This window comes from Pseudomonas sp. JS425, assembly GCF_018223845.1.
GTDB lineage: Bacteria > Pseudomonadota > Gammaproteobacteria > Pseudomonadales > Pseudomonadaceae > Aquipseudomonas > Aquipseudomonas asiatica.
Map to the genome: position 1 here is coordinate 2,165,001 of NZ_CP073661.1, position 57,025 is coordinate 2,222,025.

The following is a 57,025-nucleotide window of genomic DNA, read 5'->3' on the forward strand; positions in this document are numbered from 1 at the left end:
CCTGCGCGGAAGATGTAACGGGGCTCAAACCATGCACCGAAGCTACGGGTGTCATCTTTGATGACGCGGTAGAGGAGCGTTCTGTAAGCCTGTGAAGGTGAGTTGAGAAGCTTGCTGGAGGTATCAGAAGTGCGAATGCTGACATGAGTAACGACAATGCGAGTGAAAAACTCGCACGCCGAAAGACCAAGGTTTCCTGCGCAACGTTAATCGACGCAGGGTTAGTCGGTCCCTAAGGCGAGGCTGAAAAGCGTAGTCGATGGAAAACAGGTTAATATTCCTGTACTTCCAGTTATTGCGATGGAGGGACGGAGAAGGTTAGGCCAGCCTGGCGTTGGTTGTCCAGGTTTAAGGTGGTAGGCTGAAATCTTAGGCAAATCCGGGATTTCAAGGCCGAGAGCTGATGACGAGTTGCCTTCAGGCGACGAAGTGGTTGATACCATGCTTCCAAGAAAAGCTCCTAAGCTTCAGATAACTGGGAACCGTACCCCAAACCGACACAGGTGGTTAGGTAGAGAATACCAAGGCGCTTGAGAGAACTCGGGTGAAGGAACTAGGCAAAATGGCACCGTAACTTCGGGAGAAGGTGCGCCGGCGAGGGTGAAGGACTTGCTCCGTAAGCCCATGCCGGTCGAAGATACCAGGCCGCTGCGACTGTTTATTAAAAACACAGCACTCTGCAAACACGAAAGTGGACGTATAGGGTGTGACGCCTGCCCGGTGCCGGAAGGTTAATTGATGGGGTTAGCGCAAGCGAAGCTCTTGATCGAAGCCCCGGTAAACGGCGGCCGTAACTATAACGGTCCTAAGGTAGCGAAATTCCTTGTCGGGTAAGTTCCGACCTGCACGAATGGCGTAACGATGGCGGCGCTGTCTCCACCCGAGACTCAGTGAAATTGAAATCGCTGTGAAGATGCAGTGTATCCGCGGCTAGACGGAAAGACCCCGTGAACCTTTACTATAGCTTTGCACTGGACTTTGAATTTGCTTGTGTAGGATAGGTGGGAGGCTTTGAAGTGGGGACGCCAGTTCTCATGGAGCCATCCTTGAAATACCACCCTGGCAACTTTGAGGTTCTAACTCAGGTCCGTTATCCGGATCGAGGACAGTGTATGGTGGGTAGTTTGACTGGGGCGGTCTCCTCCCAAAGAGTAACGGAGGAGTACGAAGGTGCGCTCAGACCGGTCGGAAATCGGTCGTAGAGTATAAAGGCAAAAGCGCGCTTGACTGCGAGACAAACACGTCGAGCAGGTACGAAAGTAGGTCTTAGTGATCCGGTGGTTCTGTATGGAAGGGCCATCGCTCAACGGATAAAAGGTACTCCGGGGATAACAGGCTGATACCGCCCAAGAGTTCATATCGACGGCGGTGTTTGGCACCTCGATGTCGGCTCATCACATCCTGGGGCTGAAGCCGGTCCCAAGGGTATGGCTGTTCGCCATTTAAAGTGGTACGCGAGCTGGGTTTAGAACGTCGTGAGACAGTTCGGTCCCTATCTGCCGTGGACGTTTGAGATTTGAGAGGGGCTGCTCCTAGTACGAGAGGACCGGAGTGGACGAACCTCTGGTGTTCCGGTTGTCACGCCAGTGGCATTGCCGGGTAGCTATGTTCGGAAGAGATAACCGCTGAAAGCATCTAAGCGGGAAACTTGCCTCAAGATGAGATCTCACTGGGATCTTGAATCCCCTAAAGGGCCGTCGAAGACTACGACGTTGATAGGTTGGGTGTGTAAGCGCTGTGAGGCGTTGAGCTAACCAATACTAATTGCCCGTGAGGCTTGACCATATAACACCCAAGCAATTTGCTAGCGCAGATTGCGGTGGTGAAGACGAAACAACCGAAAGTTCGCAACATCACAAATATCGCATATCCGGATTCGCTGGGCTGTCCATCTGGACATTCTGGCAACAGAATTTCTTGACGACCATAGAGCATTGGAACCACCTGATCCCATCCCGAACTCAGCAGTGAAACGATGCATCGCCGATGGTAGTGTGGGGTTTCCCCATGTGAGAGTAGGTCATCGTCAAGATTCATTTCGCAAAACCCCTATCTGCACATGCAGGTAGGGGTTTTGTCTTTGTGGCGAAAAAATTCCCGGGCATACGCAGTCCCTGTGGGAGCGGGTTCACCCGCGAACACCGGCATAGCCGGTGCCATCCACCACGTCGCCCGCTTCGCGGCGGTTCGACACCTCGACTCGCCCGCCCCACAGGGGCCCGCGTAGCTCCGAAGGCAATCATGAAATGTGCGTCATTTATGCCTGACGAATCACAGGTCAATGCTACGCTCGCGGAAATACTCAGCACGGATACCCATCATGGAAATGAACTGGCACCAGGCCCTGCAAGAGAGCCTGAGCTGGCTGGCAATCGCTTCGTTCATCACCCTTGTCTGCTTCACAGCAGCCGCCACACTGGCCGTACGTTGTACGCGCTGGGGTAGCCAGTTCTGGCAGCTTGCCGGGCCTTATTTCAGTTTCAGGCGCAGTTGGCGGCCGTTACTGGTGTTCGCCCTGCTGCTGGTTCTGACGCTATTCTCGGTGCGTCTGAACGTGCTGTTCTCATTCTGGTACAACGGCTTCTACAGCGCCTTGCAGGGCCTTGACCAAGCGGCCTTCTGGTACCTGCTCGGTGTCTTTGCAGTATTGGCCACCATCCATGTACTGCGTTCGCTGTTCACCTTCTATGTAAGCCAGGCGTTCAGCATCCAATGGCGAGTCTGGCTGACCGAGCGCCTGACCCACGACTGGATGCACGGCGATGCCTACTACCGTGGCCAGTTCCTCGCCGAGCCCGTGGACAACCCTGACCAACGTATCGAACTGGACGTCAACGCCTTTGTCAGCAACTCGGTGACCCTCGCCCTGGGCGCAGTCAGTGCGCTGGTTTCGCTGGTGGCGTTCACCGGCATCCTCTGGGGGCTGTCGGCGCCGCTGGCCGTTGCCGGTGTGGAGATTCCCCGGGCTATGGTGTTTGCCGTGTACCTTTACGTCATCGTCGCCACCTGGATCGCCTTCCGCCTCGGGCGACCGCTGATCCGCCTGAACTTCCTCAACGAAAAGCTCACCGCCAACTTCCGTTACGCGCTGATGCGTCTGCGCGAAAATGCCGAGAACATCGCTTTCTACCAGGGCGCGCAGGTCGAGCGGGGCACGTTGCTGGGTCGCTTTGGTGCCTTGATCGTGAATGCCTGGGCGCTGGTGTTCCGGAACCTGAAATTCAGCGGTTTCAACCTGGGCGTGAGCCAGGTCGCAGTGGTGTTCCCCTTCATTCTGCAGGCACCGCGCTTCTTCAGCGGGGCGATCAAGCTGGGCGACGTCATGCAGACCTCCCAGGCCTTTGGCCAGGTGCAGGATTCGTTGTCGTTCTTCCGCGAGTCGTATGATGCGTTTGCCCAGTACCGGGCCACCCTCGACCGTCTGACCGGTTTCCTCGATGCCAACGAGCAGGCGAGCGCTTTGCCACGCGTCATCACCGAGGACCAGGAGCATGCCTTGGCGATCAGCCGCCTGCAGGTGCTGCGCCCGGACGGGCATGCCCTTATCACCGACCTGGACCTTGATCTGCATGCCGGCCAGGCGCTGTTGATCAAGGGGCCGTCGGGCAGCGGTAAAACCACGCTGCTGCGTGCGCTGGCGGGACTCTGGCCGTACGCCGAGGGTGAGGTCAGGCGCCCGCTGGGCCACCAGGCTCTGTTCCTGTCGCAGCGGCCGTACCTGCCGCTGGGCGATCTGCGCACGGTCATCGCCTACCCGGTGGCCAGCAGACCTGAGGATGAAACGCGGATGCAGCAGGCCTTGCGCCAGGTCAACTTGGCCCACTTGGCCGAGCGACTGGAAGTCAGCTGTGACTGGTCACACATTCTCTCGGTTGGTGAGCAGCAGCGCCTCGCATTTGCCCGGGTGCTGTTCAACCGGCCGCAGGTGGTGTTCCTTGACGAGTCCACTTCGGCCATGGACGAAGGGCTCGAGCATGCCCTGTATTCTCTGCTGCGTACGGAAATGCCGGGGGCATTGCTGGTCAGTGTCGGGCACCGCAGTACACTGGCAGGTTTCCATACCCACCGGCTGGAGGTGGATGGACATGGCGGCTGGTCGCTACTGGAGCAGCAGCCAGCGCTGGCCTAGTTCGGATTGCCGGTGATCGGGGCCGGCCTGAGCAATACGACCCCGATCAAGGTGCCGCCGGCACATGCTGCGCCAAGCAGGAATGTCGCCTTGAAGCCGACCCCGTCCCACAGCAGCCCGGCCACCACGCTCGCCACCAGCAGCGCCATGCCGGTCAGCAGGTTGAACAGGCCGAAGGCTGTACCGCGCAGCTCCGCGGGGGCGCTGTCGGCGATCATGGCGGCAAAGATGCCTTGGCTGAAGCCCAGGTGCAGGCCCCAGGCAGCCACCCCCATGGCCAGCCCGGTCCAGCCCGGCAGCAGGGCCAGCAGCAGGTCGGCGACGACCAGCAGCCCCAGCCCGGTCATCAGCACGCCGCGGCGGCCTACGCGGTCCGACAGCACCCCCGCGGGGTAGGCCGACAGCGAGTAGGCCAGGGCCATGAGCACCAGCACTGCCGGCGCCCACAGCGGCGCCAGGCCCATGTCCTGGGCGCGCAGCAGCAGAAACGCCTCGCTGAAGCGGGCGAGGGTGAACAGCGTGGCCAGGCCGATTAGCCGCCAGTAGGACGGGCCCAGGCGTGCCAATTCGTGCAGGGCCAGCGGTGAGCGCACCGGCCGGGTGGTGGCCGGCGTTTCAGGTTCGCGCACGAAGGCGATGAGGATGTACACCGCCACGAACGCCGGAAGCACCGCCACCCAGAACACCGTCTGGAAATGGCTCGCGGTCAGCCACATCAGCACGATCGCCAGCAACGGCCCAAGGAAGGCGCCCACGGTATCCAGCGCCTGGCGCAGGCCGAAGGCTGCACCACGTAGTTCGGCGGGCGTGACATCGGCCACCAGTGCATCGCGCGGCGCCCCACGAATGCCTTTGCCGACCCGGTCGACGAAGCGTGCTGCGGTCAACCACCCCAGCCCGGAGGCCATGGGGAACACCGGCTTGGTCAACGCACCCAGGCCATAGCCCAGCACCGTAAGCAGCTTGCGCTTGCCCAGCCGGTCGCTGAGGGCGCCGGAAAACACCTTGGTGATCGAAGCGGTCGCTTCGGCAACACCTTCGATAAAGCCCACCGCCACTACCGAGGTGCCAAGCACGGTGACCATGTACAGCGGCAGCAGGGCGTGAATCATTTCCGAGGAAATGTCCATGAACATCGATACGAAGCCCAACGCCCAGACGCTGCGAGGGATCTTCGACAGGGACCTGGTGGCGTTCATGGCGTGGCTTTCTTCGTGGCTGCGCATCAAGAGGCTCGGCAGAGGGTGCTACGTTCGAAACTGTAGGAGCCGTCACGCAGGATGCAAATCGGACAGGTGTATGCAAGCATCAGCGCGAATAGCCGGGCTGCGCCGGCAACGCTGTCGTGTCAGCAAAGTTCCGTTACAAACATGTAAACTTCGTAAATAAGATTTAAACTCATTTGCGAATCTATATATTTACCATCCCTGTTGGCCACCAAACTGTGTTTGCGAGGCCGGTGGGCGAGGGCTCCCGGTCTCCGCCAGGGATGTGCCGTTTCGCTCATGAATCGCAGGAGATGTACCCATGCAGTGCAAGACTTCACCCAACAGCCTGGCCCTGGCGTTTGTCGCGCTGGCGTCACCGGCCATGGTGGCCACCGTGGCCCAGGCCGAAGAACAGCGTACGGGTGAGGTGCTGGAGATGCCGGTCGCCGACAACGCGCTGGTGATCCAGGACACCCTGGTCACCGCCGAGCGCGAGGCACGCCAGGCCTTGGGTACGTCGATCATCACCGCCGAAGACATCAAGCGCCACCCGCCGGCCAATGACCTGTCCGAAATCATCCGCCGCGAGCCCGGGGTCAACCTGACCGGCAACAGCGCCAGCGGCGCGCGTGGCAACAACCGGCAGATCGACCTGCGCGGCATGGGCCCGGAAAACACCCTGATCCTCATAGACGGCAAGCCATCCAGCGCACGCAATGCCGTGCGCTATGGCTGGAACGGCGACCGCGATACCCGCGGTGAAACCAACTGGGTACCGGCAGAAGCGGTCGAGCGCATCGAGATCCTGCGTGGGCCGGCGGCCGCACGTTACGGCTCCGGCGCCATGGGCGGGGTGGTCAATATCATCACCAAACGGCCCACCGATGAACTCAAGGGTAGCGTCAGCCTGTACACCCAGCTGCCGGAAGACAGCGCCGAGGGCGCCAGCCGCCGGGCCAACTTCAACCTGGGCGGCGGCCTGACCGACAACCTCGGCTTCCGCCTGTACGGCGGCCTGGCCAAGACCGATGCCGACGACCTGGACATCAATGCCGGGCATGCCACCAGTGCGCTGGTGGCGGGCCGCGAAGGCGTACGCAACAAGGACATCAATGGCCTGCTGAGCTGGAAGCTGAACGACGAGCACCGCTTCGAGGCCAGTGCCGGCTACAGCCGCCAGGGCAATATCTTTGCCGGCGACACCATGAACAGCAACGGCGGTGGTGACGTCGAGTTCGTGTCCAGCTTGTACGGCCACGAAACCAATGTGATGCAGCGCAGTACCTACGACCTGACCCACCTGGGCGATTTCACCTGGGGTACCAGCAAGACCGTGCTGGCCTACGAGTACGTGCGCAACTGGCGTCTGAACGAGGGCCTGGCAGGCCGTACCGAAGGTGCTCCCAATGCTGAAGGCGCCGCCATGTCGCGCCTGCGCAACACGCGCCTGAGCAGCGAAGTGAACCTGCCATTCGCCATGGGCAGCACCGAGCATGTGCTGACCCTGGGCGGCGAGTACCTGTACGAAACGCTCAATGATCAGGGCTCGCTGCGCCCACAAAGCTCGGACCCCACGGGTAATGACGGGCTCGTCGGTTTCGACCGCAGCAGCTCGAAGACGACCGCCCGCAGCTATGCGCTGTTCGTCGAGGACAACATCATTGTCGGCGACACCACCATTACCCCGGGCCTGAGTTTCGACCACCACGAAACCTTCGGCGACAACTTCAGCCCCAGCCTGAACCTGTCGCACAAGCTGACCGAAGCACTGTCGGTCAAAGGCGGTATCGCGCGCGCCTACAAGACCCCGAACCTGTACCAGTCCAACCCCAACTACTTGTTGTACAGCCGCGGCAATGGTTGCAGCGTGCAGCAGACCAACAACGGTGGCTGTTACCTGCAGGGCAACGCCGACCTCAAGCCCGAGATCAGCGTCAACAAGGAAATCGGCCTGATGTACGACCGGGGTACCTGGCGCACCAGTGCCACGTACTTTCGCAACGACTACAAGAACAAGATCGTCGGTGATACCGATGTGTTGTACACCATCGGCACCGGCAGCCGCGTGACCCAGTGGGACAACGCTGGCAAGGCGCGGGTGGAGGGTATCGAAGGCAACCTGTTCATCGAGTTGACCCCGGCCCTGGACTGGAACACCAACCTGACCTGGATGCTCGACAACGACAACCGCGAGACCGGCGAGCCACTGTCGGTGATCCCGGAATACACCGTCAACACCACCCTCGACTGGCGCGCCACCGAGAAGCTGTCGTTCCAGGTGGCGGGTACCTACTTCGGCAAGCAGAAGTCGCCGACCTTCAACGACCGCACCCAGCAAAGCTACGACAAGGCCGCGCAACAGGATGTGGAAGCCTACGGCCTGGTGGACGTGAGCGCCGGGTACAAGTTCAACGCCAACTACGACGTGCGGGTGGGGGTGAACAACGTGTTCGACAAGCAGATCCTGCGTGGTGGCAACGCCAGTACTTCGGGCGCCAATACCTATAACCAGCCAGGCAGGGCGGTGTTCGCTGCGCTGAATATCACCTTCTGACATCGGGGTGCTGTACGGCCCATTCACCGATAAACCGGGGAACACTGGCGCAGGCGGTGCCATATTTGTTGCGGCAAAAAGTGCCGCAGCATGCTAAACCTTGCGCCTCAACCCGCCATGAGAAAAAACCGGTGAAAGCCGTCCGCCTGACGCTGATCTGCCATGCCCTGACCCAAGCCCAGAAGTCCGGGCGACTGCACCATGCCGAAGACGGCATTCTTCCACTGGGCCAACAGCCTTTCGCCGACCTATCCGGTGTGCCGGTGCTGACTGCACCAGAGCGGCGAGCCTGCGAGACAGCGGCGTGGTTTTCTGGGCCGGTGCAGGTCGAGCCGGCATTGGCCGATTGCGACCTGGGGCGTTGGCAAGGGCTGACACTGAAGCAACTGCAGGCCGAGCAATCGCAGGCGTTGACCGAATGGCTTCAGGACCCGGCCAGTGATGTTCACGGCGGCGAGTCGTTCGCCGTGCTTTGCCAGCGCATCGCCGCCTGGCTGGCGGCCTTCGACAGGCCTGGTGAATGGCTGGCAGTTACCCACCCGATGGTGATGCGCGCCGTGCTTGTACAAGTACTTTGCTGCCCGATGAGCGCCAGCCAGCGAGTCGACGTGTTGCCCCTGTCGCGCCTGGAGCTGAGCTTTACCGGGCAATGGCGTCTGCGCCTGGGCTGAAGGTCAGAACGCCAGCTTGTAGCCAATCAGCAACAGCATCGCCGCCAGGCACGGGCGCAGCACGCGGTCGGAAATCCGCCCGGTGAGGTGGCTGCCCAGGTAGATGCCTGGCAGCGAGCCCAGCAGCAGGTAACCCAGCAGCGACCAGTCCATGTTGCCCATCCCCGCATGGCCCAGCCCTGCCACCAGGGTCAGCGGCACGGCGTGGGCGATTTCGGTACCGACCAGGCGGCGGGTGACCAGGAACGGGTACAGCAGGAACAGCGCCACGGTACCCAGTGCGCCAGCGCCGATGGAAGTAAGGGTGACCATCACCCCCAGCACCACGCCGGTAAGCACGGTAAGGGTATTCAGGCTGCGGTCGCTGAGGTGATAGTGGTCACCGGCATGGCGGCTGGCGAAGGCCTGCAGACGCGATTTGAACAGGATGGCCAGCGCGGTCAGGATCAGGACCACCGCCAGGCCTTGCTTGATGACGGCGTTGAGCGCCGATGTGTCGGTGTGCAGGGTGCTGAGGAACCACAGGGTCAGTGCCGCGGCGGGCACGCTACCCAGGCTGAGCAGGCCGGTGATCTTCCAGTCGACGTTCTTGTTGCGCGCATGCACCCAGACGCCACTGGCCTTGGTGATGGCGGCATAGAGCAGGTCGGTACCGACGGCCGTTGCCGGGCTGATGCCGAACCACAACAGGATCGGGGTCATCAGCGAGCCGCCACCGACGCCGGTCATGCCGACGATGAAACCCACGACCAGGCCTGCAATGGTGAAACCGAAAGAACCTACATCCATACGCTACTCGACCGCCCAACTTTGCCCGTTATCGGATGCAGCCAGCATATAGATTTTTTTATAGCCAAATAGACTTGTTCGTTATTAGGTTATAACCAGGTGCTGCCTGCCAGGGCCCTATCAAGCCGGCTCCCACACCGACGCATCAACCTCAAGGCCTGTGCAGTACCTGTGGGAGCTGGCTTGCCGGCGATAGGCCTTGGCAGGCAGCACCGGGTCAGCGATCAGTCATCACCACCATCACATGCGCATCTGCGCCATCGTCACTTTCCGACAGGTAGATATGTCCCACCTGGCTGTCGAAATACGCCGTCTCCTGCGGCCCGATGCTCACCGCTTCCCCGGTTTCGAACTCGATACGAACGCGCCCGCTCAGTACCAGCGCGAACTCTTGGCCCGGGTGGCGGATAAAATCGTCGAACTGGCCACGTTCACGGGCAATGATGCGGGCATAGGCGGGCGTCATGCGCCGTTCAGGGAAGTCGCCGGCAATCGGGTGATAGTCATAGGTGCCGGTCGAGTAGCCCGCCGCCGCTGGCAGTGAATCGACCACCACCGTCACCGGCACTGGTGCGGTTACCGTGCCGCTGGCGCGCAACAGCTGGGCAATGTCGACGTTCAGCGCCCGGGCGGCGGCGGCGAGTTTTTCGTAGCTGACCGAGACCTGCGCCAGCTCCATCTTCGACAAGGTGGACAGCGGGACGCCACTGGCTTCGGACAATTGCTTGAGTGTCATCTGGCGCGCCTTGCGCACCTGGCGCAGGCGCTGGCCGACTACGGCACGGTCCAGCAAGGGTAGGGCAGCGGGCATTCGGGGGTCTCGGCATGCGGCGTTGGTCGGGCATCTTACCTTGGACCCTTGCGTATTCGTAAATTCTCATATATTAGAATTCTCATATATGAAAATTCCCTGGCAGGAGCGTGCATGATCCCGATCTACGACACCCTCATCATCGGCGCGGGCATCGCTGGTGCATCCCTCGGTTATCGCCTGGCCGGCCGGCAGAAGGTGCTGCTGCTCGAGCGCGAGGCGCAGCCTGGCTACCATTCCACCGGGCGTTCGGCAGCCATGTTCATGGAGGCCTACGGCACTCCGCAGATACAGGCGCTGACCCGTGCCAGCCGGGCCTTCTACGAAGCACCACCGCAAGGGTTCTGCGAGCACCCGCTGCTGGAACCGCGCGGCTGCCTGTACGTCGCCAGCCTGGAACAGCGCACGCTGCTCGAGCAGACCCACGCACAGAACCTGGCCAACGGCACCGAAGTCAGCCTGCTCGACCGCGACGCAGCCCTGGCCCTGGTACCGAGCCTGCGTGCCGAGAACCTGGCCGGCGCGGTGCTTGAAGCGGGCGCAATGGATCTGGACGTACATGCCCTGCACCAGGGCTTCTTGCGCGGCTATCGCGCCGCTGGCGGTGAACTGCGCTGTAACGCCGAGCTGATCCAGGCCTGGTACCTGGATGACCTGTGGCAGGTGCAGCTGGGCGATGGCAGCCGGGTACAGACGCGCCAGCTGGTAAATGCTGCTGGCGCTTGGGCCGACCGAGTGGCCGAGCAGTGCGGGGTGGCGCGCATCGGCCTGCAACCCTGCCGGCGCAGTGCCTTCACTTTCCCAGGCCCGGCAGACCAGGATTTCGCCCGCTGGCCGGCGGTGATCGGCGTAGACGAAAGCTTCTACTTCAAGCCCGACGCCGGCCAGCTGTTGGGGTCGCCGGCCAATGCCGACCCGGTCGAACCCCAGGACGCCGCGCCCGAGGAGCTCGACGTGGCTTTGGGCATCTACAACATCGAAGCCATGACCACCCTGTCGATCCGCCGGCCGAGCCACACCTGGGCCGGGCTGCGCTCGTTCGTCGCCGACGGCGACCTGGTGATCGGTTTCGATGTGCACGCGCCAGCGTTCTTCTGGCTGGCGGCACAAGGTGGCTATGGCATCCAGTCGGCTGCGGGCGCCTCGCGCTTGGCTGCCGACCTGCTGCTGGGCCTGCCCCTGTGTCCCGGCCTTGTCAGCCAGGGGGTGGTGCCCGAGCGCCTGTCCCCGGCCCGTTTCCAGCAACCCTGAAAGGAGCATCCCATGAGCAATGATATCCAGCGTTTTCCCAGCAGCCTGCCGTTCCCGTTCTCCCGTGCGGTGAAAGCCGGCGGCTTCCTGTTCCTTTCCGGCCAGGTGCCGATGAGTGCTGGCGGTGAAGTGGTGCGCGGCGACATCCAGACCCAGACCCGCGCCGCCTGCGAGCGCATCTCCGAAAGCCTGGCTGCCTGCGGCGCGCGTTTCGACCAGGTAGTCAAGGCCACGGTGTGGCTCTCGGACATGAGCCACTTCGCCGGCTTCAACGAGGTGTACAAGGAGTTCTTCGGCGCAGCGCTACCGGTGCGCTCGACCGTGGCCTCGGCATTGGCGCTGGGGGTGGATGTGGAGATCGAAGTGCAGGTGTTCGTCGGCGACGCCTGAGCGGGCAGAAATCTGCGCATGAACAACTGTCTTGCGCAAAACCTGGAAGATTGCCTGGCCCTGTGGGAGCGGGTTCACCCGCGAACACCGGCGTAGCCGGTGCCATGCAGCGCGGTGCCTTCTTCGCGGGTGAACCCGCTCCCACAGGGCCAGCGCTGCATTCAAGGACGGTGGATTACCTGTAGGAGCGGCGGACTGACTTGCCCGCCAAAAAGCAAAACAACAATAAATCCAGAGGTTCACATGCAAGAGCAGCTGAAGATTGCCGGCGCGTTTGTCGGCGTGATCGTGGGGGCGGGGTTCGCTTCGGGGCGGGAACTGTTGTTGTTCTTTGTCGATTTCGGTGTGTGGGGGCTGGTCGGTGCGCTGGTCAGCGCAGCCTTGTTCACCTTCCTCGGCATGGCCCTGGCGGGGCTGGGCAATCGCCAGCAGGCCACTTCGCACAAGGATGTGATCCAGGCCATCTGCGGCCGTCACCTGGGCCTGTTCGTCGACTGGCTGATCACCTTTTTCATGTTTGCCGTCACCGTGGTCATGCTGGCCGGTGGTGGTGCCTTGCTGGAGCAGCAGTTCGGTATCCCCGCGCTGGCCGGCAGCGTGCTGGTGACGCTGGTTGTGGTGGGCATCGTGTGCCTGGATGTGCGCAGGGTGATCCTCGCTATTGGTGCCATAACGCCGTTGCTGATCCTGGTGGCCTCGGCGATTGCGTTGTACGCCGTGTTCAGCCGGGAACAGAGCTTCGCCCAGCTCGACCAACTGGCCAGCCAGCAACAGGCGGGCGCCCGTCACTGGCTGCTGGGGGCGTTCCTGTACGTGTCGTACAACATCGTTGCCGGCGCGCCGATCCTGGCCATCCTGGGTGGGTCGGCCAAGGGCGAGAGAACCGCTGTATGGGGTGGGCTGCTTGGTGGCGCCGCATTGGGTGGGCTGATGCTGGTAATGAGTGCCGGGCTGTTGTCGCGCCTGGACAGCGTGGCTGACCTGCCGATGCCGATGCTGTCGATCGCCAACGAAGTATCGCCACTGCTGGGGCTGGTGATGTGCCTGATTATCTTCGGCATGATCGTCAACACTGCGGTGGGTACGTTGTTCTCGTTTCTCTCGCGGCTGATGCCGGCGGGTACGGTGAGGTTTCGCTGGGGCTCGGTGGTGGCCGGCGCGGCGGCGTTCGGATGCAGCCTGGTGGGGTTCATCAGCCTGGTGGGTGAGGTGTACCCGCTGTTCGGCTACCTGGGTTTCGTGCTGATGGCGGCGGTGCTGCTGGCCTGGGTCCGGCGGAGCAAAGTGGTTAAAGCGGCGGTGGCGTAGGGGGCTGCTGCGCAGCCCGATCGCGACACAAGGCCGCTCCCACAAGGATCGCATGGCACCTGTGGGAGCGGCCTTGCGTCGCGATTGGGGCGCAGAGCGCCCCCCAGGGCCATCAGATCCTGAAGCTGCCTACCAGCTGCTTCAGGCGCCCGGCCTGCTGGGCCAGTTGGTCACAATGGCGCAGGGTCTCGTTGAGGTTCTCCACCCCTTGCTGGTTCAGGGCGTTGATCTGGGTGATGTCCAGGTTGAGGCTCTCGACCACGGCGGTCTGTTCTTCGGTAGCGGTAGCCACCGACTGGTTCATGCCATCGATCTCGCCAATACGCTGGGTCACGCTGGCCAGGCGCTCGCCGGCCTGGTTGGCCACCTGCACGGTCTGCTCGCTGGAAACCTGGCTGGTGTTCATGGTGTGCACCGCTTCGCGCGAGCCTACCTGCAGGCTGGTGATCATGCGGTGGATTTCTTCCGCCGATTCCTGGGTGCGGTGCGCCAGGTTGCGTACCTCGTCGGCCACCACGGCAAAGCCACGGCCGGCCTCACCGGCACGCGCCGCTTCGATGGCGGCGTTCAGCGCCAGCAGGTTGGTCTGCTGCGAGATGCCCTTGATCACGTCGAGGATCTTGCCGATTTCGTCGGTGCTGGCGTTGAGCGTTTCGATTTGCGCGCAGGACTCGCTGATGCGCTGCGACAGGGCGGTCATGGCACTGATCGCTTCTTCGACCACTTCACGGCCACCGTGGGCCTGCTCGCTGGCACCGCTGGCATGCTGCGAGGCATCGGCGGCGTTGCGGGCGATTTCCTGGGTGGCAGCACCCAGCTCGTTGATCGCTGCGGCCACGCTGTTGGTGCGCATGCTTTGCTCTTCGGAACCGATGATCGAGGCATTGGAGGCATTGACCACCTTCTCCGACAGGTCGTGCACCAGGCGGGTTGCCGAGGACACTTCGCTGATCGAGGCATGAATGCGCTCGACGAAGCGGTTGAACGATGTGGCCAGTTCGCCGAACTCGTCCTTGTTCTGCACGGTCAGGCGGCGGGTAAGGTCACCTTCGCCCTCGGCGATGTCGCGCATGGCGCGGCCCATGGTGGTCAGCGGGCTCATCAGTATCGGGATCAGCAGGCCGAGCAGGCCGGCGATGGCAGCCACCGCAATCAGCATCGCGATGATCGCCGAGGTGCGGAACTGGCTGAGCGCAGCGTAGGCCTTGTCCTTGTCGATCGACAGGCCGATGTACCACTGTGCCGAAGGCAGGCCGGCCACCGGGGCGAAGGAAATGATGCGGTCCTGGCCATTGAGGGTGACATCCTGCATGCCGGCGGCGACTCGCAGGTTGCTGCCAGGGTAGATGTCCTTGAGGTTCTTCATCACCTGGTCTTTGTCGGGGCTGACGATCACCTGGCCATTGCTGTCGGCCAGGAAGGCGTGGCCGATGCCGCCGAAATCGACCGAGTTGATGATCTCGACCAGGGTGTCGAGGGTGACGTCACCGCCGACCACGCCGATCAGCTCGCCATTGTTCTTGCTTTTCACTGGCGTGGCGATGGTTACCATCAGGCCGCCGACAGCCCCCTGGTACGGGGCAGTCAGCACGGTCTGCCCGGCGCTGGCCGCGGCGCCGTACCACGGGCGCTGACGTGGGTCGTAACCGGCGGGCATCTGCGCATTGGGGCGCTGGGTGAACGCACCGGTGGCCTGGCCCAGGTAAGTGAACAGGAAATTACGCGTATAGGATGGCTGCTCGATCAGTCCTTCCAGGGTATCGCCAGCGCCTTGCTGGGCGATGTCCTGGGCCAGGTTTTCCAGCACCAGGATGCGCCCGCTCATCCAGTTCTGCACACTACTGGCGGTCAGTGCGCCCGACTGCTGCACCGAAGCTTCGATGTTCTGGCGGATGGTATTGCGTTGCAGGTAGTCGTTGTAGAGCGTGAACAGGGCAAATGCCAGGACCACGACACCGCAGGCGCTGAGCAGGATCTTGTGGCGAAATTTCAGGTTCATGTTTCGAGACCTTGGGCCAATGAGGGGAGGGCGCAGTGCGCTCATGACGCATTGCGGAACCTATCGTTCGGGATATCGGCTCAAGGGTTAAAAGATTGAAGTGCTTACAGAAATTTCTTACGGTCATTTCGACGGACGGTATTCACTGGCTACACAACTGCTCGATCAACAGGCGTGCAGCCTGCTGCAACGGTTGTTGCTTGCGCCAGAAGATGTGTACCGGCAACTGCAGCTCGTTGCGGGTGTTGCGAAAATCCAGGCGCACCAGGCGCCCGCTGGCCAGCAGTGGCGCGACCCTCGACAGCGGCAAGTCGCCCCAGCCCAGGCCGGCCTCGACCATCTGCAGGGCGAGGTCGAAGCTGTCGGTTGACCAGTGCGTGGCGCCTATCAACGGGCGTGGGTCTGTCACCGGAAGGTCATGGCTACGCACCAGGATCTGGCGCACTCGGGTCAGGTCTTCGAGGTAGTGGATACGCCCCTCGCGCAAGGCCGGGTGAGCGGGGGACAGTGTGGCCACCAGCGATTCCATGCCGATGTGCTGGAAGCCGCGACGGGCATCGACCTGCAACCCGGCAAAAGCCACGCAGAGGTCGGCGCGGCCACTGTCCAGCAGGTGTACGGCCTCTTCCTGCGGGGCGCTGAGCAGGGCGATGTCCAGCAGCGGGTGCCGCTCACCCAGGTGAGCGATGGCCGCCAGCAGCGGGCGGTGGTCGATGTCCGGCACCACGGCCAGGGTCAGGCTGCTCTCCAGCCCCTGGGACAGTTCCAGGGCATGCACCTGCAGCAGCCCCAGTTGTTCGGCGATCAACCGGGCATGAGGTTCCAGCGCCTTGGCCTCGGCGGTGGGGCGGACTTCCCGTGGGCCGCGCTCGAACAGGGTGTAGCCCAGTTCGGCCTCGAGGTTGCCGATGGCCATGCTCACGGCCGAAGGCACCCGCTGCAGGGCCCGTGCAGCGGCGGAAAACGAACCGCGGTCGAGCACGGCGAGAAACAGCTGGATATTGTCGCTGGAAAAGTTCATGGCAGCCTCCTGTCAGAAGATCTGACAGCTGCCGACTTTTGCTGTCAAGAGCGATGAAGCATGATCGCGCCCCATCGCTTTGTCATTGGAGGTAATCCCGGTGCAGGGACTCAAACGCAAACTCGTCTACGTGACTTTCTATGAACTGATCGGGCTGTGCATGTCGACCCTCGGGCTGGCCTACCTGTCGGACACCCAGGCATCGCATACCGGGCCTCTGGCGGTGATGATCACTACCATCGCCATGCTCTGGAACCTGATCTACAACACCCTGTTCGAGTGGTGGGAGAGCCGCCAGGCCAAGCGCGGGCGCAGTGTGGCACGGCGGGTGGCGCATGCCATCGGCTTCCAGCTGACCCTGGTGGTGTACCTGATCCCGCTGATTGCCTGGTGGCTGGACATGACATTGCTGGAGGCGTTGCTGGTGGACATGGCGTTTATCGTGCTGGTGCCGTGCTACACCTTTGCCTACAACTGGGCGTTCGACCGGATCTTTGGCTTGCCCAGCTCAGCCTTGGCAGCAGCCTGATTCAACCTGTTCCGGCCTTTTCGCAGCACAAGGCTGCTCCTACAGCGACCGCACAACCTTCAGGCGGGAGCGGTCCCTGTAGGAGCAGCCTTGTGCTGCGAAAAGGCCGACACAGTCAACCACTACGGCGGCAGGCGAATGATCAAAGGCTCCTGCTGCTGCTTCACCTGCTGCTCAACCGGTTGTTCCTCCGTCCTCGGTGCACTGGCCAGCAAGCTGTCCTCGACCTGGCCCGAAAGGTAGTACACCCCCGACATGGCCCCGCTCTGGCGGTTCTCCATCAGCTCCTGCCATTCCTGGTTCAGCGCCACGTTGAGGATCACCCGCAACTGCTCGACCATCTGCGGGTGTTCGCGGTCATGGGTCATGACCCCATAGCCGGCCGCCGCAATAGAAATCATCGCCCCCGCCACTTTGCCCACTGCCGACGCCACGGCACTGGCGATGCCGCGCGGAGCCAGGGTGGCGCCGAGCTTTTCGCTGGCCTGGTTGGCCACCGAGTTCAGCCCGACATCGGTCTTGCCCGGGCCTTTGCTGGCCTGCTGGTGCAGATGCTGGCGCATGGCTTGCCAGGCAGGTTGCTGGGCCAGCGACTTGGCCCGCAGCAGCTGGTAAAGGCTGGCATTGCGCGCATCCGGTGGCCCCAGGGCGATGGCGGGAATGCGGTTGAGGCGTTGGCTGAACTGCTCGGGGGGAGCGTTGTAGCGGCTGATGATGGCCGGCAGCTGCTGGCCGAGCAGTTGCAGGTACAGCTCGCTGGCGCGGTCGCGAATGCCTTCGGGGTTGATCTGCTCGGCCACCGGTTCGATCACCCGCTTGTGGTACTGCTCCTGCAGGTACAGCGCCAGGCGCTTTTCCGCCGGCTCCCGGCCTTCACCGCTGTCGATCTTGTACCAGGCCACCTTGAGGGTCAGCCACTGCTGGGTCCAGTAGCCGGTAAACCAAGGGATGAAGTCGCTTTCGGTACGCTGCTGTACCTGTTCCTTCCACACCCGCATGGAACGGCGTGCATAGTCGTTGGCCGAGCTGCCGGCGCCGACCGAGGCTTCGATCAGTTCCTGGTCGATGCGTTGCCAGGTGGCGGTGGTGAGCACCACCGGTGGCGGCGGGACAGGTGGGGGCTTGCCTGCGCAACCGGCCAAGGCCAGCAGCAGGCACAGTAGCAGGAGGGCTCGAGTGCTCACGCAACCGCCTCCCTGATAGAGGCTGGGGTGGTTCTCGGAGTATAGGGTGGGGAGTGAAGGGCTGCCGTGCAGCCTATCGGCGGTTCAGGATCAACGCAGATTTCTGCGTGAACGCGGTCCCTGTGGGAGCGGCCCTTTCGCGACACAAGGCCGCTCCCACAGGGACCGCGTTCACCAGAAAGAGCGTGGGTCATTCCAGATCGAGCTTTTCTTCCAGGCGGTCGAGGTGCTTGTGCATCAGGCCCAGCGCCGCCTCGGCATCGCCATGCTCCACGGCATCGATGATCGCCGCATGTTCCTCCCACGCGCAGTGGTCGCAGCATGGCGACTCGTAGCGGGCGATGATCAGCGAGGTCATCGGCACCAGGCCGTTGAGGAACCGTGCCAGTGGCGCATTGGCGGCCACCTGCGCCAGTTTCAGGTGAAACTCGCCGCCCAGGCGGATCGCCGCACAACGCTCGCCGTTTTCATGGTGCTGGCGCTCGCGCTCCACCAGTTGCCGCAGCTGGCGAACCTGTACCGGCCGGGCGCGTTGCGCGGCCAGGGTGATCAGCGTGGTTTCGGCCAGGCGCCGGGCGCTGAGCACCTGGCGTGCCTGCTCCGGGTCGGGCACGGCCAGATGCGCAGTGTGGCTGGGGCGCTGCACCACCACCTGCTGGTCGGACAGGCGCCCGAGCACACGGCGGATCACTGTACGGCTGACACCAAAGGCATGGCCCAGCGCCTGTTCGGGCAACAGGCTGCCAGGTGGCAGGCGCTGTTCGAGGATGGCATCGAACAGCCGCGGGTAGATCTGCTCGGCCGACAGGCGGGTTTCGCCGGCCGCGAGCAGGGCCGGCAAGTGAGGGGCGGCGTTCATGGTCGCTCTCCTGGGGTCATGGATGCGGGTGTTCGTCCGGGATGTTCAACGGGATGCCCATGCGCAACCCTTCGGCCAGGATGTGCTGGCGCATCTGGGCACTGGCCTGGGCGCTGCTGCGCTCACGTATGGCGCGCACCACCGCTTCGTTTTCCTTCAGCCGCGCGGCCAGGTGCTCTGGCGAATTGCGCAGCATGTCGGCGCTCTGCTTGAGGGCATTGCCGGTCTGTTGCACCACGCTCTGGAAGATCGGGTTGGTGGTCAGGGCGAACAGCGCTTCATGGAAGGCGATGTAGGCCCTGACTCCGGCTTCGCTGTCATCGGCCTCCAGCGCTTCACGCATGTCCATCAGGGTAAGGCGCAGCTGGCCGATGTCCTGACTGTTGGCCGACTGTGCCACCAGGCCGACGATGAAAGGCTCAAGGGTGTAGCGCAGCTCCAGCACGTCGGCCAGGCTGGCTGCGGCGCTGGTGTCCAGGCCCGGTTCCTGGGTGGCGGCGTCGACATCCAGTACCAGCACACCCTTGCCTGGCAGCGAACGCACCAGGCCCAGGGTTTCCAGCACGGTCACCGCTTCGCGCAGGCTGGGGCGGCTGATGCCCAGTTGTTCGGCCAGTTCGCGCTGGCCTGGCAGCATGTCGCCGGTACGCCATTGGCCTCGGGCCAGGGCCTGGCGCAGTTTTTCCACCACTGAGTTGACGACGGTAGATGAGCTGATCACGGTTCGCTCCTGGAAGGGCCGGCGTCAGTGCCGGCCACGTTCGCTCAAAATTCCTGTTGATGGGGGTTGGGCTGCTTGCGTGGGGTGGGGGCGAAACCGGGCTTGCCGTCGAGCACGTTGTGCGCACGTTCCAGGTCGATGTCCTTCTCCCAGCGTGCGATGGCCACGGTGGCCACGCAGTTGCCGATCAGGTTGGTCAGCGCTCGGCCGATGCCCATGAACCAGTCCACCGCCAGTACCAGTACCAGGCCGACCACCGGGATCGCCGGCACGGCGGTCAGGGTAGCGGCGAGGATGACCAGCGCCGAGCCTGGGATGCCGTGAGCGCCCTTGGAAGTCACCAGCGATACCAGCAGGATGGTCAGCAGGTCGGTCATTGCCAGTGGCGTGCCGGTGGCGTTGGCGATGAACACGATGGCCAGGGTCAGGTAGATGGAGAAGCCATCGAGGTTGAACGAATAACCGGTGGGGATCACCAGGCCGACGGTGGAGCTGCCGATGCCCAGGTGCTCGAGCTTGCGCATGATCTGTGGCAGTACGGCGTCGGACGAGGCGGTGCCCAGCACGATGGTCAGTTCTTCACGCAGGTACTTGATCAGCGGCAGCAGCTTCAGCCCCGACAGGCGCATGACCGTGCCCAGCACGATCAGTACAAAGCCGGCACAGGTCAGGTAGAACAGCGCCACCAGCCCGCCCAGGTGCTGCAGCGATTCCAGGCCGTACTTGCTGGTGGTGAAGGCGATGGCACCGAACACGCCGATCGGTGCCAGGCGCACGATCATGCCCATGATGCGGAAGATCACGTGGCTCAGTTCGTTGATCAGCCGCGAGATGCCGGCTGCCGAGTCACCCACCAGGTTCAGCGCGCTGCCGAACAGTACCGAGAACAGCAGCACCTGGAGGATGTTGTTGTCGGCAAAGGCGCCGATCACCGAGGTGGGGATCAGGTCCATGAAGAACGCCGTGGCGCCGTGGATGTGCTGGCCGCGCTCGGCCAGGCTGCTGGCGTCGGCGCTGGACAGTTGGTCCAGGTGGATGTTGGCGCCGCTGCCGATGCCGCTGGTGAAGGCGAACACCAGGCCGATCACCAGCGCCAGGGTGGTCAGTATCTCGAAGTAGATCACCGACTTCAGGCCGATGCGCCCGACCTTTTTCAGGTCGCCGGCGCCCGAGATACCGCTGACCACCACGCAGAACACGATCAGGCCGATGAGCATCTTGATCAGCTTGATGAAGCCGTCGCCAAGGGGTTTGAGTTGCAGGGAAAGGTCGGGGAAGCTGAGACCGCAGGCGATGCCGAGGGCAAGGCCGAGCACGACTTGAAGGAAGATCGAACGCGAGCACCATTTGAGCATGGGAGGGATCTCTGATCGGTGTCCTTGCTTCGGTAGCCGCACGGGGCGAAAGAGCGCAGGACTTAATTATTGTGGTCTTACCGGTTTGTTCAGCGCGAAGCCATGAAAGCGCGAAAAATCCGACATTGCAAGGATTTTTGGCCTTACCGGTCTGACCAGTTGTGGGGCAATCCAGCGTCTCTGGCTCTAATTCGGTGCATCTGGTTGGGTCGAGCCGCAGTGCGGCCGTTCACAGGTGAATCGCAGCGGGGAACCGCGTGCGCACATGAATCAGATCAGGCTTTGGCCAGTGCCTCGTGCAACATTGCAATCAGCTTGCCAAGCGCCATGCCGACCTCGATATTTTCGATAACGCTATGATTCGTAAGGTTTATTTGCATTCCTTGGCTGACCTCGTAGAATCCGCGCCCGACCGGGAAGTCACCAAAGGGTCGATTGCAGGGGTTCATCCTGATAATCGCCTCGCAAGCAGGCTCCCGGCGTTTGAATGAATGGAGTCTCATAGTGCGTCTCAACCTTCCGGTCACCCCGGTAGAGCAACGTTTTCCCCCCGATCAGCGATTGATTTCTGCTACCGACACCAGCAGCCTGATCACCTACTGCAACCCCGAATTCGCCGCCATCAGCGGTTACAGCGAGGCAGAGCTGATCGGCAGCCCACACAACCTGGTACGCCACCCGGACATGCCGCCGGCGGTGTACCAGTTGATGTGGAATTACCTGAAGGCCGGCAAGAGCTGGATGGGCATCGTCAAGAACCGCTGCCGCAACGGTGATTACTATTGGGTCAACGCCTACGTCACGCCTATTCTCGAAGCCGGGCGGGTGGTGGGCTATGAATCGGTACGGGTGTGCCCGACGCGTGAGCAGGTGGCCCGTGCCGAGGCCCTGTATGCGCGCATGCGCAACGGTCAGGCTGTGTTGCCCTGGTCACGGCGCGCGACCATGCTGGCGCGTGACCTGGCCGTACCGCTCGTGGGCGGGGGGCTGGCTTTGGGGGCCAACAATCTGTGGCCCGGCCTGGTCGCGCAGGGGCTGACCCTGGGGCTGTTCCTGGCCTATGGCCTGTTGGCACGCAATGCCGTTGGGCGGCAGATGGAGCGCATAGTGCAGGGCGCAGACGGCACCTTCGCCGACCCGATCGCCGCCTTGACCTACAGCGACCTGCCCGGTGCTGGCGGACAACTGCAATTGATGCTGATCAGCGAGGAGGCGCGGCTGAAAACCGCGCTGACCCGGTTAAGTGACTTGGCGGCCCAGATGGCCGTGGCTGCACATGATGCCGGGGCGTTGTCGCGCAGCACCGAGGCGGCATTGCTGGAGCAGCGTGCGGAAACCGACCTGAGCGCCACTGCCATGAACCAGATGGCCGCTTCCATCGGTGAGGTTGCCAACCATGTGCAACTGACTGCTGCCGAAGCCCACACTGCGCACCTGCTGGCCGAGCAGGGCAGCCTGGTGGCCGACGCCAGCGGAGCTGCAATCCGCACCTTGGCCGGTACCGTGGCCCAGATCAACCAGGCGGTCAGCCACCTGGCTGGTCAGACCGGTGCAATCGCCGAAGCCACCGGGATGATCCGCGGCATCGCCGAGCAGACCAACCTGCTGGCGCTAAATGCCGCCATCGAGGCGGCCCGTGCCGGCGAGCAAGGCCGTGGCTTCGCCGTGGTCGCCGATGAAGTGCGGGCACTGGCCGACAAGACCCGGCAGTCGACACTGCACATCCAGGCTATCATCGATGCTCTGCGCAGTGGCGCAGAGGAGGCCGTGGCGATTGCCAGCCAGGGCATCGACGGTGCCGAGCAGGGCGTTGCCCAGGTGCAGGAAGCGCGGCAGGCGTTGCGTGGCATTCGTGATGCGGTGCAGCGCATCAGTGACATGAGCCAGCAGATGGCTACGGCTTCGCAGCAGCAGGCGGCCGTCGCCGAAGACGTCTCGAGGCAGATCAATGGTGTGGCCGGCATAGCCCAGCACAGCGCACACAGCGCCAACGCCGCAGCCTCTCGCGGCGCCGAACTGGAAGAGGTGTGCGCCGGATTGCGTGCTCTTGTGGAGCGCTTCAACCGTTAAGGCAGGATGCTTTATGGATGACAACTATCGTGCAGCCGTTGACGCGGCTGCGATCTTTTCCGAAACCGACCTGCGTGGAACCATCACTTACGTCAACCAGCAGTTCTGCAGCATCTCGGGCTACAGCCGCGAGGAGCTGCTGGGCGCCAACCACCGCATCCTCAACTCCGGCCTGCACGAGCCGGAGTTCTTCGTCGGCATGTGGCGGGCGCTGGTCGCCGGCCGGGTGTGGAAGGGCGAGATCTGCAACCGCGCCAGGGACGGCTCGCTGTACTGGGTCGACAGCACCATGGTGCCACTGGTCGACCCGCTCACCGGAGAGGTGCGCAAGTACGTGTCGATCCGTTTCGACGTCACCGAGAAGCGCCAGCTGCTGCATACCTTGCAATGGCGTGTGGGCCATGACGTGCTAACCGGCCTGCCCAACCGCGCTTACCTGTCCGACCTGCTGAACCAGGCCCTGGCCTACTCGCGCCGTGAAGACATTCCGCTGGCTGTGTGCATGCTCGACCTGGATGGCTTCAAGGCAGTCAACGACGGCTACGGGCATGCCATGGGCGACCTGCTGTTGGTCGAGGTGGCGCGGCGCCTGAAGCACATCCTGCGCGATGGCGACGCAGTGGCCCGGTTGTCGGGGGACGAATTCGTGCTGATCCTGCGCAACGTCGAAGACCGCCAGTTGCATGCTGCGCTGCGCCGGGTGCTGCGGGCACTGGCGGCGCCTTATGTGGTACGCGAGCAGCGCCTGTCGCTCAGCGCCAGTATCGGCGTGACCCTGTACCCGCAGGACGACGAAGACGCCGACACCTTGGTGCGCCATGCCGACCAGGCCATGTATGTGGCCAAGCAGCGTGGGCGCAACCGCTATCACCTGTTCGACGTGACACAGGAACAGGAACTCAAGGCTACCCACCAGACCGTGGCGCGGGTGCGCCGGGCCCTGCACAACGGCGAGCTGTGCCTGTATTACCAGCCCAAGGTCAACCTGCGCAGCGGCCAGGTGCTGGGCTTCGAGGGCTTGCTGCGCTGGCAGCGGCCAGGCCGCGGGCTGGTGCCGCCTGGTGATTTCCTGCCGGCGGTGGAGCAGACCGACCTGATCGTGGAAATCGGCGAATGGGTGCTCGACCAGGCGCTGAACCAGTTGCAGGCATGGCAACGTCAGGGGCAGCCCTGGTCACTGAGCGTGAACATCGCCGCGCGGCATTTGCAGCGTGGTGACTTTGTCGAGCGCCTGCAGCAGTTGCTGGCGGCGCACCCGGAGGTGGACCCGGCGCGGCTGGACCTGGAAATCGTCGAGTCGGTGGCCATCGATAACCTGCAGCATGTCAGCTGCTGTCTCGATGCCTGCCGCGCACTGGGTGTGCGCTTCTCCCTGGACGACTTTGGCACTGGCTATTCGTCGCTGAGCTACCTGAAGCGCTTGCCGACACAGACGATCAAGATCGATCAGTCATTTGTGCGCGACATCCTGCATGACCAGGACGACCTGGCGCTGACCGAAGCGGTGATCGGCCTGGCCCGGGCGTTTGGCCGCGAGGTGATTGCCGAAGGGCTGGAGAGCGTCGAGCACGGCCGCGTGCTGATGGGCCTGGGCTGCGAACTGGCACAGGGTTACTGCATCGCCCGGCCGATGCCGGCCAGTGCGGTGCAAGCCTGGGCGCAGGCCTACCGGCAGCCGGAACAATGGCGTGACCCTTGATGCCGCGTCAGCGGGCCATTGGCTTGACCTCGGCCAGCACCGGGTGCGCCACCAGCTTGTCGATGTGCAGGGCGTCGTCGTTCATCCAGCTTTCGCTGAGCAGCCGGTAGTGTTCCATGTCGTGGCAACGCAGGCGCAGGCTGTAGTCGAAGTGGCCGCTGATCAGCTGGCACTCGTGCACTTCCGGGCAGTTGCGCAGGGTGGCTTCGAAGGCCTTCTGCGCGGCCCGCCCGCTTTGGTTGGACAGGGCGACCAGCACCAGCAGCGACACCCCGGGCGCGACCTTCTGCAGGTCGATGATCGCCCCGTAGCCGCGGATCACGCCACGGCGCTCCAGCTTGCGTACACGCTCCAGGCAGGGGCGCGGGGTGAGGTGGACGAGGCTGGAGAGTTTTTCGAAAGTGATGCGGCCGTCATGGCGCAGGATGTCGATGATCGCTTCGTCGATGCGGTCGAGGGGGGGGCGTTGGCGTCCTTGGTGTCCATGCGCTTGGGCTTCTTTCAGAAGAGGGCATGGGACAGGTTAGGCGGTAAAGGGGGACGCTGCGCGGCCCCAGCATCTATCAGGCGCAGACAGAACCAGCCTTGGGCACCGCCCGCAACTCCACCACCTGCGGCTGCAACAGCCCATACAAATCCTTCGGATTTTCCAACACCGGCACCAGCCCGATGTCCGTGCCGATACCCAGTGCCTGCGCTGTATCCAGCACATAGCGCAATGCCGAGTAATCCTCCAGGGCAAACCCTACCGAGTCGAACAGCGTCACCTGTTCGGTGCGCTCACGCCCCTTGGCTTCCCCGGCGACCACACGCCAGAACTCGGTCACTGGCGAGTCTGCAGGCATCTGCTGGATCTCGCCTTCCACCCGGCTTTGCGGTTCGTACTCGACGATCACCCGGGCCCGCTCCACAATCGCCCGATGCAGCTCGGTCTTGCCCGGGCAGTCCCCCCCACGGCATTCAGGTGCATGCCCGGCTCGATCATCTCCGGGGTGAGGATGGTGGCGCAGGCCTTGTCGGCGGTTACCGTGGTGACGATATCGGCCCCGCGCACCGCTTTGGCCACGGAGCTGGCGATGCTCAGCTTGAGGCCGGGGCGGTTGGCCAGGTTGGCGACCAGCTTGGCCGAGGCAGCCGGGTCGATGTCATACAGGCGGATTTCATCGATGCCCAGCAGGGCATTGAAGGCGATGGCCTGGAACTCGCTCTGCGAGCCATTGCCGATCAATGCCATGCTGCGGCTGTCTTCGCGCGCCAGGTAGCGGGCGGCCAGGGCCGAGGTGGCGGCGGTGCGAATGGCGGTGGTCAGGGTCATTTCGCTGAGCAGCAACGGTGCACCGGTATCGACGCTGGCCAGGGCGCCAAAGGCCATCACCGTGAGCAGGCCATGGCGAGTATTCTTCGGATGGCCGTTGACGTACTTGAAGGCGTAGCGGCAGGCGTCCGAGATTGGCATCAGCTCGATCACGCCGTCCGCTGAATGGTTGGCCACCCGGGCGCATTTTTCGAAGGCGGGCCAGCGCAGGTAGTCCTGGCGGATGTACTCGGCCATTTCCAGCAGGCACGTGGGCAGGCCTTTGCGGTTGACCAGGCGGGCCAGGTCTTGCACATCGATATAACGGGTCATGAGGGGTCTCCCTGCGGTCGACGCTTCCAGAGTGGGCTCTGGTTTCATTGTGCGGCGGGTGGGGAGGCAAAGCTGGCTGTAATGGGCTGTGGCGGCAGCGGCTTTGGCTGATTTCGCTGCGCTGGCAGCCGAATCGGCTGTGGCTGGGCCGGCCCTATCGCCGGCAAGCCGGCTCCCACAGGGATATCACAGGCCTTGAGAGCGGCGCTGCAGGAGATAGCCCAGCCCTTTGGGCCGCACTGTCGCACAGATAACTGAATTCGCAAGCGATCCTCGTACCCTGTGGGAGCGGCTTTAGCCGCGAAGCATCCAACGCGGTGCATGGCACCGGCTGCGCCGGTGTTCGCGGCTAAAGCCGCTCCCACAGGGTCCCTGCTAATTCAATGAGTTATGTGCAGTTCTATGAGAGCTGGCTTGCCGGCGATGGGGCCAGTACAGGCCAGGGCAATCATCGCTCACGCAGCCGCTTGTACAGCGTGGTGCGGCTGATCCCGAGCCCGCGCGCCACCGCCGAGAGGTTGCCATTGGCTTGTTCCACCAGCTCGCGCAGGTCCGCCTCTTCGGTCGCAATCGGCACAGGCTCAGGCACAGGTACCTGCGCCTCGGCGAGAAAACCCGCAGGCAGGTGTTCCAGGCCAACCGGCTCATTACCCGCCAAGGCCAGCGCCACCTGCAGCACACTCACCAGTTCACGCATATTCCCCGGCCAGGGGTGCCGGTCTAGCAGCTCGATAATGGCCGCAGGCAGCCGCGCAGGCTGCCCGGGGTCACGGTAGCGCGCATGCACCTGCTCGATCAGCTGCCGGCGGTCATTGCGCTCGCGCAGCGGCGGCAAAACCACTGCCAGCCCGGCGATGCGGTAATACAGGTCCTGGCGAAAGCGCCCGGCGCGCACTTCTTCGGCCAGGTCGCGGTTGCTCGCCGACACCACGCGAATATCCACCGCCACCGGTTTGCCGCTGCCCAATGGCTGGATACTGCGCGTCTGCAGCACGCGCAGCAGGCGGGCCTGGGTGGGCAACGGCATGTCGCCAATTTCGTCGAGGAACAGGATGCCGTGGTGGGCCTTGCGAATTAGCCCCGGGTTGCCCTTCTGATGGGCGCCGGTGAACGCGCCCTTGTCGTAGCCGAACAGCTCCGACTCAACCAGCTCTGCGGGGATCGCCGCGCAGTTGACGGCTATGAGCGGCTGGCTGGCGCGGCTGCTGGCCCGGTGCAGGGTATCGACGAATACCTCCTTGCCTACGCCGGTTTCGCCCTGCACCAGCACGGGGATGTCCTTTTCCAGCAGCAGGCCGGCCTGCGCCAGGGCCTTCTCCAGGCGTGGTTCGGCGCTGATGGCGGCGGGGCGGCCGGGGGCCTCGCGCGGCGGCTGCCACTGGCAATGAAAGCGGTTGCGCCCGGTGGCTTGCAGGGCGAAGGGCTGTTGCCGGGGATGGCTGAGCAGTTGTTGCAGGGGCAACTGGAACAGTTGCTCGATGTTCTGCTGCAGCGGGTTGCCCCCGAGCAGGGTGTCGGCCCGGTGATTGGCGGCCAGCACCTGCCCCTGCTCATCGAACACCAGCAGGCCGGCCCAGGGGCTGTCGAGGTTGTCGGAGGCGCTGTTGAAGATCAATTGCGCATGCTGGTCGGCATGCTCGGCGAGGATCAGGCGGTTCTCCAGGCTCTGGCCCATCATGCGTACCAGGCCCAAGGTCTGGCTGGCGGGCAGGTAGCCGTCGCTGGCCACATCGAGCACCCCGACCAGCTGCCGTTCGGCGTCGAACAGCGGCGCGGCGGCGCTGGACATATAGCGGTTCTGGCGCAGGAAGTGCTCGTCCTGGCCCACGTGGATCGCCTCGGCGCAGACCAGCGCGGTGCCCAGCGCATTGGTGCCGACACCGCGCTCGTGCCAGTGGGCCCCGGCGCTGAAACCATGCAGCTGGCGCGGCTCGATGAACCGCCGCGAGCCCCAGCTGTCGAGCAGGCAGCCGCTGGCATCGGCCAGCATCACCAGGTAGCTGGCATTGCCCAGCAGGTGGGCATATTGCGGCAGCACCGCTTCGCGGGTCAGGCGCAGCAGGGCCTGGCGCCGCTCCAGCAGGGCGCTCAGCTCGGCGCGGGTCAGGCAGTCGAAGTCCGGGGCGTGCTGGGGTTGCAGGCCGTGGTCGCGGCAGCGGGCCCAGGAGGCCTGGATCAGTTGGGCATGGGGCGAAGCGGATGCGGCCATGGGCCTGTCCTGTGTGATTGTTGTCATGGGGCCGACCGCTGTTCAGTGTCGTGCACGGTTGTTCAATGTCAAACCGGCAAGTGTTCAGTTGTTCAGTGCTTGTGTTCAGTTGTGAACCTGCGATTGACCGGTGTTGCCGGCCAGGCCCCGGGCCAGACGGTTGCGGCGCATCTGGCACGAAACTGGCTGTGCCCGGCAGACAAAAACCACAAGAAGGCCACGCCATGTCCCTGGTGCTGGAACAGGTCAGCCGCAGCGTCGACAACCAGGCCTGGATCGTCGATGCCTCACTGCGTTTCGAACCCGGCTCGTTCAACGTGCTGCTGGGCCGCACCCTGGCCGGCAAGACCAGCCTGATGCGGCTGATGGCCGGGCTCGATCGCCCGGACCGGGGGCGGGTGCTGATGGATGGCCAGGACGTGACTGGCGTGCCGGTGCGCCAACGCAATGTGTCGATGGTGTATCAGCAGTTCATCAATTACCCGACCCTCAGCGTGTACGAGAACATTGCGTCACCGCTGCGCCAGGCACGCATGGACGAGCCCCAGATTCGCCGACGGGTGCAGGAAACCGCCGAGATGCTGCGCATCGAAGCCTACCTGCAGCGCCTGCCGCTGGAGCTGTCCGGTGGCCAGCAGCAACGCACGGCAATGGCCCGGGCGCTGGTCAAGGATGCCTCGCTGATCCTGTTCGACGAGCCGCTGGTCAACCTCGACTACAAGCTGCGCGAGGGCCTGCGTCAGGAGCTGCGCGAGCTGTTCGCGGCGCGCCACTGCATTGCCGTGTATGCCACCACCGAGCCCAACGAGGCGCTGGCTCTGGGCGGCACCACCACCCTGGTGCATGAGGGCCGTATCGTCCAGAGCGGGCCTACCGCCGAGGTCTACCAGCGCCCGGGCAGCGTGCTGGCTGCCGAGCTGTTTTCCGAGCCGCCGATCAACCTGGTGCCTGGCCGTATCAGCGGCAACGACGTGTGCCTGGCCCAGGCCGTGCACTTCGCCCGCAACGCCGACTTGCAGCCGCTTGCCGAGGGTGACTACCGCTTTGGCGTGCGGCCCAGCCACATCAGCCTGGTGCCGGCGCACGACGACGACCTGGAATTGTCGGTGCTGGTGGAACTGGCCGAGATCAGTGGTTCAGAGACCTTCCTGCATGTACGCAACGAACACTGGCGCATGATCCTGCACCTGCCAGGGGTACACGAATACCAGGTGGACACGCCGATCCGCGTGTTCATCCCCACCCACAAGCTGTTCGTGTTCGACAGTACCGGGGCGCTAGTGCAGGCCCCGGGGCTGCGCCAGGCAAGGAGAGGTTGATGGCCGAGATCCGCCTGCGCCAACTGGCGCACAGCTACAGCCGCCAGCCCGCCAGCGAGGCGGACTATGCCCTGCACGCGCTGGAGCATGTGTGGGAGCAGGGCGGTGCCTACGCCTTGCTCGGGCCGTCGGGCTGCGGCAAGTCGACCTTGCTCAACATCATCTCCGGGCTGCTGACTCCTTCCCACGGCGAGGTGCTGTTCGACGGCAAGCCGGTCAACCAGCTGTCACCGCAGGCGCGCAACATTGCCCAGGTGTTCCAGTTCCCGGTGGTTTACGACACCATGACGGTGTTCGACAACCTGGCGTTTCCCTTGCGCAACCAAGGGTTGGACGAAGCCCGGGTGCAGGCCCGGGTGGAAGAGATTGCCGAGGTGCTCGACCTGTCGGCCGTGCTGCGCAAGAAGGCGCGCAACCTCAGTGCCGACGAAAAGCAGAAGGTCTCCATGGGCCGTGGCCTGGTGCGCGATGACGTGTCGGCGATCCTGTTCGACGAGCCGCTGACGGTGATCGACCCGCACCTGAAGTGGAAGCTGCGGCGCAAGCTCAAGCAGATCCACGAGCAGTTCAACATCACCATGATCTACGTCACCCACGACCAGTTGGAGGCCTCGACGTTCGCCGACAAGATCGCGGTGATGCACGGCGGGCGCATCGTCCAGTTCGGCACCCCGCGCGAACTGTTCGAGCGGCCGCGGCATACCTTCGTCGGTTACTTCATCGGCAGCCCGGGGATGAACCTGATCGAGGTGCGCGCCGAAGCGGACGGGGTGGCGTTCGGCGATATTCACCTGGTGCTGCCCGGGCAAATGCGAGAGCACCTGCGAGAGCGCCTGGCGGTCACAGGCGGTGGTCGCCTGCAGCTGGGCATCCGCCCGGAATTCGTGCAGCTGTGGGAGAGCCCGTTCGATGATGCCTACCCGGCACGGGTGCTGGACGTCGAGGACCTGGGCACCTACCGCATCGTCACCCTCGAGCTGGGAGGTGTCGCGCTCAAGGCGCGCCTGGGCGAGGACCGTCCGCTGCCGGTGGCCCAGGCCTGGGTCAGCCTGCCGGCGCAGTGGCTGATGCTGTACCTCGACGATGTGCTGCTGGAGGCCGGGCCATGAACAAGGTGCCGAACAACAAGGCCTGGTGGCTGGTGCTGCCGGTGTTCCTGCTGGTGGCATTCAGTGCGGTGGTGCCGATGATGACGGTGGTCAACTACTCGGTGCAGGACATCTTCGACCAGTCCAACCGCTACTTCGTCGGCGCCGACTGGTACCGTCAGGTGCTGCGCGACCCGGCGCTGCACGATGCGCTGCTGCGTCAGTTCATCTATTCCGCCTGCGTGCTACTGATCGAGATCCCGCTGGGCATCGCCATTGCCCTGACCATGCCGACCAAGGGGCGCATGGCCTCGGTGTGCCTGATCGTCATGGCCATCCCGTTGCTGATCCCTTGGAACGTGGTCGGCACCATCTGGCAGATTTTCGGCCGGGCCGACATCGGCCTGCTCGGCGCCACCCTGGCCAAGCTCGGGGTCAGCTACAACTACGCTGGCGACCCGTTCGACGCTTGGCTGACCGTGCTGGTGATGGACGTGTGGCACTGGACATCGCTGGTGGCGTTGCTCTGTTACTCGGGGCTGCGCGCCATCCCCGACGTGTACTACCAGGCCGCTCGCATCGACCGTGCCTCGGGCTGGGCGGTGTTTCGCCATATCCAGTTGCCCAAGCTGAAGAACGTGCTGCTGATCGCGGTGATGCTGCGCTTCATGGACAGCTTCATGATCTACACCGAGCCCTTCGTGCTGACCGGTGGCGGGCCCGGCAATGCCACCACCTTCCTCAGCCAGACCCTCACGCGCATGGCCGTGGGGCAGTTCGACCTGGGCCCGGCGGCGGCGTTCTCGCTGGTGTACTTCCTGATCATCCTGCTGGTTTCCTGGCTGTTCTACACAGCCATGACCCATGCCGACAAGGACTAGGCCATGAGCACGCGCAAATCGCTGGCCCTGCTGCTGTACTTCTTCTTCCTGCTGGTGCCGATCTACTGGCTGCTGAACATGTCGTTCAAGAGCAACACCGAGATACTCGGCGGCCTGACCCTGTGGCCACAGGCGTTCACCCTCGACAACTACCGGGTGATCTTCACCGATGCCAGCTGGTACAGCGGCTACATCAATTCGCTGTACTACGTGTGCCTGAACACGCTGATTTCGCTGCTGGTGGCGCTGCCAGCGGCATATGCCTTCTCGCGTTACCGCTTCCTCGGTGACCGGCACCTGTTCTTTTGGCTGCTGACCAACCGCATGGCGCCACCGGCGGTGTTCCTGCTGCCGTTCTTCCAGCTGTATTCGTCGATCGGCCTGTTCGATACCCATATCGCCGTGGCCCTGGCCCACTGCCTGTTCAACGTGCCGCTGGCAGTGTGGATCCTCGAGGGGTTCATGTCTGGTGTGCCGAAGGAGATCGACGAAACGGCCTATATCGACGGCTACAGCTTCCCACGCTTCTTCGTGAAGATCTTCATTCCGCTGATTGGCTCCGGCATCGGCGTGACGGCGTTTTTCTGTTTCATGTTCTCCTGGGTGGAGCTGCTGCTGGCGCGCACCCTCACCTCGGTGAATGCCAAGCCGATCGCCGCGGTGATGACCCGTACCGTGTCTGCCTCGGGCATAGATTGGGGGGTACTGGCGGCGGCGGGGGTACTGACCATCTTGCCGGGCATGCTGGTGATCTGGTTCGTGCGCAACCATGTGGCCAAGGGCTTCGCCCTGGGCCGGGTGTGAGGAGGGCAAGGCATGGAGTGGATGGCCTGGACCTTGCCGACGGCGCTGTTCTTCGCCGCCGTCGGCGTGCTGCTGCTGGGCATGACCCTGCTCGAACTGCGCCGCCCCTGCGTGGAGCGACGCGGCTTCCTGCCGCTGGTCACCAGCCGTGGCGACCGTTTGTTCATCGGCCTGCTGGCCAGCGCCTACCTGCATTTGCTGGTGGTTGGCGTCAGCGAGTGGCCATTGTGGGTGGCCTCGCTGCTTTCGCTGGCGTGGCTGGTGGTGGTGCTGCGCTGGGGCTGAGCGAGCGGCCCTGTGGGATAACTGAAACGGGAGATCACAATGTTCGACAACAAGTACAACAGGCGACATTTGACCCTGGCCGCGTTGCTGGTACTGGCCAGCGTGCAGGGCACAGCCTGGGCCGACCAGTACGAGGATGCGGCAAGAAAGTGGCTCGGCAGTGAGTTCAAGCCTTCGACCCTTACCCCTGAACAGCAGTTGGCCGAGTTGAAGTGGTTCATCAAGGCTGCCGAACCGTTCCGTGGCATGAAGATCAACGTGGTGTCGGAAACCATCACCACCCATGAATACGAGTCCAAGGTGCTGGCCAAGGCCTTCAGCGAGATCACCGGTATACAGCTGACCCACGACCTGCTGCAGGAAGGCGACGTGGTGGAAAAGCTGCAGACACAGATGCAGTCGGACAAGAACATCTATGACGGCTGGGTCAACGACTCCGACCTGATCGGTACGCACTTTCGCTACGGCAAGGTGGAATCGATCACCGACCTGATGGCCAACGAAGGCAAGGACTACACCTCGCCGACCCTGGACCTGAAGGACTTCATCGGCATTTCCTTCACCACCGCGCCGGATGGCAAGGTCTACCAACTGCCGGACCAGCAGTTCGCCAACCTCTACTGGTTCCGTGCCGACTGGTTCGAGCGGCCCGAACTGAAGGCCAGGTTCAAGGAAAAATACGGCTACGAACTTGGTGTGCCGGTGAACTGGTCAGCCTACGAGGACATTGCCAGGTTCTTTACCGAAGACGTCAAGGAAATCGACGGTAAACGCGTCTATGGCCACATGGACTACGGCAAGAAAGACCCGTCACTGGGCTGGCGCTTCACCGATGCCTGGTTCTCCATGGCGGGTGGCGGCGACAAAGGTTTGCCTAATGGTCTGCCGGTGGACGAATGGGGCATTCGCGTGGAGGACTGCCACCCGGTGGGGTCCAGCGTGACCCGTGGCGGCGACACCAACGGCCCGGCTGCCGTGTATGCCACGCAGAAATACGTGGACTGGATGCGTGCCTATGCGCCCAAGGAAGCCCAGGGCATGACCTTCTCCGAAGCCGGCCCGGTGCCGGCCCAGGGCAACATCGCCCAGCAGATCTTCTGGTACACCGCGTTTACCGCCGACATGACCAAGCCCGGTCTGCCGGTGGTGAATGCCGACGGCACGCCGAAGTGGCGCATGGCGCCTTCACCGAAGGGGCCGTACTGGGAGGAGGGGATGAAGCTGGGCTACCAGGACACCGGTTCGTGGACCTTCTTCAAGTCCACCCCCGAGAAGCAACGCCTGGCTGCGTGGCTGTATGCCCAGTTCGTCACCTCCAAGACCGTGTCGCTGAAAAAGACCATCGTCGGCCTCACGCCGATTCGCGAATCGGACATCAACTCCCAGGCCATGACCGAGCTGGCGCCCAAGCTGGGCGGGCTGGTGGAGTTCTACCGCAGCCCGGCACGGGTACAGTGGACACCGACCGGCACCAACGTGCCGGACTACCCGCGGTTGGCGCAGCTGTGGTGGAGCCACATCGCCGAAGTGGCCAGTGGCGAGAAGACCCCGCAGGAAGCGCTGGACGGCCTGGCCCGCGATCAGGACCGGATGATGGAGCGCTTGCAGCGGTCCAACGCCCAGGCCACCTGTGCACCGAAGCTGAACCCGGAGAAGGATGCCCAATACTGGTTCGACCAGCCTGGGGCGCCGAAACCGAAACTGGCCAACGAAAAGCCCAAGGGCGAGACAGTCAGCTACAACGAACTGCTGAAGTCGTGGGAGGCGGCCAGGAAGTGATCGGCTGAGTAACGCGCCGGCTTCTTCGCGGGTAAACCCGCTCCCACAGAGATATCGCCATCTTCTGGGACGGCGCGCAACCTGTGGGAGCGGGTTCACCCGCGAAGAGGCCGGTGAAGCCAATGCATTGATCACGGGCAAAAAAAACGGCACCTGCCAGAGGTGCCGTTTTCATATCACGCGGTATTACTTGTGCAGCTCTTCCGCCGCATACAGCGTGTTCTCCAGCAGGCATGCGCGGGTCATCGGCCCGACGCCGCCCGGCACCGGCGTGATCCAGCCGGCGCGCGGCAGGGCGGTCTCGTAGACCACGTCGCCGACCAGCTTGCCGTCTTCCTGGCGGTTGATGCCCACGTCGATAACGATGGCACCTTCCTTGATCCATTCACCCTTGACCAGGCCAGGCTTGCCGGCGGCCACTACCACCAGGTCGGCGCGGCCGACATGGCCGGCGAGGTCCTTGGTGAAGCGGTGGCAGACGGTCACGGTGCAGCCGGCCAGCAGCAGCTCCATGGCCATCGGGCGACCAACGATGTTGGACGCGCCGACGATGACCGCGTTCATGCCGTACAGGTCCTGGCCGGTGCTTTCCAGCAGGGTCATGATGCCCTTCGGTGTGCACGGGCGCAGCAGCGGGATGCGCTGGGCCAGACGACCGATGTTGTACGGGTGGAAGCCATCCACGTCCTTGTCCGGGCGGATGCGCTCGAGCAGCAGCGAGGCGTCCAGGTGCGCCGGCAGCGGCAACTGCAGCAGGATACCGTCGACGGCCGGATCGTCATTGAGGCGGTCGATCAGCTCGGTCAGGGCCTGCTGCGTGGTTTCGCTGGGCAGGTCGAACGCCTGCGAAATGAAGCCGACCTCTTCGCAGTCCTTGCGCTTGTGCGAGACATAGACTTGGGAGGCGGGGTCGGTGCCGACCAGGATCACCGCCAGGCCCGGCGTACGCAGGCCTTGCTGGCGACGCTCCACGACACGTTGAGCGATCTGCTGGCGCAGGCTGGCGGCGATCGCCTTGCCATCGATTAGGTGTGCAGTCATAGACGCGTGATTAACCATCGAGAAGGAAACAATTAAAGAGGGCGCATTCTCGCACGACATGGGCCAAGGGCAAAGGCGGGTGGTCGGGCAAATCCCCTAAGCCCTTAAATAATTTAAATTTTTTTGAGAAAGGTGTTGACGACTTTCAGGCTCGCCTATAAGATTCGCCGCACTTGTCGGGCACAGCCTAGCACTGGTTGGCGAAGTCGGGCAGAATGAGTGGTTTAGCAGTTAGCTGTTAAAGGTCTCGTTCGGTTAGGCTTCAAGCTTAAGCGCCCGTAGCTCAGCTGGATAGAGCATCCGCCTTCTAAGCGGATGGTCGCAGGTTCGAGTCCTGCCGGGTGCGCCATTTAGGCAGCTTTGGCAAGCAAGTAGGCTGTAATGCAATATGGTGGGCGTAGCTCAGTTGGTAGAGCGCTGGATTGTGATTCCAGTTGTCGTGGGTTCGATTCCCATCGTCCACCCCATATTCTTCAAAGGCGCCTCGATAGCATCTGGCGCCTTTGTTTTAAGCGTTACGCGGACGTGGTGAAATTGGTAGACACACTGGATTTAGGTTCCAGCGGCGCAAGCTGTAAGAGTTCGAGTCTCTTCGTCCGCACCATGCATCTGTAAGGTTGTACCGCAACATCGCAAGACCGCAATATGGTGGGCGTAGCTCAGTTGGTAGAGCGCTGGATTGTGATTCCAGTTGTCGTGGGTTCGATTCCCATCGTCCACCCCATATTTCTTCGAAGGCGCCTTGATCGTGAGATCGGGCGCCTTTTTGTTTTTGCTCTGTGTGTATGGTTTGAAGGTTCTAGCGCCTGTGAGATCGAGCGGCGCTGACAATTTCATGGCGAATCACCTCTCGGTCAAATCGCATCCCGGCCCTTGCAATCCTCTGGTGACACCCCAATAAAAGCTGTTAGATTTCAGCCGGTTGAAACGCCGGCCCATTTGGCCGGCAGAGGAACAGCCCGATGATCGCAAAAGAAGCCCGTCAGGCACTGGCGCTACAGCGCTTTGCCGAGGCCAACCCGCAGCTGCTAGAAGAGATGCGTGAGCTGGATGCGCGCGAGCAGGCCCAGCAGATCGAGTGGGCGTTCGAGGATGCGGCCGAGGAGCAGGGTATCCAGCCTTGGGAGTTGGCCCTGCAACTGATCGCCGAAACCCCCGAGCAACTGCAGGCCATGCGCCTGGAGACGCACCGTGAGGTGGCCGAGGCGCTGGGGATGGAGTGGGAGGAGTACTGCAAGTTCAACGAAATCGAACCTGAATAAAGGAAGCGAATTCGTTGGTGGCAGTTGTTTGACAAGGTATTTCGGCTGCAGGTCGCCTGGTGGCGTCGTGCGGCCCCATTGAAGCAGGCCCGGCGCTATGTCGTGCGGGCCGTGAAAGTTAATCGACCGGCGTGGTTTCCCGTCGTCCCGAGTGGGGTGACTTCTGCTGCGCGACTCACTAGAATGCTTGCCCTTGATTCTGGAGTCGGGCTAACGCCGGCTAACGTCTGTGCAACGAGGAATATCCATGCAAGTTTCTGTTGAAAACACTTCCGCTCTCGAGCGTCGCATGACCATCGCCGTTCCGGCCGAGCGCGTCGAGAACGAAGTCAACAAGCGTCTGCAACAGACTGCCAAGCGCGCCAAGGTTGCCGGCTTCCGCCCAGGCAAAGTGCCGATGAGCGTGATTCGTCAGCGTTTCGAAGCCGATGCCCGTCAAGAGGCGTTCGGTGACCTCGTCCAGGCTTCCTTCTACGAAGCCATCGTCGAGCAGAAGCTGAACCCGGCTGGCGCCCCTGCGGTAGAGCCGAAGTCCTTCGAAAAGGGCAAGGACCTGGAGTTCGTCGCCATCTTCGAAGTGTTCCCGGAGTTCACCGTTGGCGGCCTCGAGTCGATCAACGTCGAGCGCCTGAGCGCCGAAGTGGCTGATGCCGACCTGGACAACATGCTGGAAGTGCTGCGCAAGCAGAACACCCGCTTCGAGGCCGTCGAGCGCGCCGCGCAGAACGACGACCAGGTCAACATCGACTTCGTCGGCAAGGTCGACGGTGAAGTGTTCGCCGGTGGTTCGGCCAAGGGCACCCAGCTGGTACTGGGCTCCGGCCGCATGATCCCAGGCTTCGAAGACGGCCTGGTTGGCGCCAAGGCTGGCGAAGAGCGCGTTGTGAACGTGACCTTCCCAGAGGACTACCAGAACCTGGACCTGGCTGGCAAAGCCGCCGAGTTCACCATCACCGTCAACAGCGTTGCCGCTCCTGTGCTGCCAGAGCTGAACGAAGAGTTCTTCGCCCAGTTCGGCATCAAGGAATCGACCCTGGAAGGCTTCCGCACCGAAGTTCGCAAGAACATGGAGCGTGAACTGCGCCAGGCCATCAAGGCCAAGGTGAAGAACCAGGTCATGGACGGTCTGCTGGCTGCCAACCCGATCGAAGTGCCGAAAGCCCTGCTGGAAAACGAAGTCAACCGTCTGCGCGTGCAGGCTGTTCAGCAGTTCGGTGGCAACATCAAGCCTGAGCAACTGCCGGCCGAGCTGTTCGAAGAACAAGCCAAGCGCCGTGTGGTCCTGGGCCTGATCGTGGCCGAAGTGGTCAAGCAGTTCGAGCTGAAGCCGGACGAAGGCAAGGTTCGCGAAATGATCGAAGAAATGGCTTCGGCTTACCAAGAGCCTGAGCAGGTCATCGCCTGGTACTACAAGAACGACCAGCAACTGAACGAAGTCCGTTCGGTTGTGCTGGAAGAACAAGTTGTAGATACTGTTCTGCAGAAAGCGACTGTGACCGACAAGTCGGTCTCGTACGAAGATGCCGTTAAACCAGCACAGGCTCCAGCCGCCGCTGAGTAACAGGCTTCTCTCGTAGGAAACCCCCACAAGCCAGCCTTCGAGCTGGCTTGTGCGTATTCAAGCCATGACTATTTGGGAGTGAGCGCAGGACATGTCCCGCAATTCTTATATTCAGCAGAGCTCTGACATCCAGGCCGCAGGCGGTCTGGTCCCGATGGTTATCGAGCAGTCCGCCCGTGGCGAACGCGCTTACGACATCTACTCGCGCCTGTTGAAGGAGCGTGTGATCTTCCTGGTTGGCCCGGTAGAGGACTACATGGCCAACCTCGTCGTTGCGCAACTGCTGTTCCTTGAAGCGGAAAACCCGGACAAGGATATCCATCTGTACATCAACTCGCCGGGCGGTTCCGTCACCGCCGGCATGTCGATCTACGACACCATGCAGTTCATCAAGCCGGACGTCTCGACCATCTGCATCGGCCAGGCCTGCAGCATGGGCGCCTTCCTGCTGGCTGCTGGTGCCAAGGGCAAGCGTCACTGCCTGCCTAACTCGCGCGTGATGATCCACCAGCCGCTGGGCGGCTTCCAGGGTCAGGCCACCGATATCGAGATCCACGCCCAGGAAATCCTCAATATCAAGGCCCGCCTGAACGAGCTGCTGGCCTACCACACCGGCCAGGATCTCGAGACCATCAAGCGCGACACTGAACGTGACAACTTCATGAGCGCCTCGCGCGCGGCCGAGTACGGCCTGATCGACTCGGTCTACGACAAGCGGCAACTGGCCTCCTGAACCGGGGTGCCAGAGCAGGTAGGCGCGGAAAGCGCCTACCTGCGGACTTGAAAAAGCCCGCAATTGCCTTCATCTTGTGTTGCAAGCCTACCGGATTGGATCGATCGAATGACTGACACCCGTAACGGCGAGGACAGCGGCAAATTGCTTTATTGCTCCTTCTGCGGCAAAAGCCAGCACGAAGTGCGCAAACTGATTGCCGGGCCCTCGGTATTTATCTGCGACGAGTGCGTCGACCTGTGCAACGACATCATCCGTGAGGAGGTGCAGGAAGCCCAGGCCGAGAGCAGCGCGCACAAATTGCCTTCGCCGAAAGAAATCAGCGGTATCCTGGACCAGTACGTCATTGGTCAGGAACGCGCGAAGAAGGTGCTTGCCGTAGCGGTGTACAACCACTACAAGCGCCTGAACCAGCGTGACAAGAAGGGTGACGAAGTCGAACTCGGCAAGAGCAACATCCTGCTCATCGGGCCAACCGGCTCGGGCAAGACCCTGCTCGCCGAAACCCTTGCACGCCTGTTGAACGTACCGTTCACCATTGCTGACGCCACCACCCTGACCGAAGCAGGTTACGTGGGTGAGGACGTCGAGAACATCATCCAGAAGCTGTTGCAGAAGTGCGACTACGACGTGGAAAAGGCCCAGATGGGCATCGTCTACATCGACGAGATCGACAAGATTTCGCGCAAGTCGGACAACCCGTCCATCACCCGTGACGTATCGGGCGAGGGCGTGCAGCAGGCACTGCTGAAGCTGATCGAAGGCACCGTGGCCTCGGTTCCGCCGCAAGGCGGCCGCAAACACCCGCAACAGGAATTCCTGCAGGTCGATACCCGCAACATCCTGTTCATCTGCGGTGGTGCCTTCTCGGGCCTGGAAAAGGTCATCCAGAACCGTTCCACCAAGGGTGGCATCGGTTTTGGCGCCGAAGTACGCAGCAAGGAAGAGGGCAAGAAGGTTGGCGAGTCCCTGCGTGAGGTCGAGCCGGACGATCTGGTCAAGTTTGGCCTGATCCCGGAATTCGTCGGCCGCCTGCCGGTGCTGGCAACCCTCGACGAGCTGGACGAGGCCGCGCTGATGCAGATCCTCACCGAGCCGAAGAACGCCCTGACCAAGCAGTATGCCAAGCTGTTCGAGATGGAAAACGTCGACCTCGAGTTCCGCAGCGATGCGCTCAAGGCCGTTGCGCGCAAGGCCCTGGAGCGCAAGACCGGCGCCCGTGGCCTGCGTTCGATCCTCGAAGGCGTTTTGCTCGACACCATGTACGAGATTCCTTCGAAGAAGGATGTCAGCAAGGTGGTGATCGACGAGAGCGTCATCGATGGCACTTCGCAGCCGCTGATGATCTACGAAAACAGCGAGCCGCAAGCCAAGGCCGCGCCGGACGCCTGATCCAGGTAATGGCCGGTTGATGGTTGCAAGCAAGAAGGGGCCTACGGGCCCCTTTCTGCTTTTCCTGCGCTAGCGCTTGTAATTTCCCAAGCCTGCCCCCACATTAGGTCCAAGCATCATTTCCACCGGTTTCCGGCCATAAGGCCGCTGTAGAGGCGAAATCATGAAGACCACCCTCGACTTGCCTCTTTTGCCATTGCGCGATGTCGTTGTTTACCCGCACATGGTCATCCCGCTGTTCGTGGGGCGCGAAAAATCCATTGAAGCCCTTGAGGCGGCGATGACGGGCGAAAAGCAGATTCTTCTGCTGGCCCAGAAAAACCCGGCCGACGATGACCCGGGCGAGGATGCACTGTACCGCGTAGGTACCGTTGCCACCGTGCTGCAATTGCTGAAACTGCCCGATGGCACCGTCAAGGTGCTGGTCGAGGGCGAGCAGCGCGGTGCTGTGGAGCGTTTCAGTGAAGTGGAAGGGCACATCCGTGCCGAAGTTTCCCTGATCGACGAAGCCGACGCCGCCGAGCGCGAGTCGGAAGTGTTCGTGCGCACGCTGCTGTCGCAGTTCGAGCAATACGTGCAACTGGGCAAGAAAGTTCCAGCCGAAGTGCTGTCGTCGCTGAACAGCATCGAAGAGCCAGGGCGCCTGGTCGACACCATGGCCGCGCACATGGCCCTGAAGATCGAGCAGAAACAGGAAATTCTCGAAATCGTCGACCTGCCGACCCGTGTCGAGCACGTACTGGCGCTGCTGGATGCCGAAATCGACCTGCTGCAGGTCGAAAAGCGCATTCGCGGTCGGGTCAAGAAGCAGATGGAGCGCAGCCAGCGCGAGTACTACCTGAATGAGCAGATGAAGGCCATTCAGAAGGAGCTCGGTGATGGCGACGAAGGCCACAACGAAGTCGAAGAGCTGAAAAAGCGCATCGAAGCCGCTGGCCTGCCCAAGGATGCACTGGCCAAGGCCCAGGCCGAGCTGAACAAGCTCAAGCAGATGTCGCCGATGTCGGCCGAGGCCACTGTGGTCCGTTCCTATCTCGACTGGCTGGTGCAGGTGCCGTGGAAGGCCCAGAGCAAGGTGCGTCTGGACCTGGCCAAGGCCGAGGAAATCCTCGATGCCGACCACTACGGCCTGGAAGAGGTCAAGGAACGCATCCTCGAGTACCTTGCCGTGCAAAAGCGCGTCAAGAAGATCCGCGGGCCGGTACTGTGCCTGGTCGGCCCACCCGGCGTCGGCAAGACCTCGCTGGCCGAGTCGATCGCCGCTGCCACCAACCGCAAGTTCGTACGCATGGCCCTGGGTGGTGTGCGTGACGAGGCCGAGATCCGTGGTCACCGCCGGACCTACATCGGTTCCATGCCTGGCCGCCTGATCCAGAAGATGACCAAGGTGGGGGTGCGCAACCCGCTGTTCCTGCTGGACGAAATCGACAAGATGGGCAGCGACATGCGTGGCGACCCGGCCTCGGCACTGCTCGAAGTGCTCGATCCGGAGCAGAACCACAACTTCAACGACCACTACCTGGAGGTCGATTACGACCTCTCGGACGTGATGTTCCTGTGCACCTCGAACTCGATGAACATCCCGCCGGCGCTGCTCGACCGGATGGAAGTCATCCGCCTGCCGGGCTACACCGAGGACGAGAAGATCAACATCGCGGTCAAGTACCTGGTGCCCAAGCAGGTCAAGGCCAACGGCTTGAAGAAGGACGAGCTGGAAGTCGATGTCTCGGCGATCCGCGACATCATCCGCTTCTATACCCGCGAAGCCGGTGTGCGCGGCCTGGAACGGCAAATCGCCAAAGTCTGCCGCAAGGTGGTCAAGGAACATACCGGGCAGAAGCAGGTCAAGGTCAAGGTAGCCAGCGAGCAGCTGGAGCACCTGCTGGGCGTGCGCAAGTTCCGCTACGGCCTGGCCGAGCAGCAGGACCAGATCGGCCAGGTTACCGGCCTGGCCTGGACCCAGGTGGGCGGCGAACTGCTGACCATCGAAGCCGTGGTCATTCCCGGCAAGGGCCAGCTGATCAAGACCGGCTCGCTGGGCGACGTCATGGTCGAGTCGATCACCGCCGCGCAGACCGTGGTGCGCAGCCGTGCCCGCAGCCTGGGTATCGCCGCCGACTTCCACGAGAAGCACGACGTGCATATCCACATGCCTGAAGGCGCCACGCCGAAGGATGGCCCAAGTGCTGGTATCGGCATGTGCACCGCGCTGGTGTCGGCGCTGACGCAGATTCCGGTACGTGCCGATGTGGCCATGACCGGTGAAATCACCCTGCGTGGCCAGGTGCTGGCCATTGGCGGGTTGAAGGAAAAATTGCTGGCGGCACACCGTGGCGGGATCAAGACGGTGATCATTCCCGAGGAGAATGTTCGCGATCTGAAGGAGATTCCGGAAAATATCAAACAGGATCTGCAGATCAAACCAGTCAAATGGATTGACGAAGTCCTGCAAATTGCGCTGCAATACGCCCCGGAGCCCTTGCCAGATGTGGCTCCGGAGATTGTCGCGAAAGATGAAAAGCGCGACGGCGATGCCAAGGAAAGAATTAGCACGCACTAGTAGTTTTTGGCTGGGGGGCTTTCCTTGACAGTTTTTTCGGGGCCTTGCTATAAAGCGGCACGCTATTGTCATCAGGCCACCCAGCGCAGGTTTCATAAGCTTTTCATTACATACTTAGAAACAAACTCAATAGAGAAATAAGGGGACTTAGAGTGAACAAGTCGGAACTGATTGACGCTATCGCCGCATCTGCTGACATCCCGAAAGCTGTAGCCGGCCGTGCGCTGGACGCAGTCATCGAATCCGTCACCGGCGCCCTGAAGCAAGGTGACGATGTGGTACTGGTTGGCTTCGGTACCTTCTCGGTCAAGGAGCGTGCAGAGCGCACCGGCCGCAACCCGCAAACCGGTAACGCGATCAAGATCGCTGCCGCCAAGGTTCCAGGCTTCAAGGCTGGCAAAGGCCTGAAAGACGCCGTCAACTAAGTCGTCTCTTTCAGCCGGACCCGGCTTGGCCAGGTCCGAGCACGGTGATGGCGGGGCGCAAACGTTCCCGCCTGACACGTTTGCTAAGAAAAGGCGCATCCTCGGATGCGCCTTTCTTTTATCAGGTTTCTACCCACGCTCCGCGGTTGTCGACGCAGTGGTACAACCGTTTCTGGGGGACGCATGCTGCAAAATATCAGGGACAATTCACAAGGTTGGATTGCCAAGACCATCATCGGCCTTATCGTCGTGTTGATGGCGTTGACCGGTTTCGAAGCCATTTTCCAGGCCGCCACCCATAGCCAGGACGCCGCCAAGGTGAACGGCCAGACCATCAGCCAGAACGAGCTGAGCCAGGCGGCCGACATGCAGCGCCGTCAGCTGATGCAACAGTTGGGCAAGGATTTCGACCCGGCGCTGCTGGATGACAAATTGCTGCGCGAAGAGGCACTGAAGGGGCTGATCAGCCGCAAGCTGCTGCTGCAAGGCGCCGAAGATGCCAAATTCGCCTTCTCCGAGGCCGCACTGGATCAGGTGATCCTGCAGACGCCGGAGTTTCAGGTGGACGGCAAATTCAGTGCCGACCGTTTCGACCAGGTCATTCGCCAGATGGGCTATGGCCGCATGCAGTTCCGCGACATGCTCGCCGAGGAAATGCTCATCGGCCAACTGCGCACCGGCTTGGCCGGCAGCAGCTTCGTGACCGACCAGCAGGTCGATGCCTTTGCCCGCCTCGAGAAGCAGACCCGTGACTTCGCTTCCCTGACCTTCAAGGCCGACCCGGCCGCGGTCAAGGTCAGCGATGAAGAGGTCAAGGCGCACTACGACCAGCACGCCAAGGAGTTCATGTCGCCAGACCAGGTGGTGATCGACTACATCGAGCTGAAGAAGTCGGCGTTCTTCGATCAGGTCAAGGTGACCGACGAAGAGCTCAAGGCCCAGTACGAGAAGGAAATCGCCAACCTCGCCGAGCAGCGTCATGCCGCGCACATCCTCATCGAGGTCAACGACAAGGTCACCGACGCCCAGGCCAAGGCCCGCGCCGAAGAGATCGAGCAACGCCTGGCCAAGGGCGAAGACTTTGCCGCGCTGGCCAAGGAGTTCTCCCAGGACCCGGGTTCGGCCAATAGCGGCGGTGACCTTGGCTTCGCCGGCCCGGGTGTTTACGACCCGGCGTTCGAGGATGCGCTGTACAAGCTGCAGGACGGCCAGGTCTCGGCGCCGGTTCGCACCGAGTTCGGCTACCACCTGATCAAGCTGCTGGGCGTGCAGGCGCCGGAAGTGCCGAGCTTCGCCAGCCTGAAGGACAAGCTGACCCGTGACCTGAAGATCCCTCTGGTCGAGCAGCGTTACGTAGATGCCAGCAAGCAGCTGCAGGATGCTGCCTACGAGGCTTCGGACCTGGCCCAGCCGGCCCAGGACCTGAACCTGAAGGTGCAAACCTCCGCAGCCTTCGGCCGCGAGGGTGGCGAAGGCATCACTGCCAACCGTTCGGTAGTGCAGGCCGCATTCTCCGAAGAAGTGCTGGAGGAGGGTGCCAACAGCACCGCCATCGAGCTCGACCCGGAAACCACCGTGGTGCTGCGCGTCAAGGAGCACCGCAAGCCTGAGCAGCTGCCGCTGGAAGCCGTGGCCAAGAACATCAGCGAGCACCTGGCCAAGGAGAAGGCAACTGCCGAGCTCAAGGCCAAGGCGGACAAGCTGATTGCCGGCCTGCGTGACGGTTCCATCGCAGCGGGCAGTGTGCACGAAGGGCAGGGCTGGAAGGCCTATGAAGCAGTTACCCGCGGCGAGGACGGTATCGACCCGGCCGAGCTGCAGGCGCTGTTCCGCCTGGGCAAGCCACAGGCCAAGGACAAGCCGGTTTATGGCAGCGTCGTGCTGCGTGACGGTAGCCTGGTGGTACTGCAGCTCAAGGGTGTCAACGAAGGCGCTGCTGCCACCGATGAAGAGAAGCAGCAGATCCGCCGCTACCTCGCGTCGCGTGCTGGCCAGCAGGACTTCGCGGCATACCGCAAGCAGCTGGAAGCCAAGGCGGATATCACCCGTTACTAAGGTGATGGATGCATGAAAGAACAGGCCGCCCAGTGCGGCCTGTTTCGTTTCTGTTGTCTGTGCCGGCCTCTTCGCGGGTAAACCCGCTCCCACAGGTCCAACACAGGTTTCAAGTACTGTGGTGAACCTGTGGGAGCGGGTTTACCCGCGAAGAGGCCGGCACCAGCAGCGCAAGGTCTAGCGTTTCACCCCTTCATGGATATCCAGCGTATCCCGCGCAATCTCCCGCCCCAGGGCAATCAGCTCCGGCGCCTTGTAGAACTCGAAAAAACGGCACACTCGTTTGGGCACGTTGATCAGCACATCCGGTGGATAGCCTGCGATCTTGTACTGTGCCAACGAGGTCTGCATGACCTCGAAGCTCTGGTTGATCAAGTCCAGCAGCGAAGCGGGCCCCACGTTGTCGATGATGAACGAGCCGGTCGCAGACTTTGGCGCACCCTCGCGCTCCGGTGCCGCCGCCGGTTGCTGGCCTTCCGGGTTGGCGGCATCGGCCAGCCACGGGTTAGGCGGCGCCAGCCCTTCGGCGACGATTTCCTGCTCGATACGTATCAGCTCCTCCGCCGGCTTGCGCCGGAACGGCAAGCGCGAACCCAGCGAACTGAGTAGCGCATCGAAGCGCATCTTGAACGCCGCTGGGCGTTCGATCACCGGTAGCTGGTACTGCTTCTGGTTGGTGGCATTGAGGTTGACCGCGATGATCAGGTCGCAGTGGCTGGACACCACCGGCACGATCGGCAGCGGGTTGAGGATGCCGCCGTCGACCAGCATGCGGTTGCCTTGCATCACCGGGGTGAACAGGCTGGGGATGGCTGCCGAGGCGCGCATGGCCTGGTGCAGGCAGCCCTCCTGGAACCAGATTTCCTGCTGGTTGGTGAGGTCGGCTGCAACCGCCGTGTAAGGGATGCGCAATTGCTCGATGTTGATCTCGCCGACGATCTTGCGGATTTGCCCGAACACCTTGTCGCCGCGAATTGCGCCGAGGCGAAAGCTGACATCGACCAGGCGCAACACATCCAGGTAGTCGAGGCTCTCGATCCAGTTGCGGTAGTCTTCCAGCTTGCCCGCGGCGTAGATGCCGCCGATTACCGCACCCATCGAGCAGCCGGCGATACAGGCAATGTCGTAGCCGCGGCGCTCGATTTCCTCGATCACGCCGATGTGTGCATACCCCCGGGCTCCACCCGATCCCAGTACCAGTGCCACGCGTTTGCTCATGAACATTCCCCGGCCAGTGCAACCATGGTCCTACAATGCACCCATCGCCACCTGTGCTTCAATGTGCATCGTGCTGAGCTACTGTAATAAAACTGGCTGGGCCAAGCTGGCTGGGCAGGGCACTTTTCAGCTGCCGGGGCGTCGAACAGCCAATGTTTTTTCCATTGAGGTATTACCGATGAAAGCCTGGATCTGCCTTCCACTGATCGCCTTGGCCCTTGCTGGCTGCGCGGGCAAGACGGCCTACCGCGAGAGTTGCGCAACCCAACTGGATGCCGCCTGGAAGGAGCTGGACCTGGCCAAGGCCGAAGGCTTTGCCGGTGCCGTGAGCTACTCCAAGGCCTTGTCGCTGCTGACCGGTGCCAAGACCCAACAGCAGTTCGAAGGTTACGAAAGTTGTACCAGAAAAGCCGAAAAGGCCCGTTTCTACATTCGTGAGTCTCGCGCCGGGCGCTGACCAAGGAGCGTCTTTCAATGTCTGCCATGCTCGATCATGTGGTTGCCCAGATAGTGGCCTTGCAGGTGCGCCTGCTGGCCTGCCGCGAGCGCCTGGCTGCCGATACCGACAGCGAGGCCTTGCATGACCTGCGCACCACCCTGCGGCGCCTGCGCAGCCTGCTGCGGCCGCTGCGAGGGCTGCCGGGGGTGGAGCAGCTGGAGGAGGCCGCCACGTCGTTGGGTACCCTCACCACGCCGTTGCGCGACCGTGAGGTGCTGGCGGCCGAACTGATTGGGCATGGTTTTGCCGAGGCCGGGCAGCGGCGCCTGGAAGGGCGTGCCAGGACATTCGCCAGTGTTGCCGCCAGCCCCGAGCTGACGCGGGTGCTGGCGATTGTCGACGCGTTTCCGCTGTTCATGCGTGCAGCCGGTCGCGAGGGCCTGGTCAAGGCGCTGGAAAAGCGCATCGACAAACGCCTGGGCAAGCAGTGGCGCAAGTTGTACCAGGCACTGCAGGACCCGGCCCACGACCGCCACCGCCTGCGTTTGCTGATCAAGCGTGCGCGCTATGGCGATGAGGCCTATCCGCAGCTCGACCATGCGGGCAAGCAGTTGCGGCGCTTGCTGAAGCAGGCCCAGGGCGATTTGGGTGACTGGCATGATCGCCTGCAATGGCTGCTGCAGGCGCGCGAGCATGCCGACCTGGCGCCGTGCAGGGTCGCCTGGGAGCAGGAATTGCATGAGGCCGAGCGCCATTCGGATGCGACGCTGGATGCACTGCAGCAGGCGTTGGCGCGGCGAAAGCCCGAAAAATGACCGAAATGCGGGCTGATCGGCATGGGTTTGCTGGCTAGGATGGGCAGACCTTGTTCGCAGCAGGCAGGAGCCGGCCAATGAATTTCAACCAACTGCTCGACGCCGTGCGGGCCAACCCCGAAGCTGTATGTGTCCCGCCAAGCTGGGCCCAGGGGCGCGCCGCCTTTGGCGGGCTGATGGCGGCCATGGTGTATGAAGCCATGCGCCAGAAAATCTCCGATGACCGCCCCGTGCGTTCTTTGGCCATCAGCTTTGTGGCGCCAGCCGCGGCAGATGTGCCAATCCGCTTCGATGTAGAGGTGCTGCGTGAAGGCAAGGCTGTCAGCACCTTGCTGGGCCGTGCCGTTCAAGACGGCCAGGTAGTGACGCTCGTGCAGGGCAATTTCGGTGCAGGGCGGCCGTCGGTGGTCGATGTACCAGCCTTGCCGGCCGAGGAAATGAAAGCGCTCGACGATGCAGCTCCCGAGCTACCCCATATCAAAGGCGTTACTCCTGAGTTCATGCAGCATGTGGCCTTGCGCTGGGCGGTGGGTGGATTGCCGTTCAGTGGCAATCAGTCGCGGCAAATGGGCGGCTGGGTGCGTTTGCGCGGGGTGGCCGAAGAACCGGTCAACGAGGCGCACCTGCTGGCGCTGGTCGATGCCTGGCCACCGAGCCTGATGCCGTTTCTCAAGAAGCCGGCTGCCGGCAGCACGTTGACCTGGACCATCGAATTCATGCAGCCCAGGGCGCAGCTGTCGACCCTGGACTGGTGCCATTATTGCGTGGAAACCGAGCATGCGCGGGATGGTTACGGGCACGCGGCCGCTGCGTTGAGGACGGCGCAGGGCGAGTTGCTGGCCTTGAGCCGGCAGACGGTTACCGTGTTTGCCTGACCGAGCCTGGGAGCGCGTTGCGCTCCGATCGCGACACAGGGCCGCTCCCACAGGATCGCGTAAATTTCAGGACATGTGCGGTTCTTGTGCGAGCGGCCTTGCGTCGCGATTGGGCTGCAGAGCAGCCCCAATGGCATCAGCGACGATGCTTGTGTCGTTCCCGCCAGGCCTTCCACCAGGCCCCGCTCAGCAAGAAGCGCGGAAAGGTGATGAACTGCTCGGTCAGCAGGCGTTGCACGGCATCCTTGCGGTTGGCGAAGGGTTCGGGTTGCTCTGCTTCCAGTCGATGGCCCTGGCGCTGCAGGCCCAGGCCGGCGATCAGCGCAATGATGCCAACGGCAATCTGGCCCAGATCCAGGCCGAACAGGCCGGACAGAATCAGCAACGCGCCAAGGATGAACAACGGCACGGCGATCAGGTGCAACACCAGGTTGGTCGGGTGGCGGTGGTTGTGGTGGTAGCCGCGCCATTGCCAGGCGGGCAGGTTGGGCAGGCGTTTGCTCATGGGCATTTCCTCTCGGTCATGCCCAAAGCTTAGTGCGCCCCCCAGGCGGGGGCCAATCGAGGCTGGCTATGGTGACTATAGCTTGAGCTGGCCAATGGCCTTGTTCAGTTCACCGGCCAGGGTTGCCAGTTCGCTGCTGGTGGTTGCCGAGCCCACGGTCTGTTGCACGGTCTGTTCGGTGACATCGCGGATACTCACCACGGCGCGGTTCATTTCCTCGGCCACCTGGCTTTGCTGCTCGGCTGCCACGGCAATCTGGGTGTTGCTTTCGCGCATCTGCGCCACGGCACCGGTAATTTCGGCCAGTGCCTCGCCGGCCTCCTGGGCCTGGCGGACGCAGTCGTCGGCCTTGTACGAGCTCTCCTGCATGAATTCCACTGCATCCCGGGTGCCCGACTGCAGAGCCGAAACCATGGTGGTGATCTCGTCGGTGGAGTTTTGTACGCGCTTGGCCAGGTTGCGCACTTCATCGGCCACCACGGCAAAGCCGCGGCCCAGGTCGCCGGCGCGCGCTGCTTCGATGGCGGCATTGAGCGCCAGCAGGTTGGTCTGCTCGGCGATGCTGTGGATCACACTGACCACGCCATTGATCTTCTGACTGTCTTCGGCCAGTTGACGAATCATCTCGGCAGTTTGCTGCACGCCGCTGGACAGCCCGGAGATCGAGTCCTGTACCCGGCTGACCACCTCCTGGCCGCTACCGGCCAGGGCGTCGGCTGTTTGTGACAGGTCACGGGTGGCGCCGGCATGCTGGGCGATGTGGTGCACCGTTGCCGACATTTCGTTGATGGCGGTAGCGGCCTGGTCGGTCTCGCTCTGCTGGCCGAGCATGCCGTGGCGCACGTCGCTCATGCTCGCGGCCAGGCGCGCGGCACCGGAGTCCAGTTGCGCAGCGGTGTGGGCGACAGTACTGACCACGCGGTGGTAGGTCGCCTGCATGGCATTGAAGGCCCCGGCCATCTGGCCGACCTCGTCACCACAGGCCAACGGTACGCGGGCCGACAGGTCGCCGGTCTTTTCCACGTGCAGCATCACATCCTTGAGGGTGTTGAGCTGGCTGAGCAGGAAGCGGATCAGCAACTGCGAGGCGCCGAGCATGGCCAGCATCAGGATCAGTACGCATACCGCGTAGTTGCTGAATCGGTCGAAGAACACCTGGCGCAGGCTTGGCGAATGGGCCAGCACGGCCATCTGCTGATCACCGTTGCGCAGTACCTGCGCGCCCTGTAGCGGGTTGTTGCCCAAGAGCCGGGCGGCAGGCAGTTCGACCCAGCCTTGGGCATTGCGCAGGGCCTCCAGGGGTTCGCCCGCGAAGGTGGGCGTTTGCCCGGGCGACCAGCTTATGACATTGGCCGGGCGGGGTAGCGGCTGGCCGGCCGGCCAGGCAGCAAGCAGTTGCGCCTGCGCGGCCGCCTGGGCCTGCGCGGCCTCGGCGCGGGCGCGCTGCTCCAGGTGCACGGCATAGAGCACCAGCAGCAAGGTCGTGACAAAGGCCACCGCGTTGACGGCCCAGAACTTGTACTTCAGGGAAACATTGCTAAGCCAGGCACCCATGGGCAGGTCTTCTCTGAGTTGAGCGGGAACAATATTGGCAAGGTGCCATCATTGTGCCTGCACAAGCCAGGGCCTTTCTTGATGTGTATCAAGAAAATTCCGCCGCAAGTTCTGCCGCGCTTTTGTAGGAGCGGCCTTGTGTCGCGATAGGGGTGCGAAGCGCCCCCAGGTTTTCAGCTTCAGCGGATAGATTGCCGGGGCCGCGTTGCGGCCCTTTCGCGACACAAGGCCGCTCCTACAGGAGAACGCGTCGGGTTCAGGGGAGTTGGAAAAATGCTCGCGCCGTTGCCGTGGTATGCGCCGCCGTATGTTCGGCTGACTCACCCCGGTGCAGTGCCACTTCACGCAATACCTCTGGCAGGAACGCCGGCTCGTTGCGCCCGTTCTTCGGCTTGGGCCGCAGGCTGCGCGGCAGCAGGTAAGGCGCATCGCTCTCCAGCATCAGCCGCCCCTCGGCAATGTTGCCCACCAGCGGGTGCAGGTGGGTGCCACGGCGTTCGTCGCAGATCCAGCCGGTAATGCCGATGTGCAGGTCCATGTCCAGGTAGGCGAACAGCGCGTCGCGCTCGCCGGTAAAACAGTGCACTACTGCGCCGGCCAGGTGGTCGCGGTAATCCTTGAGGATCGCCAGCAGGCGTTCGCTGGCGTCGCGTTCGTGCAGGAACACCGGCAGACGCAGCTCGGCAGCCAGTGCCAGTTGTGCCTCCAGGGCTTTTTCCTGCAGCGGGCGAGGGGAGAAGTCGCGGTTGAAGTCCAGGCCGCATTCGCCCACGGCGCGCACGCGTGTTTCATTCAGCAACTGGCGCAACTGGCGCTCGCTGCCGGCATCCCAGGTTTTGGCATCATGAGGGTGTACGCCTGCCGTGGCGAACAGGTGCGCGCCGTTCGCATCCAGTTGCTGGCACAGTTCCAGCGCCTGTTCGCTGACCGCCAGGCTGGTGCCCGTCAGCACCATCTGCGTGACCCCGGCCTCAAGGGCGCGCTCGACGATTGCCGCCTGCTGGTCGTGGAAACTGCTGTTGGTCAGGTTGACGCCGATATCGATCAGTTGCATGGTGCTACCTCGTGCCGCGGGGCGGCCAGCATAGCAAAAACCTTGTTTTTCTGAAAAAGCCAAGAACTTCATGCTGTTGCCGTGGTCTTTTGCCGTCATTTCTCTTGGCGGCACAACCCACGGATGCCGCCCACCGACAACGGACACGTTTTCGCATGCAGCGATGCTGGCTTATTCTCCTGCTGACGCTTGGGCTGACCCTGACCGGGCCTGCCCATGCGCGCGCGCCGGGGCCGCAGCAGAACATCGCGCCTGCCAAGGTCCGTGACCTGCAACAGATTCGCACCAGCCAGGTGCTGCGGGTGCTGGTCAACCAGAGCCGCAACAGCTCCGGTGAGGTCAAGGGCGAGCCGGTCGGTATCGAATACTACCGCCTGCGTGCCCTGGAGCATTACCTCAATGCCCGCGCCGACGATGGCCAGGAGATCCAGCTAAAGCTGATCCCGCGGGCCAAGGAGCAGTTGCTGGGCGCACTGGCCCGTGGCGAGGGCGACCTGGCCGCGCCGGGCGAGCTGCTCGACCCCGCCGTGGTGCGCGGGGTCAGCATCAGCGCACCAGTGCTCGACCAGGTGCCGCTGCTGCTGGTGGGGCGCAAGGGCGAGCGCAGTTTCAGCCATGTCGAGCAGTTGTCCGGGCGTACCGTGGCCCTGACCAGCGCCAGCGCGGCCGGCCCTTTGATCCAGCAGGTCAACCAGCAGCTGGCGCTGCGCAAGCGCGCGCCGATCAAGGTGGAGTGGGTCGACTCGACCTTGGCGGTGGAGGATGTGCTGGAAATGGTCCAGGCCGGCATCTATCACCTGACCGTGGTCGAGCAGCCGATCGCCCGGCGCTGGGCCCGGGTGATGCCGCGCCTGAGGCTGGACAGCCGCGTAAAACTGGGGGCGCCGCAAGCCATGCGTTGGTATGTGGGGCGCGATGCGCCGCAGTTGCTGGCCACAGTCGATCGCTTTCTGCAGGGCTACCGGGCGCCGGACAACCAGGACGCCGCGTTCGAGCGCATCTACCGCCGCCAGTACCGGGTGCACGACCCATTGGCCAGCAAGAATCGCCAGCGCCTGACCGCGCTGCGGGGGGTGCTGCAGAAACACGGCGAGGCGCAGCAGATCGACTGGCTCAACCTGGCCGCGCTGGCCTTCAAGGAGTCGACGCTCAACCCGGCAGCGCGCGGCACCGGAGGGGCCCATGGCCTGATGCAGATCACCCCTTCGGCGGCGCAGCGCGTGGGGGTGAGCAACACCGCCTCGGTGGATGGCAATGTCCAGGCCAGCGCCCGTTACCTGGCGCTGATCCGGCGCAAGTTCTTTGCCAGCGCCAAGATCAACGAGCGCGAGCGCATGGCCTTCGTCCTGGCGGCCTACAACCTGGGGCCCGAGCGGGTCCAGGCCATGCGTGCGGAGGCGCGGCGTCGCGGGCTGAATGGCGACCAGTGGTTCTTCCAGACCGAACGCATTGCCATGGAGCAGGTGGGCATGGGGCCAGTCAACTTCGTCAACAGCGTCAACAAGTACTTTGTAGCGTTCAATCGGGAACGTGCTGCGCTGGAGCGTGTGGCTAAACGCTAACAAATCGATATTGTCGATTGTTATGTTGGGTTTTTTGCGATTTTCATATCTATCGAATCGATTATGATGGCGCCCATCCCAACACAACTTTCCCGCTTCAAGGAGTCTTCGACGAGAACAACGCTACCCTCAACGCTCTGTTCTCCACCCGCGCCGGCGCTGGCCTGAGCGTCATCCGTATCCTGGTCGGCATCATCTTCATTGCGCATGGTGCGCAGAAACTGTTCGGCATGTTCGGCGGCTATGGCCTGGAAGGCACCGGCCAGTGGATGGAGAGCATCGGCCTGGCCCCGGGTTACCTGATGGCCCTGCTGTCCGGTAGTGCCGAGTTCTTCGGCGGCCTGGCCCTGGTGATCGGCCTGCTGGCCCGCCCGGCGGCCCTGGTGCTGGCGGTGACCCTGGTGGTGGCGATCCTCTCGGTGCACATCGGCAACGGCCTGTTCATGTCCAACAACGGCTATGAGTTCGGCCTGGCCCTGCTGGCTGGCACCGTTGCGGTGCTGATCGAAGGCGCTGGCCGCTTCTCGCTGGACCGCCTGATCGCCCGCTGATACACCGCAAATGCCAAGATACAAGCCTCAGGCCGATCACTTTCGGCTTGAGGCTTGTATCTTGCCGCTTGTAGCTCTAGCATACCGTCTGCGCCGATTTAAACAGCTACTTGCGGGGCGCAGGAAAGCCCCTCTCCGGGTCATCCGAAATACCGCTAAAGCGCTGGTTCGGTGACGCCTCCCACCGCTGCCCAGCGGGATTCGCGAGGCGGAGAGAAGCTCCATGAGTTGCCCACGTACCAGTGTCTGTTTGAGCCCCTTGCCTGCCAGCCAGGCGTCCCGCACACCGCGCATCCTGCTCGGCGGCCAGCATCAACCCACTCTTTTGCGTCACCTTGAAGGCCTGTCCAGGCGCAAGGGCCAGGCGCGTGCCTTTCTGATCCAGTTCGCCGACACCGGCTGCCACCTCGCGCAGTATGGCAATGACCGTTTCGACCTGGCCGTGATCCAGGCCCCGGCGCCGGACGAGGCCGCCGATATCATCGGCCACCTCACCCGTATCGCGCGCCAAGGCCTGATTACCCGCCGCTGAGGAGCGCGCTGTTGAGTACCAATATCATCACCACGGAAGGCCATGAGGCGCTGAAGAAAGAACTGGACCACCTGTGGCGGGTGTACCGCCCCGAGATTACCCAGAAGGTTACCTGGGCGGCCTCGCTGGGCGACCGCAGCGAGAATGCCGACTACCAGTACAACAAGAAGCTGCTGCGCGAGATCGACCGTCGGGTGCGTTATCTGCGCAAGCGTCTTGAAGATGTGAAGGTGGTGGCCTACTCGCCGCAGCAGGAGGGCAAGGTGTTTTTCGGTGCCTGGGTGGAGATTGAGAACGACGAGGGCGAGACCATGAAGTTTCGCATTGTCGGGTATGACGAGATCTATGGGCGCAATGACTACATCTCGATCGACTCGCCCATGGCTCGCGCCTTGCTGAAGAAGGAGGAGGGTGATGAGGTGGTGGTGCACACGCCTACCGGTGAAGCGACCTGGTATGTAAACAGCATCAGCTACGGGCAATGAGTCGATTTTGACTGTGCCGGCCTCTTCGCGGGCTTGCCCGCTCCCACAGGGTTACCACAGCATTTGACCGTTGTGTCGGACCTGTGGGAGCGGGTTTACCCGCGAAGAGGCCGGCACAGGCTGTCATCAACTCTCGCGTAAAACCGCCAGCGGGCTGGCATTCAACGCCCGCCGCGTCCCCAGCACCCCTGCACCACCTACCAGCAGCGCCCCTGCCAGCGGCAACAGCAGCAACCACACATGCGGGCTCCATTGCAGGTCGAAGGCATAGCGGTACAGCACCAAGGTAATCAGCTCACACCCGACCGCCGCCAGCAAGCCGCTGGCCGCACCCAGCAAGCCGAACTCGATCCGCCGCGCCTTGACCAGCAATGGCCGCGCCGCGCCCAGCGCACGCAGCAAGGCGCCCTGGCGGATACGCTCGTCCAGCGTCGCCTGCAAGCCAGCGAACAGCACCGCCAACCCAGCTGCCAGCACGAACAGCAACACATACTCGACCGCCAGGGTCACCTGGGCGAGGATGCTGCGCAGCTGATCGAGCAAGGCGTCCACCTGCAGGATGGTCACTGCCGGGAATGCCCGTGACAGCGCCACCACATCCAGGTCATGGCCCGGTGCCAGATAGAAGCTGGTCAGGTAGGTGGTCGGAAGCCCCTGCAGCGTGCCGGGTTGGAAGATCATGTAGAAGTTCGGCTGGAAGCTGTCCCAGTGCACGCTGCGCAGGCTGCTGACCCGTGCCTGGCGTTGCTGGCCGCCGATGTCGAAGGTTAGCAGGTCACCCAGTTGCAGCTTCAGGCTGTTGGCCAGTTCCGCCTCCACCGACACACCGGGGATTTCATCTTCGGCGGGCAACGCCTGCCACCAGTTGCCGCCTGTCAGTGCGTTGCCTTCGGGCAGCTCGGCCGCCCACGTCAGGCTGAGGTCGCGCTGAACGGCGCGCTCACCTGCCGAGTCCTTGCTGACCACCTGCTGCACCGGTTGCTCGTTGATTTTTACCAGGCGGCCGGGTGTCACCGGGTACAGCGGCGCCGAGGTGGCATTGACCTGCTGCAGGTGTTGGGCGAAGGGCTCACGATCATCCGGCAGGATGTTCAGGGCGAAATGGTTGGGTGCATCCTTGGGCAACTGCGCTTGCCAGGTGTCGAGCAGTTCCGCGCGCAGCAGCGCGACCAGGGCCATGGCCAGCAGGATCAGGCCGAAGGCCAGGGCCTGGCCGGCAGCGGCCATGGGGTGGCGCAGCAGTTGGCCCAGCCCCAGTCGCCAGGTCAGTGGTGCCCCGGCCAGCAATTGGCGCAGGCTGCGCAAACCGAGCAGCAGCAGGCCGCCGAGCAGCAGCGCGGCGACCAGGCCGCCACCGAGCAGGGCGAAGGTGAGCAGCAGGTCGAGGCTCAGGCGCCACATGATCAGGCCCAGGGCGAACAGGGCCGCACCGTATACCAGCCAGCTGCTGGGCGGTATCGGCAGCAGGTCGCGGCGCAGCACGCGAAGCGGCGGTACCTGGCCCAGCGCGGCAATTGGCGGCAGGGCGAAACCGGCCAGGGCTACCAGCCCGGTAGCGATGCCGGCCAGGGCTGGGACGATGCCGCCTGCAGGCACCACGCTTGGCAACAGGCCATGCAGCAGGCGGAACAGGCCCAGTTGCGCCAGCCAGCCGAGCAGGGCGCCGGCCAGCGCGGCGACCAGGCCGAGCATGGCCAACTGCAGGCAGTACAGGCCCAGTGCCTGGCGGCGCGAAAGGCCCAGGCAGCGCAGCAGGGCGCTGGCGTCCAGGCGGCGTGCGGCATAGCGGTTGGCCGACAGGGCCACGGCAACGCCTGCCAGCAGCACCGCCACCAGGCTGGCCATGTTCAGGTAGCGCTCGGCCTT

The 57,025-nt window shown here is 63.0% G+C and carries 47 protein-coding genes, 4 tRNA genes, 2 rRNA genes and 1 pseudogene (2 of these 54 only partly in view); 35 read left to right on the forward strand and 19 right to left on the reverse strand.

The annotated features are described in order from the left end of the window. From KDB76_RS09945 to KDB76_RS09955, 3 genes are all read left to right on the forward strand, one after another. Positions 1 to 1,785 (forward strand): 23S ribosomal RNA (locus KDB76_RS09945); it begins 1,107 nt to the left of the window's first position. Between the two features lie 131 nt (positions 1,786 to 1,916). Then, positions 1,917 to 2,032, forward strand: a 5S ribosomal RNA gene (gene rrf / locus KDB76_RS09950). Positions 2,033 to 2,320: 288 nt separating this feature from the next. Then, positions 2,321 to 4,129, forward strand: coding sequence for an ABC transporter ATP-binding protein/permease (locus KDB76_RS09955; protein WP_013971851.1), 1,809 nt, complete (start codon positions 2,321 to 2,323; stop codon positions 4,127 to 4,129). On the opposite strand, the gene KDB76_RS09960 is transcribed toward KDB76_RS09955, so the two are convergent. Beyond that, positions 4,126 to 5,355, reverse strand: a complete 1,230-nt coding sequence (locus KDB76_RS09960; RefSeq protein ID WP_024086611.1) for an MFS transporter — start codon at positions 5,353 to 5,355, stop codon at positions 4,126 to 4,128. The two genes, KDB76_RS09955 and KDB76_RS09960, sit on opposite strands and share 4 nt — an antisense overlap. Before the next feature lie 301 nt (positions 5,356 to 5,656). Here KDB76_RS09960 and KDB76_RS09965 point away from each other — a divergent pair, with 301 nt between their 5' ends. Continuing rightward, positions 5,657 to 7,891, forward strand: coding sequence for a TonB-dependent siderophore receptor (locus KDB76_RS09965; protein WP_038409200.1), 2,235 nt, complete (start codon positions 5,657 to 5,659; stop codon positions 7,889 to 7,891). A gap of 131 nt (positions 7,892 to 8,022) precedes the next feature. After that, positions 8,023 to 8,562 (forward strand): histidine phosphatase family protein, encoded by a 540-nt coding sequence (locus KDB76_RS09970; RefSeq protein WP_013971854.1) that lies wholly within the window; start codon positions 8,023 to 8,025, stop codon positions 8,560 to 8,562. A gap of 3 nt (positions 8,563 to 8,565) precedes the next feature. Here the strand turns inward: KDB76_RS09970 and KDB76_RS09975 are convergent, their stop codons facing one another. Both KDB76_RS09975 and KDB76_RS09980 read right to left on the reverse strand, forming a co-directional pair. Beyond that, on the reverse strand, positions 8,566 to 9,351 hold the full coding sequence (locus KDB76_RS09975) for a sulfite exporter TauE/SafE family protein (RefSeq protein ID WP_013971855.1): 786 nt from the start codon (positions 9,349 to 9,351) through the stop codon (positions 8,566 to 8,568). A 217-nt stretch (positions 9,352 to 9,568) separates the two neighbouring features. After that, positions 9,569 to 10,162, reverse strand: a complete 594-nt coding sequence (locus KDB76_RS09980) for an XRE family transcriptional regulator (protein WP_015269673.1) — start codon at positions 10,160 to 10,162, stop codon at positions 9,569 to 9,571. Positions 10,163 to 10,276: 114 nt separating this feature from the next. Here KDB76_RS09980 and KDB76_RS09985 point away from each other — a divergent pair, with 114 nt between their 5' ends. The 3 genes from KDB76_RS09985 (at position 10,277) to KDB76_RS09995 (ending at position 13,111) form a co-directional block, all read left to right on the forward strand. Beyond that, entirely contained in the window at positions 10,277 to 11,413 is a 1,137-nt protein-coding gene (locus tag KDB76_RS09985; protein ID WP_004375949.1) for an FAD-dependent oxidoreductase, read from the forward strand. 12 nt (positions 11,414 to 11,425) lie between these two features. After that, positions 11,426 to 11,803, forward strand: coding sequence for a RidA family protein (locus tag KDB76_RS09990; protein ID WP_013971857.1), 378 nt, complete (start codon positions 11,426 to 11,428; stop codon positions 11,801 to 11,803). 243 nt (positions 11,804 to 12,046) lie between these two features. Then, positions 12,047 to 13,111 (forward strand): membrane protein, encoded by a 1,065-nt coding sequence (locus KDB76_RS09995; RefSeq protein WP_038409202.1) that lies wholly within the window; start codon positions 12,047 to 12,049, stop codon positions 13,109 to 13,111. A gap of 112 nt (positions 13,112 to 13,223) precedes the next feature. On the opposite strand, the gene mcpA is transcribed toward KDB76_RS09995, so the two are convergent. Both mcpA and KDB76_RS10005 read right to left on the reverse strand, forming a co-directional pair. Beyond that, positions 13,224 to 15,110, reverse strand: a complete 1,887-nt coding sequence (mcpA, locus tag KDB76_RS10000; protein ID WP_013971860.1) for a methyl-accepting chemotaxis protein McpA — start codon at positions 15,108 to 15,110, stop codon at positions 13,224 to 13,226. Between the two features lie 142 nt (positions 15,111 to 15,252). Further along, positions 15,253 to 16,131 carry a LysR family transcriptional regulator gene (locus KDB76_RS10005; protein ID WP_023661323.1) on the reverse strand — a complete coding sequence of 293 codons (879 nt, stop codon included), beginning with the start codon at positions 16,129 to 16,131 and terminating at the stop codon, positions 15,253 to 15,255. A gap of 100 nt (positions 16,132 to 16,231) precedes the next feature. Here KDB76_RS10005 and KDB76_RS10010 point away from each other — a divergent pair, with 100 nt between their 5' ends. Further along, entirely contained in the window at positions 16,232 to 16,660 is a 429-nt protein-coding gene (locus KDB76_RS10010) for a PACE efflux transporter (RefSeq protein ID WP_015269679.1), read from the forward strand. A gap of 122 nt (positions 16,661 to 16,782) precedes the next feature. Here KDB76_RS10010 and KDB76_RS10015 read toward each other — a convergent pair whose 3' ends face one another. From KDB76_RS10015 to KDB76_RS10035, 5 genes are all read right to left on the reverse strand, one after another. Next, positions 16,783 to 17,844 carry a hypothetical protein gene (locus KDB76_RS10015; RefSeq protein WP_013971863.1) on the reverse strand — a complete coding sequence of 354 codons (1,062 nt, stop codon included), beginning with the start codon at positions 17,842 to 17,844 and terminating at the stop codon, positions 16,783 to 16,785. A gap of 190 nt (positions 17,845 to 18,034) precedes the next feature. Then, positions 18,035 to 18,703: a GntR family transcriptional regulator gene (locus KDB76_RS10020; protein ID WP_013971864.1), complete on the reverse strand. Its 669-nt coding sequence runs from the start codon at positions 18,701 to 18,703 to the stop codon at positions 18,035 to 18,037. Positions 18,704 to 18,719: 16 nt separating this feature from the next. Continuing rightward, on the reverse strand, positions 18,720 to 19,424 hold the full coding sequence (locus KDB76_RS10025) for an FCD domain-containing protein (protein ID WP_015269682.1): 705 nt from the start codon (positions 19,422 to 19,424) through the stop codon (positions 18,720 to 18,722). Between the two features lie 44 nt (positions 19,425 to 19,468). Next, positions 19,469 to 20,779 carry a C4-dicarboxylate transporter DctA gene (locus KDB76_RS10030; RefSeq protein ID WP_013971866.1) on the reverse strand — a complete coding sequence of 437 codons (1,311 nt, stop codon included), beginning with the start codon at positions 20,777 to 20,779 and terminating at the stop codon, positions 19,469 to 19,471. 275 nt (positions 20,780 to 21,054) lie between these two features. After that, positions 21,055 to 21,228, reverse strand: a complete 174-nt coding sequence (locus tag KDB76_RS10035; protein ID WP_155252246.1) for a hypothetical protein — start codon at positions 21,226 to 21,228, stop codon at positions 21,055 to 21,057. 55 nt (positions 21,229 to 21,283) lie between these two features. Between KDB76_RS10035 and KDB76_RS10040 the strand changes: the two genes are divergently transcribed. Together KDB76_RS10040 and KDB76_RS10045 are read left to right on the forward strand one after the other, a co-directional pair. Next, complete coding sequence (locus tag KDB76_RS10040; protein ID WP_013971867.1) at positions 21,284 to 22,849, forward strand: PAS domain-containing methyl-accepting chemotaxis protein; 1,566 nt, start codon at positions 21,284 to 21,286, stop codon at positions 22,847 to 22,849. A 13-nt stretch (positions 22,850 to 22,862) separates the two neighbouring features. Further along, complete coding sequence (locus KDB76_RS10045) at positions 22,863 to 24,548, forward strand: GGDEF and EAL domain-containing protein (protein WP_038409205.1); 1,686 nt, start codon at positions 22,863 to 22,865, stop codon at positions 24,546 to 24,548. Between the two features lie 7 nt (positions 24,549 to 24,555). On the opposite strand, the gene KDB76_RS10050 is transcribed toward KDB76_RS10045, so the two are convergent. The 3 genes and pseudogenes from KDB76_RS10050 to KDB76_RS10060 all read right to left on the reverse strand — a co-directional run bounded on the left by KDB76_RS10050 (position 24,556) and on the right by KDB76_RS10060 (position 28,384). Then, positions 24,556 to 25,053 carry an Lrp/AsnC family transcriptional regulator gene (locus KDB76_RS10050; RefSeq protein WP_038409207.1) on the reverse strand — a complete coding sequence of 166 codons (498 nt, stop codon included), beginning with the start codon at positions 25,051 to 25,053 and terminating at the stop codon, positions 24,556 to 24,558. A gap of 58 nt (positions 25,054 to 25,111) precedes the next feature. After that, a pseudogene (locus tag KDB76_RS10055) lies at positions 25,112 to 26,175 on the reverse strand (ornithine cyclodeaminase). 448 nt (positions 26,176 to 26,623) lie between these two features. Beyond that, entirely contained in the window at positions 26,624 to 28,384 is a 1,761-nt protein-coding gene (locus KDB76_RS10060) for a sigma-54-dependent Fis family transcriptional regulator (RefSeq protein WP_013971872.1), read from the reverse strand. A 224-nt stretch (positions 28,385 to 28,608) separates the two neighbouring features. Here KDB76_RS10060 and KDB76_RS10065 point away from each other — a divergent pair, with 224 nt between their 5' ends. The 6 genes from KDB76_RS10065 to KDB76_RS10090 are packed head-to-tail and all read left to right on the forward strand — an operon-like array spanning position 28,609 to position 34,540. Next, complete coding sequence (locus KDB76_RS10065) at positions 28,609 to 29,703, forward strand: ABC transporter ATP-binding protein (RefSeq protein ID WP_024086619.1); 1,095 nt, start codon at positions 28,609 to 28,611, stop codon at positions 29,701 to 29,703. Beyond that, a complete protein-coding gene (locus KDB76_RS10070) occupies positions 29,703 to 30,812 on the forward strand; it encodes an ABC transporter ATP-binding protein (RefSeq protein WP_013971874.1) in 1,110 nt (369 codons plus the stop codon). The genes KDB76_RS10065 and KDB76_RS10070 overlap by 1 nt, the downstream gene beginning before the upstream one ends. After that, a complete protein-coding gene (locus tag KDB76_RS10075; RefSeq protein WP_013971875.1) occupies positions 30,809 to 31,672 on the forward strand; it encodes a sugar ABC transporter permease in 864 nt (287 codons plus the stop codon). The genes KDB76_RS10070 and KDB76_RS10075 overlap by 4 nt, the downstream gene beginning before the upstream one ends. A 3-nt stretch (positions 31,673 to 31,675) precedes the next feature. Then, on the forward strand, positions 31,676 to 32,476 hold the full coding sequence (locus KDB76_RS10080) for a carbohydrate ABC transporter permease (protein ID WP_013971876.1): 801 nt from the start codon (positions 31,676 to 31,678) through the stop codon (positions 32,474 to 32,476). 12 nt (positions 32,477 to 32,488) lie between these two features. Beyond that, positions 32,489 to 32,761: a DUF2160 domain-containing protein gene (locus tag KDB76_RS10085; RefSeq protein ID WP_013971877.1), complete on the forward strand. Its 273-nt coding sequence runs from the start codon at positions 32,489 to 32,491 to the stop codon at positions 32,759 to 32,761. A 39-nt stretch (positions 32,762 to 32,800) separates the two neighbouring features. Further along, on the forward strand, positions 32,801 to 34,540 hold the full coding sequence (locus KDB76_RS10090; protein ID WP_013971878.1) for an ABC transporter substrate-binding protein: 1,740 nt from the start codon (positions 32,801 to 32,803) through the stop codon (positions 34,538 to 34,540). Between the two features lie 186 nt (positions 34,541 to 34,726). Here the strand turns inward: KDB76_RS10090 and folD are convergent, their stop codons facing one another. Continuing rightward, entirely contained in the window at positions 34,727 to 35,581 is an 855-nt protein-coding gene (gene folD / locus KDB76_RS10095; protein WP_013971879.1) for a bifunctional methylenetetrahydrofolate dehydrogenase/methenyltetrahydrofolate cyclohydrolase FolD, read from the reverse strand. 272 nt (positions 35,582 to 35,853) lie between these two features. On the opposite strand from folD, the gene KDB76_RS10100 reads away from it, so the two are divergent. From KDB76_RS10100 to KDB76_RS10150, 11 genes are all read left to right on the forward strand, one after another. Then, positions 35,854 to 35,930: transfer RNA gene (locus KDB76_RS10100), tRNA-Arg, on the forward strand. A gap of 42 nt (positions 35,931 to 35,972) precedes the next feature. Then, a tRNA-His gene (locus tag KDB76_RS10105) sits at positions 35,973 to 36,048 on the forward strand. Positions 36,049 to 36,100: 52 nt separating this feature from the next. Then, positions 36,101 to 36,185: transfer RNA gene (locus KDB76_RS10110), tRNA-Leu, on the forward strand. Positions 36,186 to 36,229: 44 nt separating this feature from the next. Further along, a tRNA-His gene (locus KDB76_RS10115) sits at positions 36,230 to 36,305 on the forward strand. Positions 36,306 to 36,543: 238 nt separating this feature from the next. Next, a complete protein-coding gene (locus KDB76_RS10120; RefSeq protein ID WP_038409210.1) occupies positions 36,544 to 36,843 on the forward strand; it encodes a DUF6388 family protein in 300 nt (99 codons plus the stop codon). Between the two features lie 247 nt (positions 36,844 to 37,090). Further along, positions 37,091 to 38,404: a trigger factor gene (gene tig, locus KDB76_RS10125; RefSeq protein WP_024086620.1), complete on the forward strand. Its 1,314-nt coding sequence runs from the start codon at positions 37,091 to 37,093 to the stop codon at positions 38,402 to 38,404. A 91-nt stretch (positions 38,405 to 38,495) separates the two neighbouring features. After that, positions 38,496 to 39,137, forward strand: a complete 642-nt coding sequence (clpP, locus tag KDB76_RS10130) for an ATP-dependent Clp endopeptidase proteolytic subunit ClpP (RefSeq protein WP_003259400.1) — start codon at positions 38,496 to 38,498, stop codon at positions 39,135 to 39,137. A gap of 108 nt (positions 39,138 to 39,245) precedes the next feature. Further along, entirely contained in the window at positions 39,246 to 40,529 is a 1,284-nt protein-coding gene (gene clpX / locus KDB76_RS10135) for an ATP-dependent Clp protease ATP-binding subunit ClpX (protein ID WP_013971882.1), read from the forward strand. A 163-nt stretch (positions 40,530 to 40,692) separates the two neighbouring features. Then, complete coding sequence (lon, locus tag KDB76_RS10140; RefSeq protein ID WP_013971883.1) at positions 40,693 to 43,089, forward strand: endopeptidase La; 2,397 nt, start codon at positions 40,693 to 40,695, stop codon at positions 43,087 to 43,089. A gap of 152 nt (positions 43,090 to 43,241) precedes the next feature. Beyond that, complete coding sequence (locus KDB76_RS10145) at positions 43,242 to 43,514, forward strand: HU family DNA-binding protein (RefSeq protein WP_003259401.1); 273 nt, start codon at positions 43,242 to 43,244, stop codon at positions 43,512 to 43,514. A gap of 183 nt (positions 43,515 to 43,697) precedes the next feature. Beyond that, positions 43,698 to 45,569 (forward strand): SurA N-terminal domain-containing protein, encoded by a 1,872-nt coding sequence (locus KDB76_RS10150; protein ID WP_013971884.1) that lies wholly within the window; start codon positions 43,698 to 43,700, stop codon positions 45,567 to 45,569. A 177-nt stretch (positions 45,570 to 45,746) separates the two neighbouring features. Here KDB76_RS10150 and KDB76_RS10155 read toward each other — a convergent pair whose 3' ends face one another. Continuing rightward, positions 45,747 to 46,787: a patatin-like phospholipase family protein gene (locus tag KDB76_RS10155; protein ID WP_024086621.1), complete on the reverse strand. Its 1,041-nt coding sequence runs from the start codon at positions 46,785 to 46,787 to the stop codon at positions 45,747 to 45,749. 178 nt (positions 46,788 to 46,965) lie between these two features. Between KDB76_RS10155 and KDB76_RS10160 the strand changes: the two genes are divergently transcribed. The 3 genes from KDB76_RS10160 to KDB76_RS10170 all read left to right on the forward strand — a co-directional run bounded on the left by KDB76_RS10160 (position 46,966) and on the right by KDB76_RS10170 (position 48,916). Continuing rightward, a complete protein-coding gene (locus KDB76_RS10160; protein WP_003259403.1) occupies positions 46,966 to 47,244 on the forward strand; it encodes a hypothetical protein in 279 nt (92 codons plus the stop codon). A 17-nt stretch (positions 47,245 to 47,261) separates the two neighbouring features. Beyond that, positions 47,262 to 48,041 (forward strand): CHAD domain-containing protein, encoded by a 780-nt coding sequence (locus tag KDB76_RS10165; RefSeq protein ID WP_023661056.1) that lies wholly within the window; start codon positions 47,262 to 47,264, stop codon positions 48,039 to 48,041. Between the two features lie 77 nt (positions 48,042 to 48,118). Further along, positions 48,119 to 48,916 carry a thioesterase family protein gene (locus KDB76_RS10170; RefSeq protein WP_038409212.1) on the forward strand — a complete coding sequence of 266 codons (798 nt, stop codon included), beginning with the start codon at positions 48,119 to 48,121 and terminating at the stop codon, positions 48,914 to 48,916. A 136-nt stretch (positions 48,917 to 49,052) separates the two neighbouring features. On the opposite strand, the gene KDB76_RS10175 is transcribed toward KDB76_RS10170, so the two are convergent. The 3 genes from KDB76_RS10175 to KDB76_RS10185 all read right to left on the reverse strand — a co-directional run bounded on the left by KDB76_RS10175 (position 49,053) and on the right by KDB76_RS10185 (position 52,029). Continuing rightward, on the reverse strand, positions 49,053 to 49,421 hold the full coding sequence (locus tag KDB76_RS10175) for an Mpo1-like protein (RefSeq protein ID WP_038409214.1): 369 nt from the start codon (positions 49,419 to 49,421) through the stop codon (positions 49,053 to 49,055). A gap of 75 nt (positions 49,422 to 49,496) precedes the next feature. Beyond that, a complete protein-coding gene (locus tag KDB76_RS10180) occupies positions 49,497 to 50,975 on the reverse strand; it encodes a methyl-accepting chemotaxis protein (protein WP_038409216.1) in 1,479 nt (492 codons plus the stop codon). A 256-nt stretch (positions 50,976 to 51,231) separates the two neighbouring features. Further along, positions 51,232 to 52,029, reverse strand: coding sequence for a TatD family hydrolase (locus KDB76_RS10185; protein ID WP_038409218.1), 798 nt, complete (start codon positions 52,027 to 52,029; stop codon positions 51,232 to 51,234). A 155-nt stretch (positions 52,030 to 52,184) separates the two neighbouring features. Between KDB76_RS10185 and KDB76_RS10190 the strand changes: the two genes are divergently transcribed. The 4 genes from KDB76_RS10190 to greB all read left to right on the forward strand — a co-directional run bounded on the left by KDB76_RS10190 (position 52,185) and on the right by greB (position 55,159). Continuing rightward, the gene (locus KDB76_RS10190; RefSeq protein WP_038409219.1) at positions 52,185 to 53,591 is read left to right on the forward strand and encodes a transglycosylase SLT domain-containing protein; all 1,407 of its coding nucleotides are present in this window, start codon (positions 52,185 to 52,187) and stop codon (positions 53,589 to 53,591) included. A gap of 137 nt (positions 53,592 to 53,728) precedes the next feature. Next, positions 53,729 to 54,142 carry a DoxX family protein gene (locus tag KDB76_RS10195; RefSeq protein WP_031324761.1) on the forward strand — a complete coding sequence of 138 codons (414 nt, stop codon included), beginning with the start codon at positions 53,729 to 53,731 and terminating at the stop codon, positions 54,140 to 54,142. A gap of 223 nt (positions 54,143 to 54,365) precedes the next feature. After that, positions 54,366 to 54,674 (forward strand): hypothetical protein, encoded by a 309-nt coding sequence (locus tag KDB76_RS10200; RefSeq protein WP_023661930.1) that lies wholly within the window; start codon positions 54,366 to 54,368, stop codon positions 54,672 to 54,674. Positions 54,675 to 54,685: 11 nt separating this feature from the next. Beyond that, positions 54,686 to 55,159, forward strand: coding sequence for a transcription elongation factor GreB (gene greB, locus KDB76_RS10205; protein ID WP_013971895.1), 474 nt, complete (start codon positions 54,686 to 54,688; stop codon positions 55,157 to 55,159). Between the two features lie 126 nt (positions 55,160 to 55,285). On the opposite strand, the gene KDB76_RS10210 is transcribed toward greB, so the two are convergent. After that, a protein-coding gene (locus tag KDB76_RS10210; protein WP_038409221.1) for an FtsX-like permease family protein crosses the window boundary here: on the reverse strand, positions 55,286 to 57,025 show its 3' portion. The gene runs 768 nt beyond the window's last position; only the last 1,740 of its 2,508 coding nucleotides appear in the window; its start codon lies beyond the right edge, outside the window; the stop codon is at positions 55,286 to 55,288.

Bases quoted from the DNA above. Each gene is read 5' to 3' on its own strand.
- KDB76_RS09955 (WP_013971851.1), top strand. From the start codon at position 2,321: ATGGAAATGAACTGGCACCAGGCCCTGCAAGAGAGCCTGAGCTGGCTG.
- KDB76_RS09960 (WP_024086611.1), bottom strand. From the start codon at position 5,355: ATGCGCAGCCACGAAGAAAGCCACGCCATGAACGCCACCAGGTCCCTG.
- KDB76_RS10180 (WP_038409216.1), bottom strand. From the start codon at position 50,975: ATGGGTGCCTGGCTTAGCAATGTTTCCCTGAAGTACAAGTTCTGGGCC.
- folD (WP_013971879.1), bottom strand. From the start codon at position 35,581: ATGACTGCACACCTAATCGATGGCAAGGCGATCGCCGCCAGCCTGCGC.
- KDB76_RS09980 (WP_015269673.1), bottom strand. From the start codon at position 10,162: ATGCCCGCTGCCCTACCCTTGCTGGACCGTGCCGTAGTCGGCCAGCGC.
- KDB76_RS10020 (WP_013971864.1), bottom strand. From the start codon at position 18,703: ATGAACGCCGCCCCTCACTTGCCGGCCCTGCTCGCGGCCGGCGAAACC.
- KDB76_RS10190 (WP_038409219.1), top strand. From the start codon at position 52,185: ATGCAGCGATGCTGGCTTATTCTCCTGCTGACGCTTGGGCTGACCCTG.
- tig (WP_024086620.1), top strand. From the start codon at position 37,091: ATGCAAGTTTCTGTTGAAAACACTTCCGCTCTCGAGCGTCGCATGACC.
- KDB76_RS10030 (WP_013971866.1), bottom strand. From the start codon at position 20,779: ATGCTCAAATGGTGCTCGCGTTCGATCTTCCTTCAAGTCGTGCTCGGC.
- mcpA (WP_013971860.1), bottom strand. From the start codon at position 15,110: ATGAACCTGAAATTTCGCCACAAGATCCTGCTCAGCGCCTGCGGTGTC.
- KDB76_RS09985 (WP_004375949.1), top strand. From the start codon at position 10,277: ATGATCCCGATCTACGACACCCTCATCATCGGCGCGGGCATCGCTGGT.
- KDB76_RS10070 (WP_013971874.1), top strand. From the start codon at position 29,703: ATGGCCGAGATCCGCCTGCGCCAACTGGCGCACAGCTACAGCCGCCAG.
- KDB76_RS09975 (WP_013971855.1), bottom strand. From the start codon at position 9,351: ATGGATGTAGGTTCTTTCGGTTTCACCATTGCAGGCCTGGTCGTGGGT.
- KDB76_RS10080 (WP_013971876.1), top strand. From the start codon at position 31,676: ATGAGCACGCGCAAATCGCTGGCCCTGCTGCTGTACTTCTTCTTCCTG.
- KDB76_RS09990 (WP_013971857.1), top strand. From the start codon at position 11,426: ATGAGCAATGATATCCAGCGTTTTCCCAGCAGCCTGCCGTTCCCGTTC.
- KDB76_RS10035 (WP_155252246.1), bottom strand. From the start codon at position 21,228: ATGAACCCCTGCAATCGACCCTTTGGTGACTTCCCGGTCGGGCGCGGA.
- KDB76_RS10175 (WP_038409214.1), bottom strand. From the start codon at position 49,421: ATGAGCAAACGCCTGCCCAACCTGCCCGCCTGGCAATGGCGCGGCTAC.
- KDB76_RS10005 (WP_023661323.1), bottom strand. From the start codon at position 16,131: ATGAACTTTTCCAGCGACAATATCCAGCTGTTTCTCGCCGTGCTCGAC.
- KDB76_RS10150 (WP_013971884.1), top strand. From the start codon at position 43,698: ATGCTGCAAAATATCAGGGACAATTCACAAGGTTGGATTGCCAAGACC.
- clpX (WP_013971882.1), top strand. From the start codon at position 39,246: ATGACTGACACCCGTAACGGCGAGGACAGCGGCAAATTGCTTTATTGC.
- KDB76_RS10200 (WP_023661930.1), top strand. From the start codon at position 54,366: ATGAGTTGCCCACGTACCAGTGTCTGTTTGAGCCCCTTGCCTGCCAGC.
- KDB76_RS10165 (WP_023661056.1), top strand. From the start codon at position 47,262: ATGTCTGCCATGCTCGATCATGTGGTTGCCCAGATAGTGGCCTTGCAG.
- KDB76_RS10065 (WP_024086619.1), top strand. From the start codon at position 28,609: ATGTCCCTGGTGCTGGAACAGGTCAGCCGCAGCGTCGACAACCAGGCC.
- KDB76_RS10085 (WP_013971877.1), top strand. From the start codon at position 32,489: ATGGAGTGGATGGCCTGGACCTTGCCGACGGCGCTGTTCTTCGCCGCC.
- KDB76_RS09965 (WP_038409200.1), top strand. From the start codon at position 5,657: ATGCAGTGCAAGACTTCACCCAACAGCCTGGCCCTGGCGTTTGTCGCG.
- KDB76_RS10090 (WP_013971878.1), top strand. From the start codon at position 32,801: ATGTTCGACAACAAGTACAACAGGCGACATTTGACCCTGGCCGCGTTG.
- KDB76_RS10045 (WP_038409205.1), top strand. From the start codon at position 22,863: ATGGATGACAACTATCGTGCAGCCGTTGACGCGGCTGCGATCTTTTCC.
- lon (WP_013971883.1), top strand. From the start codon at position 40,693: ATGAAGACCACCCTCGACTTGCCTCTTTTGCCATTGCGCGATGTCGTT.
- KDB76_RS10155 (WP_024086621.1), bottom strand. From the start codon at position 46,787: ATGAGCAAACGCGTGGCACTGGTACTGGGATCGGGTGGAGCCCGGGGG.
- KDB76_RS10120 (WP_038409210.1), top strand. From the start codon at position 36,544: ATGATCGCAAAAGAAGCCCGTCAGGCACTGGCGCTACAGCGCTTTGCC.
- KDB76_RS10160 (WP_003259403.1), top strand. From the start codon at position 46,966: ATGAAAGCCTGGATCTGCCTTCCACTGATCGCCTTGGCCCTTGCTGGC.
- KDB76_RS10075 (WP_013971875.1), top strand. From the start codon at position 30,809: ATGAACAAGGTGCCGAACAACAAGGCCTGGTGGCTGGTGCTGCCGGTG.
- KDB76_RS10170 (WP_038409212.1), top strand. From the start codon at position 48,119: ATGAATTTCAACCAACTGCTCGACGCCGTGCGGGCCAACCCCGAAGCT.
- KDB76_RS10060 (WP_013971872.1), bottom strand. From the start codon at position 28,384: ATGGCCGCATCCGCTTCGCCCCATGCCCAACTGATCCAGGCCTCCTGG.
- clpP (WP_003259400.1), top strand. From the start codon at position 38,496: ATGTCCCGCAATTCTTATATTCAGCAGAGCTCTGACATCCAGGCCGCA.
- KDB76_RS10185 (WP_038409218.1), bottom strand. From the start codon at position 52,029: ATGCAACTGATCGATATCGGCGTCAACCTGACCAACAGCAGTTTCCAC.
- KDB76_RS09995 (WP_038409202.1), top strand. From the start codon at position 12,047: ATGCAAGAGCAGCTGAAGATTGCCGGCGCGTTTGTCGGCGTGATCGTG.